Raw genomic sequence first — 57047 nt, 5'->3', positions numbered from 1 at the left:
CTATGTGATCGCCCATGAAGTTGCCCACCACGTCCAATATGTCACAGGAATCCTTCCCCAAGCCAACCGCGCGATGCGTCAACAGGGGCAAAGCAAGGGCGCGGACTCCCTGGCGGTTCGAACTGAACTTCAAGCCGATTGCTATGCCGGCCTCTGGGCAGGCCAGTCCAACATTACCCAAGCCCTCGAGCCCGGTGACCTTGAAGAAGCACTGGGAGCTGCCAGTGCGGTTGGCGATGATCGCCTGCAAAAGCGTGCGCAAGGCTTTGCGGTGCCCGATAGCTTCACCCATGGCACAAGCGCGCAACGCATGGCTTGGTTTAAGAAGGGACTTGAAAGTCGCGATACGCGCGCGTGCGACACATTCTCGGCGCGTGATCTCTAGCTAAGGCGTTAAGCGTTTTCTTCGCCGGGCCAGATTTTGATGCGCCGAACCAAGTGGCGAACTTTAACCTTACCTTCTGGAACTGTCTGGTTCTTAACGCTCATACCTGCCTTATGCACGCTGTTAGGGTCCCCACTGACCAAGGGATGCCAATCAAACAGGGGCTTGCCCTCTTGCACGAGCCGATAAGCGCAGGTCATGGGCAGCCATGTAAGCTCACCCAAGGTCTCTGGTGTCAACTTCACACAATCGGGTACGTGGGTCTTACGCTCGGCGTAATTACTGCAGCGGCACGAACCTGAATCAAACAGCTTACAATGCACGTCGGTTGTGTGGATGTCGCCAGTATCTTCATCTTCTAGTCGGATCAGGCAGCATTTGCCGCAGCCATCGCACAGGCTTTCCCATTGGGCCTCGGTCATGTCGGCGAGTTTGGTGTCGATCCAAAAGGGCATGTGGCCTACCGCACAAACTTGGCCGCGATTTCGACATGCGGCGTGAAGCGGAATTGATCAAAGGTCTCGATCTCCGCAAGGCGATACCCGCCGTCGATCAAAATACGGGCATCGCGGGCAAAGCTGGCTGGATCGCACGAGATCGCCACCACCAGATCAATCTTGGATCGTCCAATCTGGGCGCTTTGGGCTTCCGCCCCCGCCCGTGGTGGGTCAAAGACGATGGCATCTAGGCCTTTCATCTCCAAGGGCGCGAGAGGTGCCCGAAACAAGTCGCGGGCCTCGGCAATCAATGTTTTTCCCCCTGCCAAACCGTCTGAAGCCTTTTTCATCGCGGCCACAGCTTGGACGTCAGATTCAATGGCACGCACTTGGGCCTTTTCTTTCAGCCGCAACCCAAAGGTGCCAATTCCAGCAAACAGGTCGGCAACATGCTTCCGGCCTTCGGTCCACTTCAAGACTCGGGCTGCCAAAGCCTCCTCACCGGCACGCGTCGCCTGCAAAAACGCCCCAGCGGGCAATTCGACAATCGCTTGGCCCATTTTTACGCGCGGGGTGACGCGGGTTAATGCCGTCTGGCCATGCAGTGTTAGCCGTCCAATCTCTGCCGCTTCCGCAAGGACTGCCAAACGTTCGAGTCCTTTACGCTCAAACTTATCAATCCTGCCGGCATTGCGCACATCGACATCAAGACCCACCGGGGTCTCCGTTACCAAGAGGTCGATGGTTTCCTGTTTGGGCGCGAGCGCCTCTGCAAGGATTGCTAAGCGGGGAATGGCAGCATTGAGGCCCGGCGTTAAAACCGGGCATGCGCTGATCGGCTCAATCTGATGGGTTTTGGCTTGGGTAAAGCCAAACAAAAAGCGTGGACCTGCATGCTTGCCATGAAAAGTCGCCCGTCGGCGCCCTTGACCCCAAGCAGGCTGGGTTGGCGGTAGGGCTATGTCGATACCAACACGTTGCAATGCCCGCTCCACCAAACCCGCCTTCCAAGCCAGATAGGGGCCTTCCGCCCAATGCTGCAGGGAACAGCCGCCACAGACACTAAAGTGGCCACATACCGGCTCAACCCGCTCTTTCGAAGGCTGCAAGACTTTAACCAAAGTTGCCCGATCGCCGCGTTGGTTCGCTTCGACTTGTTCGCCCGGCAAGGTGAAAGGCACATGGACCGCACGGTCCTGATCACGCGAAACACCGTCTCCGCGTGCGCCTATATGCTCAATGTTGAGCGTGAGAGTTTCCTGAATGCTTTTGTTCATATCTGCTCATGCGCCGTTCAGGGAGGATGTTGCAAGTTAGCTTTCACAGAAGGCCTGCACCTGCCCCCTCTATCTCATGGGTCTTCTCTGTAAAGGAGCATCGTGATGCGTACATTGATTTTCTCAAGCTTGGCTGCCGCACTGGCCCTTTCAGCCCCTGCCATGGCCTCTGCCCAAACCTATGACAATAGCTATCCCACTTATGGTTCGGTCCCCCAAGACTGCCAACAAAGCCTGAACAACAATCGCTTGGCCGGTGGTGCCATTGGTGCGGTTGCTGGTGCGGTTTTGGGCAAGCAATTGGCTGGACGTAATGCCCGCAAGGAAGGCACTGTTCTGGGTGCGGTTGTCGGTGCAGTTGCAGGCTCGCAAATTGCCAAGAGCCGCGTTGCTTGCGACGACCCCGTCTATCGCGGTTATGAGCCTAACCAGCGCCAAGAGCGCCAAGAAGGCTATCGTAATAATGGCTACAAGGACTATGGCTATTCACGTGATGATCGCTTTGTCGACTATCGTTCGGGCCGTCGCGACCACCGCCGCGATCATGATCGCGCTTACCAAGCCACCTACACCCCACCTGTCGTAAGTCGCCAAGAATGCGGCTGGGGTGAAGCCGCCCTGCGTCGTCCAGACGGTCTTTATGAGCGTCAGCAAGTTTGGATGTGCCGTGATAATCGCGGCGAATGGCAAGTCGTCAACTAAATCCAGAACCCACCGCTTTGCCGCCTCCCTCCTCACAAGGGGGGCGGCTTTGTCGTGCCAAATCGACCGCCATGGATCTTAGCTAGGCCTGTGTTTTCTTTTCCCTGTTTTGGTGAAGAACAGCGCAAAATGGTGAAGAGTTTGGCATAGTGAACCGAAGTGACGAAAGAATTTCGTCGAGATTTGATTCGAACGTCCCAGAAAAGGACTTGAATATGCGCAGTGTTTTACTTGGTGTGGCGCTTTCGGGCTTGTTAGCAGCCCCTGCCTTTGCTCAATGTGTTTACATGACGTGCCCCGGCGCCTCGGGTTCAAGCACGATGGGCAGTAGCAGCAGCAGTTCAAGTTCGTCTTCCACCTCATCGACCATGTCACAGCATGAAGTCACACAAAGCGTGACCGTGGCACCGGCTACAACCGAAACCTTTGTGCGCGAAGAAGTCGTGCGTGAGCCAAAAGCCCATGGCGGACACCACGCGGAGCATCACCAACACATGCAGCAAGCCTATCGCCACGGTTACCGCGATGGCTATCGCGATGGCTATCATGATCGTGGCAAACCAAAGGCCCGCGCCACCAAGGCCCGTACACGTGGTGCCGCGGTCCATTCAAACCACCGTCGTCCCCAGCCAAAGCCTAAGCGCGCACAGACCACGCACACCCATTCTTCTGCTTGGGTGTATGAGAACCGGCCCTATGTGGACCCAATCAAGGACCGCGCAAGCAGCTATGAAGCTGCCGCCAATGGCTCATCGATCGCGTTAGCTCATGAAAGCAGCGCATCGAGCAGTTCGTCCTGGTCATCTTCTTCCTCGATGAGCAGTTGGTCGAGCCAAGGGGGCATGTCGTCTTGGCCTGCGCCTGCCGCGACGATGCAACAGGGCGGCATGATTTGCGGCTGGAGTATCCAGACCGTGACGACGCCAGATGGGCAGACCTTGCCGCCGCAACAAACTTGGGTCTGCCAATGCCCGCAAGGCTGGCGTCCACCCGGCTATTGATCGGCACACGTTGATTTTTGACTTCTTGGGAGACGACAATGCGCCAAGCCATCCACCCGATTCTGATCGCAACCCTATGGGCGACCGCCATTTTTGGAGTGACTCCAGCTTTAGCCCATGGCGATCCGGAGCGCGCCGCTATGCCGCGCGCCATGGGGCAGCCAGAAGCCTTTTCGGGTTCCTGTGCTGAGGCCAAATCCGGTGCGCGGGCAGCCGGTGGCGTGATTGGGTCAGTTGGTGGGGGCATTGCAGGCAAAGCTTTAGCGGCCGCAGCCGTTCAGCCTGAGGGAATCCTAGTTGGTGCTGTGGTCGGAGCCTTTGTGGGATCACAAATTGGTGGCGCCAACGTGACCTGCCCAACCAACCTATCTGAAGATCAAGACCTGCGCCCGCATGCGCCTCAACTCACGCCACCCGCACCGCGTGCGCAGCGCGTGGTTGGTGGGGATTGGTATCAGCCCTCGCCACATTCCTATTATGGCCGAGAGCGGCGTGGGCCTCTCTTTGCCGCCCCAGCCGATGTTCCCCGGCCTGCGCAAGTGCCGCGCGCGTCCTATGTCGGCACCCAGCCTGTTCCGATGACTGGCGGCTTGCATCCGGGCAGCTTCCCGCCACCTTGCATGGTCTGCACGCGCTAAAGCGTCTCTGCGGCTACGCGCCGTGCATGCAGCAAATATTCCCGATTGCCATCGCCCCCGGCAATCGGGCTTTCAATCAGGCCTAAAACCTTGAAGCCACACAGGCCATCGAGTTCTTGGCGGACTTCTTCCGCAATGATTGCCGCTATTGCTGGATCGACGAGGCCGCGCTTGCCCACGCGTGAAGGCCCTGCTTGAAATTGTGGCTTTACCAACGCCACGAGATCTGCGCTTGGCGCGACAAGGGGTAGAACAGAAGGCAAGACTTTTTCCAACCCGATAAAGCTTACATCTACCACGACAAGGTCAGGCACAGGCTCGCCCAAATCGGCCGAGCTTAAAGTGCGCGCATCGGTGCCTTCCAGCGATGTAATGGCGGGGTTACCCCGCAGGCTTGCGTCCAACTGATCGCGCCCGACATCAACGGCGACAACATGGGCCGCACCCCGGCTTAACAGCACTTGGGTAAAGCCTCCTGTGGATGCCCCGATATCTAAGGCATAGCGGCCTGTCGCCATCACACCAAAGGCGTCTAAAGCGGCGATTAATTTCAGCCCAGCACGCGACACCCAATGATAAGCCAGTTGCGCCGTTAGCGGGCAGTCTGGCTCTAGAAGTTCTGAAGGTTTTGCGATGACGCGGTCACCAGAGCGAACCAGCCCCCCCTCAATGGCTTCTCGCGCTTTGGCGCGGGTGGCGATTAAACCACGCGCCACCAGTAACAAATCTGCTCTCATACGTTCCATGGCCAAGGGCCTATCCTGCGCAGCCTGGTTTGACCACCCCGGGCGCGCATGCCCCCTCAACTGAAAACGGCGGACCCGAGGGCCCGCCGCAGAGATTTCACCTAGGACAAGATCCTAGTCGAGTTTGTGTGGCAATTCGTTTGCGGGAGGCTCATGACCCGTCACGAATTCACCTTTGGCAAGCTTGGAATTCCACATCCCATAGAGGAAATAGACTGCCGTGGCGCCTGCCAAGAAGATAAAGAAGAAGTGCAGAACGCGCTGTTCCACCGTGAAGATCAACGCCCCGCACGACAAAATGCCAAAGATTGGCAAGATCGGGTACAAGGGGACCTTGAAGCCTCGTGGCAGGTCTGGACGCGCCTGACGCAACCAAATCACCGAGACGCAGACGATGGCAAAGGCGGCCAAGGTTCCAACCGAAGTCACATCGCCCAAGACGTTGATGTCGAACAAGCCGGCCGCAAATGCCACAATGATACCAACCACAATCGTGTTGATCCAAGGGGTTTGGAACTTGGGATGCACGCGTGAGAAGATCTTTGGCAGGAGACCATCTCGGGCCATCGCGTAGAAGATCCGGGTTTGACCATACATGAGAACCAAGATCACCGACGTCAGACCAATGATCGCACCGGCCTTAATAGTCATGGCAAACCATGCCCATTGAGGACCCATGGAATCCACAGCCACAGCCACTGGGTCAGGCACGTTCAATTCCTTGTAATTGACCAACAAGGTCAAAACGGCTGCCACCAGCATGTAGAGGACGGTACAGACGAGCAAGGAACCAATGATGCCGATTGGCATGTCCTTTTTCGGGTTCTTGGCTTCTTGGCCAGCGGTCGAAACCGCTTCAAAGCCGATATAAGCAAAGAAGACGATGGAGGCAGCGCGGAAGACACCTTCCCACCCGAACTTGCCCTCACCCTCATTTTCCGGAATGAACGGCACCCAATTCTGTGACAATTCAGGTAAGTGGGTGAGGACTTTATAGCCGCCGATCAGAATGAATGCCACGATCACCGTGACCTTGATCGCCACAATTATGTTGTTGACTTGGCTGGATTCAGAAATCCCGATGGTCAACAAACAGGCCAGAACCAAGGTTACCAAAAAGGCTGGGACATTGAACAAAGTGGTCAAAGTCGTGCCGTCTTTCAAGGTCGTCACATGGTTCATGGGACCGGTGAATTCTGGTGGTATGATAAGGCCAAAGTCGCCTAAAAGACTGACAACATAGCCAGACCAGCCTACCGCCACCACAGAGGCCGCAAGCCCATATTCCAGCAGCAAGAGTGCGCCCATGATCCAAGCGGCAAATTCGCCCAAGGTCGTGTAGGAATAGGTGTAAGCAGAGCCTGAAACAGGTAAAGTTGAGGACAATTCTGCATAGCAAAGACCGGCACAGGCACAGACGAGACCTGCGACGACGAAGGACAACATCACAGCAGGGCCTGCGTGCAAGGCAGCAGCATTACCCGTCCGAACAAAGATACCGGCCCCGATGATGCAACCAATTCCCAAAAGCACCAAATTGATTGGACCAAGGGTCCGCTTCAACTCACTCTTTTCGTTCTCGCTCATGATTTGAGCGACAGACTTACGCGCGAAAATTCGACTAAGTCCGGTCGCCGGTTTGGTTTCAGCCATTCAACCCCCCTTAAACAGGTTCATGTGGGTGCGACACTTTTGGGTCGCTTTCACCCCCGTGACCTCACGCTAGTGCCCTCTGCCCAGATTGGCAACAAAACAACGTGCTAATCATCGCCTCCGCTGCACTCTTGATCGGATTGAAGCACAAATTGGCGCAGATGCTGGATGATGGTGTATGCGGCGTGCAGTGACGAGGTGCACGAAGCCCGATTTAGCGCTACATGAGCCCCATGAGCAATTCTTCTATTTATGAGGGTCTGGGCACCCTCGGCCAAGACGTACGTGGTTATGCTTCTCCCGAAGAGGCTGTGCTGGAGCGCGTCGCCAATCCCCATCCAGGCACCGCCTATCTCGCGCGCTTTGTGGCACCCGAGTTTACAAGCCTATGTCCAGTCACGGGGCAGCCCGACTTTGCGCATTTGGTCATCGACTATGTGCCCGGCGACTGGCTGGTGGAAAGCAAAAGTTTGAAGCTGTTTCTCACAAGCTTCCGTAATCATGGGGCATTCCACGAGGATTGCACTGTGGCAATTGGCAAACGCTTGGTTGAGCTATTGGCCCCAACTTGGTTGCGGATCGGGGGCTATTGGTACCCGCGCGGTGGCATTCCGATTGACGTCTTCTACGCGACGGGACCTGCGCCAGAGGGCGTCTGGATTCCTGACCAAGGCGTGCCGCCCTATCGTGGGCGCGGCTAAGTGACTGGTTTGCTCGATCCCCGCGAAGCTCATCACGCCCATTTCAGCTTGGGGTTGCAACAAGCGGCGCAAGCGCGGGCTTGGGAGACTTTAGCCCGCGCGGCAGCTATGATTGAGCCCGGTATGAATGATCTCGACGGCAAAGCCATTGTCGATCAAGCCATTCTCGATAGCGGCGCTGAAAGACTGTGGCATGCAAGCCAAGTACGCTTTGGCCCCAATACGCTTTTGCCCTTTGGTGAAGTGCCAGCCGCGCCCCATGTTTTGGAGGCCGATGATATCTTTTTCCTCGATATCGGCCCTTGCTATGACGGCCATGAAGGCGATGTCGGTTCAGGCTTCACTTTAGGCCAAGTTCCCGCCTATCAGAACCTGATCGAAGATTCCAAAGCGGTGTTTGCAGCGGTCAAGGCCCATTGGGCCGAAACTGGAGCCAATGGCCCCGAACTATATGACTTTGCTAAGGCAGAAGCTGCCAAGCGCGGCCGGACCTTGGCACTCGAAGGGGCATCAGGCCACCGGATCGGCGCTTTTCCGCACCGTGTCCATCACAGCGGCAAACTGAAGGCTTTTGGCAAGACGCCGTCGCCTGCTTGTTGGATCCTTGAAATTCACCTTATCGATCAGGCCTTGAAGGCTGGTGCCTTCTATGAGGACATGCTTTAGGCCGTCTTTGGCCCGATTGCGCCAGCTATCCTATTGCGGCCATCCGGGAAGTTGGCCTTTAGGCCTTTGCCGGCAAGTTGAGCGGTGCGCTCCACCCGTTCTGCCCGTGTTTCGGGTCGTTTCGCAGCGCCAATCCACTCCAAGATACCGCGCCGGCTGGAGGCCGCCATTAAGTTCCAATTCTCCATGGCAAAAGCTGTTGCCGTCAATGCGGATTTGAGATCGTCTGGCTCGATCAAGGCATCGACTTCATTCAAACGGTCCCATGCGCCACTGGCTTTGGCTTGTTCAATCATGGAAAGCCCGCGCGGGGTGATCAGGCCCTGTTCCAAAAGCTTTTCGACCCGCTGCTTGTTCACGGCAGACCACGAACTTGAAGCGCGCCGTGGCGACAACAGCAACATCGTTCTGTCGTCATCCAGTTTAGCAACTCGGGAATCGATCCAGCCAAAGCAAATGGCCTCTTCAACAATGTCATCATAGCTGACACTTGGGCCTCTGCCCTTTTTGAAGGTTACAAGCCAAATACTTCTGCCAAAGGCCTCGGCATTCTCGGCCAACCAGGCGCGCAGCTCTTCCCGACTTTTGACTTCAACTTTTTCAAAATCCATCATTTCTACCGCCGGAAATCAGCCCAGAAACGCATTTATCAAGACTTTGTTAACCATGCCAAGCCATCCCATACTCGGGCGAAACTAGAATTGGTTTGAACACGCCCTGAGTCGGAGAAGCTGACGATGAACGCCCCAGAAGTCCTCGATGTTGCCCGTGATGCAATTTGGCTGACAATCGCGATGTCGGCACCGGTCATGCTGGTTGGTTTGGCTGTGGGCTTGGTTATCGGGCTGTTGCAGGCCCTAACGCAGATCCAGGAACAGACCCTTGTCTTTGTTCCTAAAATCCTTGCGATCTTTGCGGCGCTTCTTTTGTTTCTGCCCTTGATGGGCGGGATGCTGGGCGAATTTATGACGCAAATGATGACTAAAGTTGCGTCAAGCGGCGCGGGCTAACGGGTCCCGCGGATGGAACTCCTGCCCCAGACAGTATGGGTAATTGGTCTCGTCTTTGCGCGCGTTGGCGCGTTGATGATGCTCGCACCGGGTATTGGCGACCAATTTGTGCCGACGCGGGCACGCTTGATGGTCGCCCTTTTCATTGCCTTTACTTTGGCACCTGTCGTCTCCAGCAAGATTGGCCCCTTGCCGTCGGATATTTCTTTGATGTTTCTGGCCATCGGCAAGGAAATTCTAATCGGTCTGTCGCTGGGGCTTACCACCCGCATTTTGTTTTCCGCTTTGGCCACGGCGGGGGCGATTGCGGGCATGCAGACAGGCCTTGGCATGGCGATGGCGTTTGACCCGTCCCAGCAGCAGCAAGGGGCGGTGTTCGGCACCTTTTTGGCGCTTTTGGGGACAGCACTCGTGTTTCAGAGCGATGTCCATCACCTTTTCATTTCAGGGGCCGCAAAAAGTTTCGAGAACTTCTTGCCGGGCGGACCTTTACCCTTGGGCGATATCGCGCAGTTTAGTTTACGCGCCTTCAGCCAAGCCTTTTCCTTGGCCATTCAAATCACCGCCCCCTTGTTGCTGTTTGGCATCGTCATCAACGTCGCTTTGGGCATTATCAACCGCGTTGCACCTGCCATCCAAGTTTTCTTCATTGCCCAACCTGTGCAGGTTCTGTTGGGCATCATGTTGTTTGCGATCACCGCAGGCGCAGGCATGTTGGTGTGGCTTGAAGCCATCGCCACCGCTGGCCGGTCTTTGAATTGAGGCCGCCCGATGGAAGAAGATGAATCCCAAAAAACCGAAGCCCCCAGTCAGTACAAACTGGATGAGGCACGAAAAAAGGGCGACGTTCCCAAATCGCAAGATATTGCGACCTTGTTTGTCTTGACTGCGGGCGTTGCGGTTCTGCTGACCCTTGGCCTGCACAGCGCCAATGATTTGGCCCGCTACATGACGATTTTTATCGAACGGCCAGAACAATTTGCTGTCGATAGCGGGGCGCTGCAGCGGCTCAGCCTGGATGTCGGTGGGCGCCTCGCCATTCTGATGAGCGCAACGGTGGGTGCCATTTTCATTGCGGGCCTTGCCGGGCATCTGGTGCAATCAGGCTTCTTATTCACCGGCGAAAAGATGAAGCCGAAACTTGAGAAAATCTCCCCCATAGCCGGTTTCAAGCGCTTGTTCGGGGCCGAAGCCCTTTTGACCTTCGCCAAGACCGTGGTGAAACTGATCATTATTTGCTGGGTTGCTTATGCGATCTTGGCCCCCCATGCCAAGGAAATGCAAATCTTGGTGGCGATGGAGCCGGCCGCTTTGATGCCGGTTCTGGTCAAGATTCTTTTGGAGCTGTGCTTCGCGCTGATCGGCATTATTGCCGTCGCTTCCGTGGCCGATTATGCAATTCAGCGTTTTTCTTGGATCAAGCGTAACCGCATGAGCAAGCAAGAGCAAAAGGACGAGTATAAGAAGTTAGAAGGTGACCCGCAGATCAAAATGAAGCTGCGTCAAATTCGGATGCAACGCGGGCGCAATCGCATGATGGCAAAAGTGCCAGAAGCAACCGTCATTATCACCAACCCAACCCACTATGCCGTCGCCTTACTCTATGTGGCAGGCGAAACCCCTGCGCCGGTTTGTGTGGCCAAAGGCGTCGATAATCTGGCTTTGAAAATTCGCGAAATTGCCACCGAGTCCGATGTGCCAATTATCGAAGATCCGCCCTTGGCACGTGCCCTCTATGCGAGCGTTGATCTCGAAGAGACAATCCCGGCTGAACATTATCAAGCTGTAGCAAAAATCATTGGAGTGATTTTGGGTGTAGCCGCGCGGCGCAAATCAGGTGATTCTCTCCAGAGTCGAGTCCAAAACGCCGCATAGGTGCATCTTTGGACCGGTTTGGGGCGAAGAAGCATGGCTGGACTATTGAAGATGTTTTCCCGGTCGGAGTCGCACGACTGGCTGGCAAGTATGGATGGGCCTGCTGCCCTCTTTACACGCTCTGGGCGCTTCCTAGCCGCCAATGCTGCATATGACGCTCTGTATCGGCCGGTCTCAATTGATCCCCTACTGATGAGCCTGTTGGATCAGGCCTGCGCATTTCGGGCGTCTAAGGCGGTTCGCCGTGCGTTGAGCTTAGATGAAACCCAAGGCGACATGCGGGTTCGGGTGAGTGCGATTGGCGAGCATGCTTTGGTCCGCCTGACGAAGGTCGAAAGCCCCGCACAGCCTCAAGCAACGGCCCAAGATGGTGCCGCCTCGGTTTCCCAAGCAGCCCTCGCCGTCCAAACAACCTCGTCTCTTTTAACAGGCCTTGCACGTCTAATCGCCGAAGCGCCGGTTGGCTTTGCCCGCTTGGATCGGCGCGACGCGCGCCACGCAATTATTCAAGAAGCCAATCCAGCCTTCATCCGGATTGCTGGTGCCGGCAAAGGCGCAAAACTCTCTGAACTTGTTGCCCCGGCCCATGTCGATGATCTGGACCGCCTCGAAGTGGGCGGGCAACGTGCCATCGAGCTGGATATGGCCACTACGGGCGGTCAGACCTGCGAAGGCTGGCTCTTGGAAGACGAAAATGATGGTGCGGCTCTTCTCTTGGTTGACGTCTCAACCCGGCGGGAGATGGAACACCGCCTTGCCCAGACCAGCAAGATGCAGGCGGTTGGCCAAATTGCCGGTGGCGTCGCCCACGAGCTCAATAACTTCCTTTTGGTGATCACGCTGAATTGCGATGCCTTATTGGCGCGCCATCCTGTCGGCGACCCCAGCTATGGCGAATTGCAAAGCATTCAAAACACCAGCGCACGGGCGGCAGAACTGGTCAAAATGCTATTGGCCTATGCCCGCAAGCAGACTTTCCGGCGTGACGTTCTCGATGTTGGCGCGGTTTTGACCGAGTTTGCGGTTTTGATGCGGCAAGTCTTGGATGAGCGGATCGTCTTTGAAATTACCCATGGCCGTGACCTTCCCAATGTGCGCGCCGACAAACAACAGCTTGAAACCGTGTTCATGAACTTGGTTACCAATGCTCGCGATGCGGTCTTGATGTCTGGCAAGGGCAAAGGCTCAGTCACCGTGCGCACAAAACGCGCGACCACCCAAGACGTGCGCGCCGCACTTAAGGGCCTTAGCATCGCCGATATTGAAAATTGCGATTGGGCGATGATTTCGGTGACCGACACTGGCACCGGCATGAGCCAAGATATTGCCACAAAAATCTTTGAACCCTTCTTTACGACCAAAGAGCAAGGCAAGGGTACGGGCATTGGCCTTGCCACTGTTTATGGCATCATCAAACAGTCCGACGGCTTTATCGCCCTCGACTCGGTGGAAAATGAAGGCACGACATTCCACGTCTTCCTGCCTGCCACCACAGCCGACGAAGTCAGCGACGACTTGCCCCAAGCCCAAGCCCAAATCGCCGAAGCCCGGCCGATGGATTTGGCTGGACGCGGACGGATCTTGCTCGTCGAAGATGAAGAGGGTGTTCGCAATATCGCGACCCGTCTTTTGACCCAACGCGGCTATCATGTGACCTCCGCTGGCGACGGGGAAGAAGCACTCGAAATTCTCGAAAACGACCCCAATAGCTTTGACCTCGTCTTATCCGACGTGGTCATGCCGGGTCTTGATGGGCCAGGCCTTCTTAAGGCCGCTAAGCCCTATTTAGGCCACGCCCGCATCGTGTTTATGTCTGGCTATGCTGAGCAAGACTTTGCACAAACCCTAGAAGATGAGCGCTCCATCTCCTTCTTGCCAAAGCCATTTACGCTGGCACAATTGGCAGAACGGGTGAAAACAGAACTCGCGGCGGCTTGATACGTCAAAATCGGTCGTATAAATTATAAAAAAGTAGATTAATCCACTTTGTTCCACTTGTGTTCTAAGAACATATCAGATACAAACTCCTCATGACGTGACAAGGTCTGGTTTGCACACAGCTCCACTGAGCCCATTGTGCCGATGCAGGCGGGAATCGTGAAAAGGGGTTCAAAGATGGCTACTCAGGCTTCAAATGCAGCGCTTCGCTTGGTGGAAAAAAACGATATGGACAAAGAAAAAGCACTCGAATCGGCCCTGTCTCAGATTGAGCGTGCCTTTGGCAAAGGCTCGATCATGCGCTTGGGGGAACAAGGCGCAGCGGTTGAAATTGAATCCGTTTCGACGGGTTCTTTAGGTCTCGATATTGCCCTCGGGATTGGTGGTCTGCCCCGCGGCCGGATCATCGAAATCTATGGGCCTGAAAGCTCGGGTAAAACCACATTGGCGCTGCACTGTATTGCCGAAGCTCAAAAGAGTGGCGGGGTGTGTGCCTTTGTTGACGCCGAACATGCACTCGACCCCATTTATGCCCGCAAGCTCGGTGTAGATTTGAGTGATCTGTTGATCTCGCAGCCAGACACGGGCGAACAAGCTCTCGAAATCACCGATACTTTGGTGCGTTCTGGTGCGGTCGACGTTTTGGTGATCGACTCGGTTGCGGCCTTGACGCCCAAGGCAGAAATCGAAGGGGACATGGGCGATAGCCTGCCCGGTCTACAAGCCCGCTTGATGAGCCAAGCTTTGCGCAAATTGACCGGTTCGATCTCGCGCTCGAAAACTTTGGTGATCTTCATCAACCAAATCCGTATGAAGATCGGCGTGATGTTCGGCAATCCAGAAACCACAACTGGCGGCAATGCGCTGAAATTCTATGCCTCGGTCCGTCTGGACATTCGCCGGATCGGCCAGATCAAGGACAAGGAAGATGTGGTGGGCAATGTCACCCGCGTCAAAGTGGTCAAAAACAAAGTCGCCCCGCCATTCAAACAAGTTGAGTTTGATATTCTTTATGGCGAAGGCATCTCCAAGCAGGGTGAATTGATTGATCTGGGCGTGAAAGCTGGGATCGTTGAGAAATCCGGCTCGTGGTATTCTTACGACAGCACGCGGATCGGCCAAGGCAAAGACAATGCCCGCGCTTTCTTGAAGGCAAATCCTGAAATGGCTGCTGAGATTGAGCATAAAGTGCGCCAAAACGCAGGTATTCTAGCCGAAGTCTTGGCGGGTGATCCTGTCTCTGATGATGGCGACATGGACGATATGTAGCGCGTGGTGAAGGGTAGTTTTCACCCTTCATCCTCGAGAATCGACACGCGGCAAATGCCGCACGGTGAGAACAGGACCAAGCCCCCGGGCTCTGGTCCTGTTTTCGTCTTGGCTCGGTCACCAAGCACCACCAAGGAACATAGGCTTCAGGCCGCTTTGCGCACCACAATCATATAATTCATGCTGGTGTCAGATCCCAAGGACCAACGGTCCATCAAGGGGTTGTAATTGACACCGATTGGCTGATCGAGGCTAAGCCCCGCTTCTGTCTTGAGCGCAGCTTGGATTTCAGACGGCTTGACCAGCTTGTCATACTCATGCGTGCCCGGCGGCAACCAACGCAAGATTCGTTCAGCCCCAATGATGGCGAGGGCCAAAGCTTTTGGGGTGCGGTTAATGGTCGCGACAAACATCAATCCACCTGGTGCCACTAATTGGGCAGTATTCTTTAGAAAAGCTGCTGCATCGGCCACATGCTCTACCACTTCCATATTGAGCACGATGTCAAAGGGGCCCTCGCCTGCCGCCAACAAGCCTTCGGCGGTGCCATGACGATAGTCAATTTCAAGGCCCATTTGGGCTGCATGGGTCATGGCCGTCTTGATATTGGGCTCGGTCGCATCCACCCCAGTAACCTTGGCTCCCAGGCGTGTCATTGGCTCACTCAACAGCCCGCCGCCACAGCCAATATCCAGAAGTTTCAGTCCTTTAAGCGGCTGATCCGAACCAGACGTTAGTCCGAAGTGGGCTTCGGCTGTTTCGCGAATGAACCGCAGCCGCGTGGGGTTGAACTTGTGCAAAGGGCGGAATTTGCCATAGGGGTTCCACCAGTCTTCGGCCATGGCTGCAAACTTGGCCACTTCAGCCGGATCGATCGAGGGCGAGCGTGGCGGCATCTCCAGTGTCGCGTCTTGGGTGGCTTTCGGCATTGGGTTCAACTCACCTGTATGACAGTTTGCAACATGCAAAAGGATTGACCTTAAGACTTCATAGAGCGAAGAGCGCGCGCGTCGAGAGCCATCGTCTGTTTGTAACAGCAGATTTCTGCGTCTAATGGCATAGCTGAGGAGCAAAGAAGCATGTCGCGTCTGGTGATGAAGTTTGGTGGAACCTCTGTAGGAGACGTCGAACGTATCCGTCGCGTTGCGCGTCTGGTCAGTGCTGAGCGTGAAGCTGGGCGCGGGATCGCGGTGGTGGTTTCTGCTATGTCGGGCGAGACCAATCGCTTGGTCGAACTTTCCCGCCAAGCGGGCGAAGGCCTGCCGCCCGAACTATTCGACGATGAATATGATGTGGTGGTTGCGACCGGCGAACAGGTGACAACGGGTCTATTGGCCCTTGCCCTGCGCAGCATGGGCATCCCTGCCCGGTCATGGCAGGGCTGGCAGATCCGCGTGGCTTCAAGCTCTACCCACGGCTCTGCCCGCATTTCCGACATTGATGCCGATGAAGTGGCCGCAGCGATTGATTCCGGCGAAGTCGCCGTTATCCCGGGCTTCCAAGGCGTGACCGAAGAAGACCGTATCACGACGTTGGGTCGGGGTGGGTCAGACACGTCTGCCGTCGCCGTAGCGGCAGCCTTAAAGGCCGAGCGGTGCGACATTTATACCGATGTTGACGGGGTCTATACGACCGACCCCCGCATGGTGCCCAAGGCCCAACGCCTTGAAAAAATCTCCTATGAGGAAATGCTCGAAATGGCCTCGCTTGGGGCCAAAGTCTTGCAAACGCGGTCGGTCGAATTGGCCATGGCCAAACGTGTGCCCGTTCGCGTCTTGTCGAGCTTTGTTGAACCCGGTGAGCCAAACCCTGGAACTTTGGTCTGTGATGAGGATGAAATTGTGGAAAAGCAAATCGTGTCGGGCATTGCCTATTCGCGCGACGAAGCCAAAGTGTCGCTGAAAGCTTTGCAGGATCACCCCGGCGTCGCCGCCGATATTTTTGGCCGCTTGGCCGAAGCCAATATCAATGTGGACATGATCGTCCAAGCTCCCTCCCGCACCGAAGGCGCGGTCAATATGACCTTTACCGTGCCCGAGCGTGAAGCCGATCGCGCCATGGCGCTGATGAGTGCGGCCCAAGAGCAAATTGGCTTTGAGCAAGTCGAAGTCAAAAAAGACGTCTCAAAAGTCTCTGTAATCGGTGTTGGCATGCGCTCGCATGTCGGCGTTGCCCGTATCATGTTTGATGCCCTGTCGAAAAAGGGGATCAATATTGAAAACATCGCGACGTCCGAGATCAAAATCTCGGTTCTGATCGATAGCTCCTATACAGAATTGGCTGTACGGGCCCTGCATACGGCCTATGGGCTCGACGCTGCCTAAGTTTTGTGCAGCTTGCAGCAAAAAATGCTGTCGCTTTGAAGGACAGTTTATCCCTTCTCTTGTATGAGGAAGGCGACTTATGGTGTGGTCCTGCCCGTGCGGGTGCCACACCGCACCGTTTCGAGGAAGTGAATGAGCCCTGTTTCTTCTGGCAATGCGGGGGGGTCACGCGTTCTATTGCGTCGCCTGCGCGATGTCATGGTACAGGACGTCGACACCCAAACCCGCCTAGACCGGATCGTCGCGCAGATTGGCACGACGATGGTAGCAGATGTGTGCTCGATTTATCTCCGCCGCTCAGATGGGTCGCTGGAGCTATTTGCGACCGAAGGCCTATCGCGTGATGCCATCCACCGCACGCGGATGAAGGCGGGCGAAGGGCTGGTTGGCTTGGTGGCAGAAGGGGTTGAGCCGATTAGTCTGGCCGATGCGCCAAAGCATCCCCGCTTTTCCTACCGCCCTGAAACTGGGGAAGACCCGTTCCAATCCTTCATGGGGGTGCCAGTCCTTCGGAGTGGCCGGGTTGTCGGGGTTTTGGTTGTCCAGAACCGCTATGCGCGTACATACGAAGATGACGAAATTGAAGCGCTCCAACTGATCGCGACGGTTTTGGCCGAAATCGTCTCGGTTGAAGACCTGACCGGGGCCTTATCTGAGTTTCAGATCAAGCCCACCGCCCCAGAAACCTTAAAAGGCAAAGCTTATTCGCGTGGTCTCGCCTCTGGACAGGCGCTGCTGCACGACCCGGACGTTGAGCCAACGCGCTATTTGTCCGATGACCCCGTAGCAGAAGAACAGAGGCTGGATGAAGGTCTGGCCAAATTGCGCTCGGGCCTCGAAGCCCTGCTCGCAGGGGATGTGCAGACCCTTGGGGGCACGTCCTTTGAAGTATTAGAGACCTTTCATCTGCTAAGCCAAGACCGCTCGTGGGAACGCCGGTTGCGCGATGGGGTCCGAAACGGTCTGACGGCAGAGGCGTCTGTCGAGCAAGTGCGGTCTGAGCACCGCGCCCGCATGACAAGTGCCAAGGACGGCTATATTCGCGACCGCCTGCACGATTTGGAAGAGCTGGATAATCGCCTGCTACGCTATTTGTCGGGCGATACCGGTGACCGCAAGGAGGCCCCGGAGGATTCCATTCTGGTTGCCCGCGACATTGGCCCTGCCGAGCTGCTCGAATATGGTCGTGGCCGCATCAAAGCGATCTTGCTGGAAGAAGGTTCCCCCTCCTCCCATGCGGCTATTGTTGCCAAAGCGATGGGCGTGCCGATGCTGGGCCAATTGCCCAATTTGCTTTCCCGCGTTGAAGCAGGCGACACCATTATTGTGGACGGCAATGAAGCCCAAGCCTATCTGCGGCCGGACAGAATGGTCTCCCAGGCTTTGCATAGCCGGTTTGAAGCCCAAAGTGCCGAACAGCAATTGTTTGCCGCCTCAAAAGATTTGCCGAGCCAAACATTAGACGGACGAACAATAGACTTATTGCTCAATGCCGGTCTGGCCATTGATTTAGAGCAATTGGAAACAACTGGGGCCAGTGGCGTTGGCCTCTATCGCACCGAGTTCCAATTCATGATTGCAGACTCACTGCCCCGCCTTGATGCCCAGACGGCGCTTTACACCGAAGCGCTCGACCTTGCCAAAGGCCGACCGGTCACCTTCCGGACCTTGGACCTCGGTGGCGATAAGGTTGCCGCCTATATGCCGACAGAGCGGGAGGAAAACCCTGCTATGGGTTGGCGCGCTGTGCGCATGGGTCTCGATCGGCCTGGCCTCTCGCGCTACCAATTGCGCGCCCTTGTTCGGGCTGCCGAAGGCCGGCTTTTGCGCGTCATGTTCCCACTTGTGGCCGTTGTGGATGAGTTCCATCGCGCGCGGGAATTGTTGGAAAAAGAATTGGCTTGGGCGCGCGCCAATGGTCGGCTTGGCCCAAGCCGAGTTGAAGCAGGTGCGATGATCGAGGCCCCCGCTTTGGCTTGGGATACCGCCTCTATTGCCGAACATGCCGACTTCTTATCGATTGGCACCAACGACCTGATGCAATTCTTCTTTGCCGCTGACCGAGGCACCGCGAAAGTCGCGGACCGCTATGACATTCTCTCGCGGCCAGCACTCACCTTCCTGAAGCATATTCGCGACAGCGCAGGCCAAACCCCGATCTCCATTTGTGGTGAACATGCCGGTCGTCCTCTGGAAGCGATGGCGATGATTGGTTTGGGCTTTACCCGCCTTTCGATGCCAGCTGCGGGAATCGGTCCGGTCAAACGAATGCTGATGTCCCTCAATGGGGAAGAATTCTCCAAAACCTTGATGTCTTTGTTGCTCAAAGGCGACGGGCACCTCCGCAATGCACTGAAAGACTATGCAAAAACACACAAGGTTATAGTAAACTGACACGAAATCGCGCTAAGGATTTCTAAACTAAATGCCCGCAGTGTGGTGCGGTGTACAGATTAAGGATTGACACGATGAGTCCGGCAGAGGCCGCACGCACGTTAGACGCAGCCAAGACGCTCCATGCAGGGCGTGCGCATTTGCGTCTGGTGGGCTCTGTAGACAATCCAGATGCGGATGGTCCGGGCGCTCGTTTGCAAGCTGCCCGCCGCGATCAAGAGCTATCCATTCATCAAGTTGCCGGTGCCCTTAAACTCAAGCCAGAGCAGGTTGCCGCCATTGAGTCGATGCAATTCCAGAAACTACCTGGCCTTGGCTATGCGCTTGGCTATGTGCGTGCCTATGGTGAGTTGTTGGGCCTTGTCGATTGCGATGGTTTGGTGAGTGAGTTCCGCGATGCGTGGGAACCCGTGCAACGCCGACGCGAGTCGGAAATTGCAACCCAGCCTTCAAAATTTGTCGCCCCAGTCGGTGCGGTCGTCGCCTTGGCGCTGTTGGGTTGGTTGATCGTATGGGCGAGCTTGCACGCGATTAAGCCACAACCGGTTGATGTCGTTGCCCCGCCCGACGAGAAAATCAAAGCTTGGGCCGAAGCGCAACCCAAGGGGCCCGTGCAAGCCACGGCCGATGTTCAACCCTTGTCGACTTTGAAGGCCTTGCAAGACGTGCGCATTACGCTGCGGGGTGAAGATGGTGCCTTGGTAACCGATCGCATTCTGCGCAAGGATGAGAGTATTTCCACCGATGGGCTTGGACGCTGGTTCGTCTCGGCACCATTTGGGGGCGTGCTAGAAGCCAGCGGCTATGGTGAGACGGCGATCGTTGGTGAAGCCGGGATCAAAGTCGTCAATTGGCGCGTGCCTGATTTTGAAGCCATTGCAACGGCCAAAGCGAAAGCCGAAGCTGAAGCCGCTGCAGCCTTAGCCGCTGAAGAGGCCGCCAAACTTGCGGCCAAACTGGCGCAGGATCAGCCCGCCACAAGCCAAACTATTCCAGCTGTTGGGTCAGCACCTGCTAGCGCGGCACCTGCAGCCTCACGTGCGACAACCTCATCGGTTGTGCCGCCTCCAGCGGTACCAGCACCTGCTCCGGCAAAGGCCGCAGCTCCTGCCCCCCAATAACCAGCCGCACAGGCTCGTGACTGGAACTTCTCTGAAAGCCGTCCTATAGTTACGCCTACGCGTTAGCGTGTGGGTGATGGACTTCGCATCTTGTGGCTCTGGCCACGATAGCGCGTCCCATCCCGTTTAGAAGATCAGCCTTTCTAGGCAAACGGAAGCAAGAGGTATCGACGTGGCGACTGGTCTGGAACATATCCGCCCTTGGCGCACCATTGTGCGGCGCAAGTCCCGTCAGATCATGGTGGGGAAAGTCGCCGTCGGGGGCGATGCGCCCATTAGCGTCCAGACCATGACCAATACGCCTACCCCAGACGCCGGGGCCACGATTGACCAGATCCGGCGCTGCGAAGAAGTCGGCGTGGATATTATTCGGGTGTCTTGCCCGGATGTTGAGTCTACCGCTGCCCTAAAAACCATCGTGCGCGCTGCCAAAGTGCCCATCGTGGCGGATATTCATTTCCACTATAAGCGCGCGATTGAAGCCGCTGAAGCGGGCGCGGCTTGTCTGCGCATCAATCCGGGCAATATTGGCTCTGCCGAACGGGTGCGCGAAGTGGTCAATGCTGCGCGCAATAATGGTTGCTCGATCCGCATTGGCGTCAATGCCGGGTCGCTGGAAGCCGATCTTCTTGAAAAATATGGTGAGCCCTGCCCTGAGGCCATGGTGGAAAGCGCGCTCGATCACGCACGCATTCTGCAAGAGCTCGACTTTCATGAGTTCAAAATTTCGGTCAAAGCGTCCGACACTTTCTTGACGGTTGCCGCCTATCAAGCCTTGTCCGAGGCGATTGATTGCCCACTACATCTGGGCGTGACAGAGGCCGGGGCCGCCCGCTCCGGTACCGTAAAGTCGGCCATTGGCATTGGTTCGCTCTTGTGGGCTGGCATTGGCGATACAATCCGTGTGTCGCTCTCGGCAGAGCCTGAAGAGGAAGTGCGCGTCGGCTATGACATTCTCAAGAGCTTGGGCCTGCGCACACGTGGCGTGAACATCATTGCTTGCCCGTCCTGCGCCCGCCAAGGCTTTGACGTGATACGCACCGTCGAAGCATTGGAAAGCCGTCTGTCCCATGTGTCAGAGCCAATCTCCCTGTCCATCATTGGCTGCGTGGTCAATGGGCCGGGCGAGGCGCTCTATACGGACTTAGGCTTTACCGGCGGCGGCAAGGGTGCAGGCATGGTCTATATGGCCGGCAAAGCCCATCACAAGCTCTCCAACGACGATATGATTGAGCATATTGTGGAACTGGTGGAAGCCAAGGCCGAAGAAATGCGCGCCGCGAAGGCCGAAGAAGAACTCGCAACCGCCTCATAAGAAAAATGGGCCTGACCACAGCGGGCAGGCCCATCTTATGCAACGACTTGGGTCTTAATACAAAGTCGCCAAAGCCTTACCATCGTAATCCATCAGATCATCGGTACGGCCTTCTTTGACCTTTTTGGCCCATTCAGGGTCCTGCAACAAGGCGCGCCCGATGGCGACCATGTCATATTCCCCCTTCTCTAAGCGGCGGACCACATCATCGAGGGGCGCTTTGGCTGAACCCTCACCGCGGAAAGAACCGGCAAAATCACTCGAGAGCCCGATGGAGCCTACCGTGATGGTGGGAACGCCTGTAACTTTCTTGGTCCAACCGGCACAATTGAGGCCATTTTCACCATCCACATCGGGGAATTCGGCTTCCCAGACGCGCCGTTGCGAGCAATGCAGCATATCGACGCCTGCAGCCACAATCGGGGCTAGGAAGGCTTCGAGCTCTTGTGGGGTATGGGCCAGCTTAATGGTGTAATCTTGCTGCTTCCATTGCGAGAAGCGCAGGATAATCGGCATATCGGGGCCCACTTGCTTGCGACATTCGGCAACAATTTCTGCCGCAAAAGTCGCGCGCTCTGGCAAAGAGCCACCATAACGGTCGGTTCGGGTATTCATAACATCCCAGAAGAATTCATCGATCAAATAGCCATGTGCGCCATGGATTTCGATCGCATCAAAGCCCAGCTTAGCCGCATCGCCAGCAGCACGCGCATAGGCCTGCACCATGTCCCAAACTTCTTCCGTAGTCGGTGCAGGCAGAACGGACTTGCCTGTATGGGTGAGGCCGGAAGGGCTGTCGGTCGGCGCATCGGGATAATGGCCCGTGCCGGGCTTGCGCATCATGCCTTGGTGCCAAATCTGGGGGGCTATCTTGCCGCCCTGGGCATGGACGTCTTCTACCACTTTGGCCCAACCTGCCAAAGCGTCTGCACCATGAAAGCGGGGCACGTTCGGGTCGTTGGATGCGCCTTTTCGGTCCGTAACCGTGCCTTCGGTGATCAACAGGCCCACATCAGCTGCAGCTCGACGCGCATAATAATCAGCTACATTCTGTCCCGGTACACCATTGGGCGAAAAAGAGCGCGTCATGGGGGCCATGGCAATGCGGTTTGGGATCGTCACACCGCGAATGGTGAGGGGCTGAAACAAGGCAGACACGTCGGTCATGGGCACTCCTGAGCAAAAAAGAGGGCGGCTGTTTTGTCGGCTTGCCGCTTCCAATAAGGCGTTACGATGAAGTGGCCGCTAGGTCTAGACGGCCAAAGCCCCACCGTCGCAAATCGCTTGATAGTCCGCACTAAAGCGGCCCTCCCCCACAGGCGGATGCATGTCGATCCCAGCCAATAGGCGCAGCGGCGCGCGAGAGCCTTTGCGGGCAGAAACAAGGACCCGTTTTGCCGGATCCCCGGCACGCGGCCGGACCGGGCAGATTCCAATATCCCCCGCCTTTCCCCGAAGCGCTGCGAGAATGTCTGGCAAGCGATCTGCCCGATGGATCATCAAGAAACGGCCCTTCGGCTTGGCCATTGCCAACATGGCCTTGATCCACACATCCAAAGGTGCCCCCAATATATAGGCAGCCTGGCGCGATACATCAGGATCGCGGATCGCGTGATCATCGTCGAAGTACGGAGGGTTGGAAAAGACGAGGTCAAATTGGCCCAAAAAGGCCTCATCGGGTGCCAAAACATCGCCCAACACAAATTGCACCTCACCAGCCACCTTATTGCGAACCGCATTTGCCGAGGCCAATGACCAGGCTGCCTCATCTTTCTCCAGGCCAATCAGCGCGAGGTCCGAATCAGCGCGCAGGCAAGCAAGGCTCAATAAGGCCGTACCCACCCCACAGCCTGCCTCTAGGATTTTTTTTGCTGGAATGGCGGCTGCCGCAGCCGCTAACAAAACAGCATCTGTACCCGCCCGGTACCCCTTGCTGGGTTGCTCTATGGTCAAAGCCCCCTTCAGGAATATATCATGAGTTGTTTCGATCATACGGGCGTCCAAATATGTATCCCAACTACGTGTACAGGCGCTTGGTTGAGACGGGAAATCGGGTCTCTGTCAACTAAACTGTTTTGAACGCCAAGGTTGGAAGCAGCACATGCTTGACCCAAGCCCCCTCAAGAGGGCATGGAATTAAAAGACTTATAAGGAACAAGTTGTCGTGAATGTCACCACTCGCCCAGTTGATGCCGTGTCGGTTAATCCGACTGAAGCGCTCGCGGCCGTGTTGGCATCGGAATTGGCGGCGACCGAAACCGAAATTGCGGCACGCATGGAAAGCCCAGTTGGCTTGATCCCCGACGTGGCCCATCATTTGGTCGATGCGGGTGGTAAGCGCTTGCGCCCCTTATTGACTTTGGCCTCAGCAAGCGCCTGTGGCGGAGGTGGGGAGCCTGCAATCAAGCTCGCCACAGCGGTTGAGTTCATTCACACGGCCACCTTGCTGCATGATGATGTGGTCGATGGATCGTCACTTCGGCGCGGCAAGCGCGCTGCCAATCTGATCTGGGGCGATAAGGCCAGCGTTCTGGTCGGCGACTTTCTCTTTGCCCGTGCCTTCAATCTGATGGTGGAAACGGGCTCTCTGCGGGTGTTGGATATTCTGGCCAAAGCTGCCAGCACCATTGCCGAAGGTGAAGTGCTGCAACTGGCCACCACCAATCGCGGTGAAGCCAGTCGTGAGCGCTATTATCAAGTGATCGAAGCAAAGACTGCGGCCTTGTTTGCGGCTGCTTGTGAGGCCGGCGCCATTACTGCCGGGGCTTCAGATGAGATGGTTGCAGCACTTGCAAAGTTCGGACTGAAACTTGGCCTCGCCTTCCAACTTGTTGATGATGCTCTTGATTATGGCGGTCTCACCCAAAGCTTGGGCAAGAATACCGGCGATGACTTCCGCGAAGGCAAAGCAACTCTGCCCTTGATCATTGCGCTTGAGCGCGCGCAAGGGGAAGAGCGTTTATTCTGGCAACGGGTTCTGGCGCGCAAGCATCAAGACGAGGACCTTGCCTTTGCAATCCAGACCATGCGTCTGCGTGGGGCTGTTGAGGCCACGTTGGATGAAGCCCGGGGCCATATCGCCGAAGCGAAAGCAGCCCTCGCCCTCCTGCCTGAGGGGGTCATCCCGGCCCTTCTGGCCAATCTTGCAGATTATGTTGTCGCCCGCCTGAACTAATGGTCGAAGACGGCAGTCCTTGGAAGAAATGGCTGGCTGAAATTCGCGCCGCCGTACCGATCAGCCTAGAAGCCATGATAGCTATTCTCGTGATGACGATGGTCATTATGGTGATGCTGATTGAGCATATTCGAGAGCCTGACAAAGAGGTCTGCCGCCCCTTGCGCACTTGCGCCACATCCGTAGAGTCCAATCAAACGCCACCATCGGATTTCTGACAAAAAAGGGCGGGACTTTGCGGTCCCGCCCTTCTTTTTTGATTTGTGGCCGAGCCGATTATTCAGCTGGCTTGATGTCCGATGACGCGTCGGTCTTGCGGGTCTTCCACAAGGAGTAGGCAATTGCGCCGCCCAAAAGCGTCAAGGTGGCAATCAGCGACCAATGTGGTTCCATATAGGGCACCATCTTGAGCTCTTTCGACAGACCGAAGTTCCAGATGATCTTACAACCGATCAAAACCAGCACCAACGACAAGCCATATTTCAGATATTTGAAGCGCTCGACGGCTTCAGCCAACATGAAATACATCGACCGCAGGCCCAAAATCGCGAAGATGTTGGACGTGTAGACAATGAATGGGTCGCGGGTAACGGCGAAGATAGCAGGCACGCTGTCAACGGCGAAAACGATGTCGACCAACTCAACCATCATCAAGGCCAAGAACAAAGGCGTTGCCCACAGAACCAACCTACCCGAACCATCTGGATGCGGCTTCTTGACGAAGAAATTGTGGTTCTCGATCGTTTCAGTCACGCGCATACGCTTCTTGACGAACTTCAAGACGGGGTTGTCTTCCAGCTTCATCTCATGGTCGCCACCGAACAACATTTTGTAGCCGGTGAAGATCAAGAAGGCCGCGAAGATATAGAGCACCCAAGTGAATTCATTCACGACGGCGGAGCCCAAGCCAATGAAGATCGCCCGGAATACAATCGCGCCAATGATACCCCAGAACAGCACACGGTGCTGATATTCGCGCGGGACAGCAAAGAAGGTGAAAATCATGCCGATGACGAAGATATTGTCAAAGGCCAGCGCCGTTTCCAACAGATAGCCAGTGAAATACTGGATCACCGCCTGTTGGTTGAGATTGTCTGGGCTATTGTAATATCGCGGATCGGGTTCATAGACGAAATAGACATAAGCCCCGAAGGCGACGGCAAGGCTGGCAAAAGCCGCCCACATTTTGGCAGATTTCGATGCCGAAACCACCCCGTCCTTATTGTTGATGACCCCAAGATCAAGCCACAATAAGAAACCGATGAACGACAAAAAGGCGAGCCACAGCCATATTGGCTGGCCCGCGTAAACGGCGGTTAAAAAAGGCAGAGCATCCATAAGCCCCGGTCCCCCCACTTATTGGCTGCGTCTTCCACGAGAACAATCAATCCGACATCACGATCAACGCCTTGATCGCCAGAGGGGCCCGGACTGCGGTAGTGGGCTGCATATGGGGCTGTGGCCTCGATGCGCAAGGCACTGAAGCGTGAATACACCGCGGGCCAAGTTCACAAGACCGTGATAGGCCTTGCGCCGCAGCCTGCTTTTCCTATCGCCCGCTCGATCAGACCGAAGCGGTGGCTTCCTGTCCATGCTCTGCAAGGAAACGCTCAGCCTCCAACGCCGCCATGCAGCCAAGGCCCGCAGCAGTAACAGCCTGACGATAGGTTTCGTCAGCGACATCGCCCGCGGCAAACACGCCTGGCACATTGGTGCGCGTCGTGCCAGGCTCAACAATAATATAGCCATTATCGCGCATAGCGACTTTGCCAATGAACAGATCCGTTGCGGGTTTGTGGCCAATGGCAACAAACACGCCATGGGCAGGTAGGTCGGAAAGCGCCCCTGTCTTCAAATTCTTCAGGCGCACCCCGGTTACAGACTTTGGTTCGGGGTCAGACAAGATTTCTTCCACCGCACTATCCCAAACCACTTCGACCTTGGGATGGGCAAACAGGCGGTCTTGCAAGATCCGTTCTGCCCGCAATTCCGCACGGCGGTGCACCAAGGTCACTTTGCTAGCAAAATTGGTTAGGAAAAGCGCTTCTTCAACGGCGGTATTCCCGCCGCCGATGACGACCACTTCTTTGCCGCGATAAAAGAAGCCATCGCATGTGGCGCAGGCCGAGACGCCAAAGCCACATAGGCCTTGTTCTTCAGGCAGGCCCAGCCATTTTGCCTGCGCACCCGTCGCAATAATAAGTGTATCGCCGGTATAGACTTGGCCACCATCGCCGATCGCCTTAAAGGGGCGGCTCGTCAGATCAACTTCCATGATCCAGTCGGAAATGATTTGCGTGCCAACATGCTCTGCCTGGGCGCGCATTTGTTCCATCAGCCAAGGGCCTTGGATAACATCCGCAAAGCCCGGATAGTTTTCGACTTCGGTCGTAATGGTCAGTTGCCCGCCGGGTTGGGGTCCTTCGACCAGCACGGGCTGGCGCATGGCTCGGGCGGCGTAAATGGCGGCTGTATAGCCGGCAGGCCCAGAACCAATGATAAGGACGGGGGCATGGCGAGTTTCTGACATGAGGGGCTCCTTGAGCACACCTATCTAGTGATTCCCCTCGCGAATAAGAAGGGCCCCTCAGTTCAGAGTGCGCCACGACAAGCAAAAGCCCTTCGGCTCTCGCCGAAGGGCTTTAAAGCATTGACCAAAAGATTGCTTATCTCTTCATGATCAATGGCCCTTGGTAGGGTCTTAATACGGATGCCAAGGCAGAGCCGTCACATCACAAATCTATCGCGACATTACCCTTGAGTCAAAGGGGGAAGGCCGAGGCCATAAAGCACGCAATTACTTATGGTTCTCATCTGTGCCGCAGGAAGCTTACTTAGCTGGTAAATCCTCTTTCCAGTTAAATCTTTGCCCAAACGCAACAGATCAAGGCGATGAAGCCCTACTGCACATATCATGTCACCCTTCACCCAGCGGCTGACATTTCCCCAAGGTTCAGGCAAACGGAAGGGGATATCCAACTTACAATGATATCTTTGGCTTGGGTTTGGCATCGTCGTGCTTAATGGCACCACCGTGCAGAGTCCCACACGCGCTTCAATGGGCGGCGACATAACAACACATAGCCTCCTCTTTACCATTTCTGGCTTTCGAAAGCCCTGGTCAAAATCCACACAGACAATTGTCCCGCGTTTTGGATGGTATGCTAACGCCAAGGCACTCTCTTATTTATTGATTACAATGATATTTTAATTCTTGCGGTCTGAATTGACCCCGAAACTGGGAATCCTTCATTTGATCCACCTATATCGCGAGGAAGTGGTCCTTTAAGAACAGTATCTCGCCGTATAACCAATGGGTAATTATTGTATTTTCTGGTCAAAATCAACGGGCCGATTAAACGGTCAAATGGCTCACTCTGAAATGGAAGGGCTCTATCAGCGCCGGGCACGGAAGAACGTGCGCAAAATCTCGGCGCAGCGATCCGCCAAGATACCCGCTGTCACTTTGGGTCGCCAATGACAGGTTTTTTGCTCAAAAAACCGAACCCCATGCTCCACTGCCCCACCTTTGGGGTCCGACGCGCCATAAACCAAACGGGCGATGCGGGCGTGGCTGATAGCGCCAGCGCACATGGTGCAGGGCTCTAAGGTCACATAAAGGGTTAGGTCTGGGGCCAGCCGATAATTGGCTAAAGCCTCCCCCGCCCGCCGGATCGCCAAGATTTCAGCATGACCAGATGGATCGTGCAAAGTAATCGGCTCATTATGGGCTTCAGCAACCAGGACTTGGGTTTTGCTATCCACTAAAACAGCCCCAATCGGGGCCTCGCCCAAGCGGGCGGCCTGCTCTGCAAGCTCAAAAGCCCGCCCCATCCAATAGGCATCCCGCGCCTGATCCTGATCGTCCAGCATACCGCATTGTTAGCGGCTTTAGGCGGCCGAGACCAGCCTTAGCGTCGACAACTGGCAACAGGGCCCGGCGGCACCATGCGGATATAATTGCCACGACGCACACTGTGGGCGGTTACCTCTTCGCAGCGTCCGGGTTTGCGGCGCACCCAATGACCCTCAACACAGACCTGGCCGGTCCGGCTGCCATAGCATCGCGGCTCAATAAAGCGCCAATTGCCATCGGCAGGCAGATTGAGCGTATAGCCATAGCCATAAGCGGGCCCTTCCATGCCATTCCAAGCAAAATTGACCTCAGTCTCGGCCGGATAGCCCGTAGGGGTTGTCCGACCACTGTTGGAACGACCGGTATGCTCACCCTGACCATAGGAAGAAACATCTTGGTTTGGGATGGGGGCTGCAACACTTGCTGCATCCATGGGCCGCCGATAGGCCCCTGCTTCAGCCGAAACACTGGCCAAAGCCACCAACCCGCCAACAGCCAAAGCAACATTCCACAGTTTGATACGCACGACTGGTTTTCCCCACTCACTTTGTTTCGGGCTCGCAACAAAGCTGAAAACCAAAGAAGAAGCACGCGGGTTCGTGCAAGCGGGGTAGCGAGACTGGCATTTCCCCAATCCCGTGGGGCCGGTAACACTAAGATTTTACTTGACGTGTGCGTAAACGTAAGCCACACGCGAGTCCAAGGTCACCTCTGGAGGTCTTTTATGTCTGATCAAACTGAGAAGAACAGGGTTTGGACGATCGGTGAATTATCGCGTGAATTTGGTGCGACCGCCCGCGCTTTGCGCTTTTATGAAGACAAAGGGCTTTTAAGCCCAGCACGCGAAGGCCTGAACAGGCATTATTCGGTACGTGACCGTGCCCGCTTGAAGCTGATTTTGCGCGGTAAGCGGGTCGGGTTTTCCTTGTCGGAAATCCGCGAGATGATCGACCTCTATGATCTGGGCGACAATCAGCGCACCCAGATGCAGCGCACACGCGACAAATATATCAAGCAAATTGAGCTGTTGAAGCGTCAGCGTGAAGACATTGTTGGGTCGATCGAGACTCTCGAAAACGGCGTCCAATGGCTCAATGAGCAATTGGCGAAGGCCCCTGCTGATCTGGCAGTGGCCGGGGCATCTGCCTATGACGCGGTCGCGCGTGCCCGCCTCGATGGCGAAGATGCCACCTTTGTAAACGAAAAAGCCTCTTAAAAAAGCCAAGGCAAGGCCTGCTCAGGGCCCTCACGAAGAAAAACGACGACAACAACAAGGATAGGCCAGCGGCTGGTTCGGTTTGAGTTTCAAAACCAACCAGCCGCTACCGGCTGTCAAGGGAGATACATGATGGGCTATCAAGCACCCGTTCGCGACATGAAGTTTTTATTTGATGATGTGTTACAATTAGACCGGTTTTCCAACCTCGAAGGGTTTGCGGACGCGCCAAAGGATGTGCGCGACCAAATCCTCGAAGAAGGCGCGAAATTCTGCGAAAATGTGCTGGCCCCGTTGAATTCGGTCGGTGACAAACAAGGCTGCAAGCTAAACCCAGACAATACGGTCACCGTGCCAGACGGCTTCACCGAAGCCTATCATGCGCTGGTTGAGGCTGGCTGGCCGCTTTTAAGTGCAGACCCCGCCTATGGCGGCCAAGGCCTGCCCCATGTGGTAAACATGGCCTATAGTGAAATGACATCGTCAGCCAATATGGCCTTTGGCATGTATCCGGGCCTCACCCATGGCTGCTATTCGGCAATCCATGAAGGCGGCACAGACGAGCAGAAGGACCTCTATCTGCCCAAGCTCGCCAGCGGGGAATGGGCCGGTACGATGAATTTGACCGAGCCCCATTGTGGCACGGACTTGGGCCTCTTGCGTACCAAAGCCGTTCCCCAAGCGGATGGTACCTATAAGATTTCGGGCCAAAAGATCTGGATCTCGGGTGGCGAACACTCGATGACATCAAACCACATTCACTTGGTCCTCGCCCGTATCGAAGGCGCGCCAGCAGGGGTTAAGGGCATTTCGCTCTTCATCGTCCCAAAATTCATCGTGCATGCCGATGGCAGCTTGGGTGCGCGCAACACCGTGACCTGTGTGGGCCTTGAAGAAAAAATGGGCATTCACGGCAATGCCACCTGCGTGATGCAATATGAAGAAGCCACGGGCTATTTGATTGGCGAGCCCAATAAGGGCTTGTCCATCATGTTCGTGATGATGAATGAAGCCCGCCTCGGCGTCGGCCTGCAAGGCATGGCGGTTGGTGAATCGGCCTATCAAGCAGCGCTTGCTTTCGCAAAGGACCGCCGCCAAGGCCGCAGCCTGACCGGCCCGAAAGAGCCAGATCAGCCCGCCGACAATATTTTGGTGCACCCAGACGTCCGCCGCATGTTGATGGACATCAAAGCCCATACTGAAGGCGGTCGCGCCTTCTTGTACTGGACCGCCCTTTATGGCGACCTCTTACACAAGAGCCCAGACGAAGCCGTCCGCCAAAAGGCTGGCGATTATATGAGCCTTCTGACCCCTGTCCTCAAAGCCTATTTGACCGACAAGGGCCACAAGAATGCCTCTGACGCGTTGCAAGTCCATGGTGGCTCAGGCTTTACTGAGCATTATCAGGCCAGCCAGTTCCTGCGCGACAGCAAAATCGCCATGATTTATGAAGGTACCAATGGCGTGCAAGCGCTCGACCTCGTGGGTCGCAAGCTCGCGGCCAATGGCGGCCGGGCCATCCAAACCTTCTTTGCGGAGATCGACGCATTTGTGGCCGAGCATGAGGGCGATGAAAACCTCGCCCCCTTTATCGCAGGCCTCGCTTCTGCCCGCGCGCAATTGCAAGATGCCACCATGTGGCTGATGGCCAATGGCATGAGCAATTTTGATAATGCCGGGGCATCCAGCCACGATTATCTCCATGTGTTCGGCCTGACAGGGCTTGCCTATATGTGGGCCCTGATGGCTAAGGCGGCCTATGCCAAGGCTGGCACCGAGCCCTTCTATGACACCAAGATCAAGACCGGCCGCTATTTTGTCGACCGTATCTTGCCCGAAATCGCCAGCCATTTGGCCAAAGTCAAAACCGGTGCCGCACCCGTGATGGCGCTGAGCGCCGAGGAGTTCTAAAATTATCCTCCCCCGGTCGCGGGGGAGGACAGGGCCCGTTCTCATCCGCTCCCCCTTCGCGGGAGGGGACAAACAACAACAAAACGTCGACGCTCAAGGGAGAAACACCATGACAGCCATCACCATGCCGAAAGCCGTTTGGCGCGATAGCGAAGAGCTTACCATGTTCGAGGATTCGGTCCGTGGGTTCTTTGCCAAGGAAGCCCCGCCTGAAGTGTGCGCCAAATGGCGCGAAAACGGCATTGTGGACCGGCAGATGTGGACCAAAGCGGGTCAAGCTGGCCTCCTGTGTGTGTCTATGCCGGAAGAATTTGATGGTGGTGGGGGCGATTTCCGCCATGAAGCCGTGATTATGGATGTGATGGGCACCATGGGCATTGATGGCTTTGGCCTGCCTTTGCACAACGCCATTATCGCGCCTTATATCAAACATTATGGCAGCCAAGAGCAGAAGCAGAAATGGTTGCCAAAAATGGCTTCGGGTGAATTGGTTGGCGCCATTGCCATGACCGAGCCTGGTGCTGGCTCTGACTTGCAAGGGATTAAAACCACCGCCGTCAAAAGCGGCAATCATTATGTGATCAATGGCTCTAAGACATTTATCACCAATGGTGCGACGGCCGATTTGATCATTGTGGTCGCCAAGACCGACCCGACCCAAGGGGCGAAGGGGACAAGCCTGATCGTGGTGGAAACCAACGAAGTCGAAGGCTTCCGTCGCGGCCGTAACCTGGACAAAGTAGGTCAAGACGCCCAAGATACGTCTGAGCTTTTCTTCGACGATGTGCGTGTACCAACGTCCAATCTCTTGGGTCCCGTCGAGGGCATGGGCTTCATCCAATTGATGGAGCAATTGGCTAGTGAACGCCTACAAATCGGCATTCAGGGCGTTGCCAGCATGGAACGCGCGCTGACAGAAACCATCGCCTATGTCAAAGAGCGCAAGGCCTTTGGCAAGTCGATTATGGACTTCCAAAACACCCAATTCAAACTGGCCGAATGCAAGACCAAAGCAACCGTTGCGCGCGCTTTTTGTGACCGCTGCATCGAGCTTTTGCTGGAAGGCAAGCTCGACCCTGCTACCGCCAGCATGGCGAAATACTGGGTTTCGGACGTTGAAAATGAAGTGATGGACGAATGCCTACAATTGCATGGCGGCTGGGGCTATATGAATGAAATGCCCATTGCGCGCATGTGGCGCGACAGCCGCGTTCAGCGGATCTATGGCGGGGCCAATGAAGTCATGAAAGTTTTGATTGCGAGGACCTTGTGAACGACCCCCTCCACTCCGCCATTGCTGATGCGCTTGCTTTGATCGAGGCAAACCCAGAGCCAAACGATGACAATTTGCGTGCGCTTTCGGTCCGCTTGGCCTTGGCCCATGCCGCAACCGAAGATGAAATCAATCAACTGGCTGTTGAGAGCTTTCAAGAAACGATTGAGGATATGCAGGCAGACAACATCCCCGAACATCGCGCCTATTTGTTTGAACAAATGACGACAGGCCTGATGGCATATGAAGTCCAGCTCTTGCTGGATGGGGCCAAGGGATGAGCCAACATACCGCCTCCATTGTTTGGAAACGCGGAGACGCCGTCTTCACCGACGGCCATTATGCCCGTACCCATCAGGCAAGCTTTGATGGCGGGGTGAGTATCGCCGTGACAACCGCCCTGCCGTTGCCGTCCAACACAGTGCCGGCAGCTGACCCTGAAGAGATGGTGGTGGCGGCGACGGCCAGTTGCCACATGATGTTCTTCTTAGCCTTTGCCAAACAGGCTGGCTTCATTGTCGATAGCTATCAAGATGCCCCAGTCGGCACCTTGGGCAAGGATGATGCGGGGGTTGAGCGCTTTGTGGAAGTGGTCCTGAACCCCAAGATCAGCTGGGGTGGTGCCAACATTCCAGGAGCTGCCGACGTCGACCTCTTGCACCATAAGGCCCATAAGGCTTGCTATATTGGCAATTCTTTGGCCTGCCCCGTGAGGATTGGTGCATGACCGACCACGCCCAAACCTTCCTCGACATCGGCATGAAACAGCCGTCGCAAAGCTCACAAACTTTGGGCTTCAAGCTGATTGAGATGGATGTGAAGGCCGGAACCGCGCGGGTTGAATTTGCGGGCAAGCCCGAATTTGCCAATCCAACTGGCTATATTCAGGGCGGATTTCTTTCCGCCATGCTGGATGATGTCATGGGCATGATGGCGATGTTGAAAGTCGCCCCCAAGAGCTTTGCCAGCACGATTGATTTGCACGTCCATTATCTGCGCCCAGTTCGGGTCGGCAAGATTGAGGTCGCCGCACGCATCACCAACAAAGGTCCCAGCGTCATGTTCGCTGAAGCTGACCTCTATGATTGTCGGGGAAAAATCTCCGCCAAAGCCACTTCTGCCTTGGCGATCACGCCCTTGCAGATTAAAGCAGACGTATAACAAAGGGAGCGCCAAAATGGCCGAAGCATTTATCTATGACGCAGTCCGTACCCCCCGGGGGAAAGGTCGCAATACCGGGTCGTTGCATGAAGTAACGGCTTTGAGCTTAGCCACCCAAACCTTGCAGGCCATTCGGGACCGCAACAATCTAGACACCTCTAAAGTCGACGACGTCGTTCTGGGTTGCGTAAGCCCTGTTGGCGAGCAAGGCAGCGATATCGCCCGCATCGCAGTGCTGAACGCCGATTATGCGGAAACCACCGCTGGCGTGCAGATCAACCGCTTCTGCGCGTCGGGCCTGGAAGCTTGTAATATGGCAGCGGCCAAAGTCATTTCCGGTGAAGCCGATATGGCCATTGGTGGTGGCGTTGAAAGCATGAGCCGTGTGCCCATGGGCTCTGACGGCGGTGCTTGGGCCTCTGACCCATCAATCGCCATCAAGTCCTATTTTGCCCCACAAGGCATTGGCGCCGACACGATTGCGACCAAATACGGCTTCTCTCGCGATGACGTCGATGCCTATGCGGTGGAAAGCCAAAAGCGCGCGGCGACGGCTTGGAAAGAAGGCCGCTTCGCCAATTCCATCGTGCCCGTCAAAGACCAAATGGGTGCCATCATCCTAGCCCATGACGAGCATATGCGCCCTGATACCACCATGCAGAGCCTTGCTTCGCTAGACGCCAGCTTCATCGCCCAAGGCACAATGATGCCAGGCTTTGATGCCATCATCCAACAGCGCTATCCGGAATTGGAAACCATCAACCACGTGCATCATGCGGGCAATAGCTCGGGCATTGTGGACGGCGCTTCGGCGGTTTTGATCGGCAATAAGAAGATGGCCAAGGCCACGGGCATGAAGCCACGCGCCAAGATCATCGCCATGGCCTCAATCGGGTCAGAGCCTTCGATCATGTTGACCGGCCCAGAATTTGTTGCCCGCAAGGCATTAGCAAAAGCTGGCATGAAGCCAGAAGACATTGATCTCTACGAACTCAATGAAGCCTTTGCCTCGGTTGTTTTGCGCTTTATGCAGGCCCTCAACATCCCACATGACAAGATCAATGTGTGCGGCGGGGCGATCGCGATGGGCCACCCCTTGGGTGCTACCGGCGGCATGATCCTTGGCACCGTGCTCGACGAGTTGGAGCGGACAGGCAAGGAAACGGCCCTCATCACCCTGTGCGTCGGCGCAGGCATGGGCACTGCCACCATCATCCAGCGGGTTTAAGCCCACCTGACCTGTGACGCGGGCAGCTTGGTTGCCCGCTTGCTGGCCGACGCCCGACCTCGAGGCGAGGCCAAGACCCGGAATTTTGGAGATACGCATATGGAAAATTTCAAAACCAACCTCGATGCTGATGGCGTGTTGCACATCGCATTTGATGTTCCAGGCAAGACCATGAACACCATCACCGGTGGCGTGATGAAAGAAATGGGCGAATTGGTCGCCGAGATTAAAGGCAATGATGCCATCAAAGGCGCCGTGCTTTATTCGGGTAAAGACAATGGTTTCTGCGCAGGTGCTGACCTTGGCGAAATCGGTGGCGGCAGCATGGATGCCGACAAGAATCTCTCTGAAGATGAAAAGCTGAAGAAGTCGTTCGAACAAGGCTTCAGCCTGAACCGTTCGCTGCGTGCGCTTGAAACCTGCGGCAAGCCTGTGGCTTGTGCGCTCGAAGGCTTGGCACTGGGTGGCGGTCTGGAAATCGCTTTGGCCTGCCATTACCGCGTGGCGGCCGACAATCCAAAGATCCAATTCGGCCTGCCAGAAGCTAAAGTCGGCCTGCTACCCGGTGCAGGCGGGACACAGCGCCTGCCACGCCTCATTGGCGTGATGAATGCCATGCCGCATTTGTTGCAAGGCACCAGCATGAACCCACAAGAAGCCTTGAAGAAGGGTGTCGTCGGTGCCGTTGTGCCAGCCGGCGAAACCGTTGCAGCAGCCAAGGCTTGGGTATTGGCCAATCCAAATGCGGTCGCGCCTTGGGACGTTAAGGGCTATCGCGTCAAAGACGGCCCCTATTCCCCCGGTGGCGGCATGACCTTTGTTGGCGGCAATGCTATGTTGTCGAAAACCACTTATGGCAATTACCCCGCCCAAAAGGCGATCATGAGCGCGGTGTTTGAAGGCGTGCAAGTTCCCATCGACGCGGCCTTGCGCATCGAAACACGCTATTTCTTGAAAAACATGGCAAGCCCCTCGGCCAAGGCCATGGTGCGCTCGCTCTTCTTGTCGACCCAAGCCCTCGCCAAAGGTGCGAACCGTCCACAAGGCTTTGACAAATATGAGATCAAAAAGGTCTCGGTTTTGGGTGCTGGCATGATGGGGGCAGGCATTGCCTATGTGCAGGCGATGGCCGGCATTGAAACCGTCCTGATCGACCAAAGCCAAGAAGCCGCTGAAAAGGGTAAGGATTATTCCAAGAAGTTGCTCGATAAGGCTGTTTCGCGCGGCAAAATGACCCAAGAAAAGGCCGATGCCGTCTTGGCCCTCATCACGCAAACCACCGACTATGCCCATGTCAAGAAGTCGGATCTCGTGATCGAAGCCGTATTTGAAAACCGCGAGATCAAGGCCGATGTGACCCAGAAGGCCGAAGCCATGTTGGGCCCGAACGCAGTCTTTGGTTCCAACACCTCCACCCTACCCATCACCAGCTTGGCCACCGCATCCAAGCGGCCCAAGAATTTCATCGGCGTGCACTTCTTCAGCCCTGTCGACAAAATGGGTCTGGTTGAAATCATTATGGGCAAAAAGACCACGCAAGAAACCTTGGCCAAGGCGGTTGATTATGTCTTGAAGATCAAAAAGACCCCCATCGTGGTCAATGACAGCCGCGGCTTCTACACCAGCCGTTGCTTTGGCACCTATGTGCAAGAAGGCCAAGAAATGTTGGCCGAAGGCATTAAGCCAGCCATCATTGAAAATGTGGGCCGCATGACCGGCATGCCCGTGCCGCCATTGTCTATGGCAGACGAAGTAGCCCTCGACCTTGCCTATAAGGTCGCGCAGCAAACCAAAAAGGACTTGGGCAATAAATGGGTGGCCACGCCCAGCCAATTGATCATCGAAGAAATGGTCGAAGGGCTTGGTCGCTTTGGCCGCAAGAACAAAAAGGGCTTCTATGACTATAAGGAAGACGGCACCAAGGCGATTTGGCCGGGCCTGACCTCGGTCGTGCCAACCAAGATCCACGAGGCAGATCCTGCTATGGTGAAAGAATATAAGAACCGCCTTCTCTATCGTCAGGCTCTGGAAACCGCACGTTGCTTTGAGGAAGGCGTTATCACCGACCCACGCGACGCCGACATCGGCTCTATCCTCGGCTGGGGCTTTGCGCCCTATACCGGCGGCACAGTCAGCTTTATGGACGGCATTGGCATCGCCAATTTCGTTGCCGAAGCCGAGCGCTTGGCCAAGAAATACGGCCCCCGCTTTAAGCCAAACAAGCTCTTGAAAGACATGGCGAAAAACGGCGAAACCTTCTATGGCCGCTTTGGCGGCGAGGCCGCGAAAAAGGCCGCATAAACTTATCAGGCCCTCTTGCAAAGAAACGCTGGAGGGCCATTACCTTTCCAGACAGGGAAACCCATTTCCCCACAGCAAAGCTGCTCTGGAACTATTGGAAAGTTTGTTTGTAAGCCGCATAAGGCTAAGCAATTCCAGATTTATATGTACCCGAGTCAGATAAGAGGGTTGTTTACCTGTTTTCCGTATACAACATTCCTTAAACAGTGATACGATTGCGAGCGCTTAATACGACTTTGAGGACCCCAGACACGATGCGGACGAAATACAAAGCATCCCCACTGGCTGAAATGGCAATAGCCTTTCAATTTGAGCCGGAACCGACTTTTCAAGCAGTGCATTTGGGTAGGTTCACAGAGTTCCTTAGAGACGATTACCCAACTCCTCTAACGCAGCCACCAATGGAAATTGCAATTGAGAGGCCGTTTGGTACTGAGATCACCCAGCAAATGTTTTTCCCTGGGCAGGTAGAGATTCCTAGAGCTTGGATGATCAGTAAGGACCAATCTAAACTGGTACAGTTTCAAAATAGCAAACTAGTATTCAATTGGCGACGCGCGGAGAGCAAAACGGTATATCCAAGCTTCGAAAGCGCTTTGGACGAATTCTTGAGGATTCTGGGTGCGTTGAGGGAGTTTTGGCTATCGGAATTTGGACGTGAGCCCAAGACGACCCAAGTTGAGTTGGTTTATGTAAACCTCATAATTCCGCCAAATCGCGAAGTTGTTAGGTTGTCTGAAGCGATACCTTTTTTAAAGGATTTGATCGCAATCAACTTACCAATACAAATCGATGGTTTGTCGCAAACATTTTCCTCTAAACTCAAAGACATCGATGGCCGTCTCCATGTCGGCATTCAATTAATAACGCGTCAACCTATGGAAGGCCACGAAGTACGGCTTGAGCTTATTGCTAGAGGTCTACCTGAAGCACTTGATCACAAAGGCATTTCAACTTGGTTTGATCGCGCCCACAGTCAGATAACTGAGAAATTTAACACTGTAACATCTGAAAAATTCAGGATAGAGGTTTGGGGAGCCTACAGACATGTTTAACAACAGTGACTGGTGGGGAGCGAGCGCCTCTCCGTATACCCATACTGCTCAGCTAAACGAACTTCCACTTTGGAATAATCTTGTTGAACCATCGGTTCAGTTACCCGTCCGGCAAACAACGGAGCACGCACAATTTTATTTTGTTCGTCCAAGTGCGATTTTCTTTGCGAACAGACAATATAATGAATTTGAACGGACGCTTTGGGAAAGTGGAAGAGACGATCTGCTGAGAAGTTTATTCGCTGATTTTCAAGATATCGAGGAATTTAAAGAATTAGATCTTGGTACGAAAACCATTGTAATAAATTTTGTACAAAGTCTGCCTATCCTATCGGCATTGCCAAAGTATTCTTTCGCCGGGGATGGGATAATCGACTTTTTTTGGGGCGAAGTTGGCAATCGTCATCTAATCGTCGGTCTGTCTGAAAAATCACAGTACATCATTACAAGATCAGATGGGAAATGGCAGCATGAAGATATTTTAGATGGAAGTGCCACATCAATCGCTTCCAAGGTTCGGGCATTGATCTTGGGCTAAAATCGATGAAACTGACAATCCCAGAAGACAATATTTTAGCTCGCAGAATTTATACGCCCAATATGGGTGAAAATGGTAAGTGGCGATTTGAAGAGATTTTCCATTTTTCAACCCCGAAATTCCCGCCAGAATTGAGGCGTCACGAATCTGTTGATTGGGTTGAAATTGCTACAGCGCAAGGGGTTCACGCTTCAGGATTTGAAGCCGCGCGTGCAAAGTCTGCGAAAGGAAACGCAACCCAGTATTGGGGCTTTTGGCAAGCAGTAAACTTCGAGATACACCGAATCGTTGGCAATTGCGGCAGCCGATTTATAGTGGAGCACGAGCCAAGTGAAGGACCGGCTCACTCCCACATTGTGATGATTGAGGCAGCAGCTGCTACAAATGGCAGTAGACGTGCATTGAAGGAAAGATTGATAGATATTTTTTTTAGGCAGCAAGTTGCAGCTTCGCACCCGTAGCGGTTAATTGAACTAACACCCCCACTGAAATCAACGCACATAGAGGCGTGACAGGCCTACGGCTCCGGCTTATGTCAGTCTGACTATGGCGAGCAAAGAAACCCCTCAAGACGTTTTCAAACGTGTGATCACCCATACGGCGCGTGCTTTATCGCGTACTGAGGAGGTGGAGGTCAGCTTCTCTGCCGATGGGCCAAGTGTGTCGGGCAATCGTATTGGCTTGCCCCATCCGGCGCGCGCCTTGGGTGAGCAAGAAGTCTCGCGTTTGCGTGGTCATGCCGATGCCGCCGCACTACGCCTCGCTCACCATGATTTAGCGGCCCATAATGCCGCCATGCCCGAAGGCCCGCGTGCGCGTGCTCTGTATGAAGTTGCTGAGAAAGCCCGCATTGAGGCAATTGGCGCTTTGGCCATGCCGGGGGTTGCACAAAACCTAACCGCGGCTTTGGTCGAGACGTGCGAGAAAAAGGGCTATGCCCGCATGACCGACCGGCAAACCGCGCCTTTGGCCGATGCCTTGGGCCTGTTGCTGCGCGAACGCCTGACCGGGCTTGCCCCCCCTGAATCCGGGCGCGGTATTGCCGATTTGTGGCGCGATGAAGTGCAAGCCAAAGCGGGCGAGACCATTGATCGCCTGACTGAACGCTTGGGCGATCAAAAGGCCTTTGCCGAAGTAACACGCGACCTTATCCGCGACCTCGACCTCGGCGATGAATTGGGGGCAGAACCTGATCCGTCTGATGAAGATGGCGAAGAGCCCGATGGCGCCGACCAGCCCCCACCCGACCCCAGCCAGAATGAGGATCAGCAGGAAGAAGGCGGCGAGCAGCAGGAAGATACCCAGCGCGGCGAGTCGCAAGGCAGCGAGCAAGAAGATGTGCAGGTGCGCGTCGAGGCTGATGATAGTGACTCGTCTGATGATGATGACAGCGAAGTCGATGAAGGCACTACGCCCGTCCGACCCAACTTCAGACCGGGTGATGGCGATGGCTTTGCCTATAAAATCTATACCAAGGCCTTTGACGAGACGGTGGGTGCCGAAGACCTGTGCGACGGGGAAGAATTGGCCCGCTTGCGCAGCTATCTCGACGCCCAATTGACCCAGCTTCAAGGCGTTGTTGGCCGCTTGGCAAACCGCTTGCAGCGCCGTCTGATGGCTCAGCAAAACCGCAGCTGGCAGTTTGATCTGGAAGAAGGCGTACTCGATGTCGCCCGCCTGTCGCGCGTGGTGACCGAGCCTTTGGCCCCCCTCACCTTCAAGATGGAAGATGATACCAACTTCCGCGACACGGTTGTGACGCTTTTGTTGGACAACTCGGGCTCGATGCGCGGCAGACCCATCATGATTGCTGCCATTTGCGCCGATATTCTGGCCCGCACGCTGGAGCGCTGCGGCGTTAAGACCGAAATTTTGGGCTTTACCACCAAGGCTTGGAAAGGTGGACAATCGCGCGATAGCTGGATGAAGGCGGGCAAGCCTGCCAATCCCGGTCGCCTGAATGATCTGCGCCACATTATTTATAAAAGTGCGGACGCGCCATGGCGTCGGGCGCGGCGTAATCTGGGCCTGATGATGCGCGAAGGCCTTCTCAAAGAAAACATCGATGGCGAAGCCTTGGATTGGGCCCATGACCGCCTGCTGGCCCGGCCCGAACAGCGCCGCATTCTGATGGTGATTTCTGACGGCGCGCCTGTGGATGACAGCACTTTGTCGGTCAATTCGGGGGCCTATTTGGAACGCCATTTGCGCGACACCATCGCCAAAATCCAAGACTATAGCCCGGTGGAGTTGATCGCCATCGGCATCGGCCATGATGTGACGCGCTATTATCGCCGCGCCGTGACCATCGTGGATGCCGAGCAATTGGGCGGGGCGATTGTCGATAAGCTGGCCGAATTGTTCGAAGAAGAGCCCAAAGCCGCCAAAATGGCACGCGGCAAATCAAGCCCCACCAAGGCAAGCCCCGCCCCCGCGGCGACGGGCAGCAGCCGAATCGGGTCCCGGCCCGTGCGCTAGCATAGGCCATTTCAACAAATCTTAATTCCGATAAGCAGGGCGTGCGATGCCGTCGGTGCTGGGTTTGTAGCGGGCGGCGAGTTCGGTAGAGCGGCTGGTCATGGGTTGGGCTTGGCCTGCGATATAGACCGCAAGTGGATAGCTTTGGCCTTCCAGTGGATCGCCTGACCAGATGACGACATCGGCGGCTTTGCCCGGCTCGAGGGAGCCAATCTCCTGGTCCGCGCCCCAAATCTTGGCGGGATTTAAGGTAATGGCAGCGAGGGCTGCTTGATAGGGCAAGCCATGGGCGACAGCTGTGCCTGCATTCATCCGGCTTTGTCGCAGATTGTTATAGTCCCGGCTGCCCATGATCGAGACTTGAACGCCTGCTTGATACAGGATTTGGGCGTTGCGCAAATGGGTGCCTAAGGTCTCAAAACTTGCCGGTAGAGCGGCTTGGCTGTCGATGATGACGGGCACTTTTGCGGAAGCCAATTCAGACGCGACCCGCCAGCCTTCTTCTGCCCCTTCCAAAACCACGGATAGTTTTTCTTCCCTCGCCAGTTTCAAGACTTGGCGAATATCATTGGCGCTCGATACCCGGATCAAGAGAGGCGACTTGCCTTGTACCACGGGCACCAAAGCTTCCAAATCAAGGCGACTGACCATCAGGTCGCGGCCCTCGCCCTTGTCATAGGCGGCGCGGTTGGCTGCAAAATGGCGCACATCGGCCAAGACGCGCTTAAGAATGATCAAAGATGCCCCGCGCGAACCACCTGCCGCAGCAGCAGCCGACTCGCCAAATTCCAACACCATGCCTGCATTGGTCTTGAAGATCAGGTCGGGCGAGTTTGCTGCCAAATTAATGCCGATGCTTTGGCCAGCAAACAAGGTTGGATCGTCTTGTTCATGCCCGCCTGCGGTATCAAAGGCACTGTCGTCATGGGCATGGGCCCCATTGCCAGAACGACCCGCTACCGGGGTGAGGAAGGCTCGTGTCACACCATTGAGGCGCGCGAGACCAATTGTGGGGGCGTCGGGATTGACGCCCGCTGCAGGATTAAAGGCAGCACCAATCTGCCCCCCTGCCCCATCGTCGCGCGTGGAGGGGACTTGCTCAATCTCCGAAATGCCAAGGCTGGTGGTGGCGGCGACCAGACCGGGCGTAACCACGGCCCCTTTGGCGTCAATGATTTGTGCGCCCTTGGGAATGGCGGCCGAAGCGCCAATGGCGACAATCTTACCCCTGTCCATCACAAGGGTTGCAGAGGAGAGGGTGCCGGCTGGCCCCACGGTTTCGATCTTGGCATTGATGATGGCGATAGGATCAGCAACCGCCAGTGCGGGGGCTGAAACTGCCAAAGCGAGAGCAAGAGCAACGGGTTTCATTATTTCTGCTCCAAGCTAGGGCGACCAAGGTCAAAGTCGGACCGGGCATGGGTGGCCGGGTCGTTACGGTCATAGGCGATGCCGCCGTCAATATAGACGGTTTGGGCTAGGGCATAAGTTGAGAACGGATCGCGGTCCCACACCACAATGTCGGCCATCTTGCCAACTTCCAGAGAGCCCGTCTTGGCCGCAATGCCCATGGCGCGCGCGGGATTGGCGGTGATCCATTTGATCGCATCAAGGCGCGATACGGGAATACCAGCGCGCGCTGCCGCGCCCATCGCCAAGGCCGCTTCTTGGTTGAGATGCTGGATCATGGTGGCGTCGTCAGAGTGGATAATCGCGCACGCCCCATAGGCCTGCAAGATACCGGCATTTTCAGCAATGCCGTCGAGCGATTCCATCTTAAAGCCCTGCCAATCGGCCCACGTGGCCGAGCAGATGTCTTCCTCTTTGAGCACAGGGGCCAGCTTATAGGCCTCAGAAGAATGGTGGAAAGTGGTGATCTTATAGCCAAATTCCTTGGCCATATCGATCATCAGGGCCATTTCGTCAGCGCGATAGCAATGGTTTTGGATCAAAACATCGCCATTGAGCACGCCAGCCAATGTCTCAAGCTTGAGATCGCGCTTGGGCGGATCACCGGCGGATTCCCCGGCGGCGACTTTGGCCCGATAATCATTCCATCGCCGATTATAGTCGGCTGCATCAATCCAGGCTCGCCGCGCTACGGCAATATTGCCCATACGGGTAGAAGGCGCGCGCGAGCGCGAGCCATAGACGCGCTTGGGGTTCTCGCCGCAGGCCATTTTGAGGCCATATGGCGCGCCTGGAAACTTCATCCCCTGCTGCGTGATGGCGGGCACATTTTTGAGCGTCACAGACCGGCCACCAAATAAATTGGCCGAACCTGGCAGGATCAACAGGCTGGTAATGCCGCCTTCGCGCGCGCGGTTGAAACCGGGGTCTTGTGGCCAGATCGAATGTTCCGCCCACACTTCGGCTGTGTTGGGGTCGGTGGCTTCATTACCGTCCGAATTGGCTTGCACGCCGGGACTGGGATAGACGCCCAAATGCGAGTGAATATCGATAATGCCGGGGGTGACAAACTTGCCGCGCCCATCCACGCGCTTTGCCCCCTCGGGGATGGCAATATCTTTGCCGACAGCGACAATCTTGCCTTCTGAGAAGACAATCGTGCCATTTTCAATTTCTTGGCCCGCAGCAGTCAGAATTGTCGCGCCGACAATGGCGGTCGGCACCCCCGGCAAAGGCTTGTAGGTCGATGGAAAAGGATCCAGCGCACCATGACTATCCATGCCCTTAATGATGGGCTTTGGCGCAGCTTTCGGCTTTGCCGCGGGTGCGGTTGCCGGTGCTGCTGCTGGTTGTGCCGCAGAAGTAGTGGCACATCCCGCAACCAAAGTGGCAGATACGGACAAAGCCAAGGCGGAGGCGGATAGGATGAAGTGGCGCAGAGACACGGTGCTTGCTTTCTGGCTGACGAACTTTGTCCTGTCAGGCAACACGAAATCGTGAACACGCACAAGAGCCATACCTACCCTTTCGCAGTGTGATCAGGCCCACTTCTGCGCGGCGACCTTGACCTTCGTCCACAGCGCAGACACTTGCCACGCATGAGCCGAGATATTGTCATCCAACTCAAGGATATTGCGCTGAAGCGTGGCGGCGCGCCTGTCTTCTCAGGCGTCGACCTTACTTTGCGCCGTGGCGAGCGGGCAGCACTGGTCGGGGCGAATGGTGCAGGCAAATCGACCTTGATGGCGGTGCTAGCAGGCCTGCTTGATTATGACTCGGGCGAACGCGTTGTTTCTCATGGCACGCATGCGGCAACCCAGACCCAAGAGCCCGACTTTAGCGGCGCGACCAGCCTGTTAGAATGGGCAGCACAAGATGTACCCCACGACCGCGACGAGGCCGCGCGCCTAGCCGCCGCTGCGGCAGAACTGCATAGTTTTGGTCTTGCCCCCGACCGCCCGGTCACCGGCATGTCTGGTGGGGAGGCCCGCCGCGCTTCCCTTGCCCGCGCCTTGGCAGCCGACCCCGACCTCTTGATGTTAGATGAGCCGACCAACCACCTCGACATCGCAGCCATTGAAGAATTAGAGCGTCGTCTCAAGCAGTTTTCTGGAGCAGTTTTGGTTGTCAGCCACGACCGAGCTTTCCTGTCGGCCGTCTCCACCTCCTGTCTGTGGTTGCGCAACGGGATTGTGCGGCGCCTCGATGCACCCTTCTCAAAGTTTGAGCCCTGGGCAGCCAGTATTGAGGAACAAGACCGTAAAGCGCTAGAGAAACTAGACAAAACGCTCGAAGATGAAGCCCGCTGGTTGGCGCGCGGGGTAACAGCCCGCCGCACCCGCAATGAAGGCCGTCTCCGCCGTTTGATGGACATGCGTGAGGCCCGCAAAGGCCAGGCCGCGTTGGTGCGCAAGGATACCGCCGCGCTTCAGGCCGACACAGGCACCACATCAGGTAAATTGGTGTTTGAAGCCAAAGGCGTCTCAAAAGGCTTTGACGGCCGCGCCGACATTATCAAGAACCTTGATCTGCGGGTTGTGCGCGGCGATCGGCTAGGCATTGTTGGCCCCAATGGCGTGGGCAAATCAACTTTGATTAAGATGCTGGTTGGCAATTTAGAGCCCGATAAGGGGACAACCCGCATGGGCAAAAACCTCACCATCGCTTATCTCGACCAGTCACGTGCCGCCCTCGACCCCAAAGCGACACTTTGGGATACGTTCGCCCCAGCAGGCGGAGACCAGATCATGGTGCGCGAACGGCCCAAACATGTTGCCGCCTATGCCAAAGACTTTTTGTTCGACAGCCGCCATTTGCGCCAACCCGTGGGCTCGTTCAGTGGTGGGGAACGCAACCGGGTCCTTTTGGCCCTTGCTTTGGCCAAGCCCTCCAATGTGTTGGTGCTGGACGAGCCGACCAATGACCTCGACATGGAAACCTTGGACGTGCTCGAAGATATGCTGGCGGAGTATGACGGCACGGTCCTGCTCGTCAGCCACGATCGGGCCTTTTTGGACGGGGTTGTAACCGCTACTTTAGCGCCCCGTGGCGACGGGACTTGGGTAGAGACCCCGGGCGGTTGGACCGATCTGATGCGCCAAGGCATCCCCATTCTGGGCCATCAGCAGGCCTCTAAGCCAAAGCCCAGCGCGGCGCCCGCCCAAGAACCCGCGGTGAAGGCGGCGGCCAAGAAACTCTCCTATAAGGACGAGAGACGATTAAGCGAGCTTGAAGGCTTGATCCCGAAACTTGAGGCCCAAATCGGCCACTTGGAAGAAGCGCTCAACGATCCCAATCTTTACAGCCGCGATCCAGCCAAATTTGAAAAGACATCCGCACAGGCCGTGCAAGCCCGCGCCCAATTACAAGCGCACGAAGATGAATGGCTGGCGCTGTTGGAACTTAAAGAATCTTTGGCTGCAAACGCCTAAATCTGCGATTTGAATCCAAACTTAATTCTACCTTAACCGGCGCACGGCACCGATACCTCCTATATTAGGAGAGAATGTATGCGTGCGCGTGATTTCGCCTTCTGGCTGGCCTTTGCCCTTGCTGGTCCCAGTTTCGCCCAGAATGCCGCCTATTCACAATTTCCAGCGGCAAGCGCTGATTCTTGCGCAAAGGCTTGTACGAGCGACAGAATGTGTGCGTCCTGGTCGTTTGGCGGGGCCGTTGCGACAGGGGAAACAACAAGCCGCTCCAAGAAAAAGATGGGGCCACCGCCACGCATGTGTGCGCTGTCGCAGTCATTAAGCCCATCGCGCCAACCAGGCTTCGAATCAGGCTTACCCCGCAGAACGGCCGTTTTGACCCCGACAGGGCGTTATGGCGAGGGCTCTGGCAATTATGAAGTGCGCCCAGCGCCCTGGCTCGACCCCCGCGCCCGCACACCCCAAGCTGCACCCGGCTCCAATCAAGGTGCGCCCATTGCCCCGCCCCCTGCCCCACCTGCGGCGCGGATGGAGTTTTCCCCACAAGCGGCCCCACGGCCCGCCGCACCGGTAGAAGCCAGCCAAACCCGGTCAGGCGCACGCGGTACACCCCGCAGCAGCGTGCGTGACATGCCATCGCAGCAACCCCCTCAAGCCGCTTTTGATATGCCGCAGGCTCCCGCCGCAATGACTGCACCTATGGCAGCACCAACGCCGCCGCAAATGAGCTTTACGCCACCGCCAGCACCGCCGGCCATGCCAGCCGCCCCCCCGATGCAAAGCCCTGCGCCAGCCCAGCAAGCCACTGATTTATCAAAATTTAGAGGCTCCGACGGCATGGTTGATGCCGCTGCCATGCGGCGCGCCCAAATCAATTCGGCCCGTGCCACGGGTCAACCTGCCTATGCTGTTCAACGTGAGTGGGAAGCAGTTGAACAAGAGCGTCAACGCGCTGCAGCCAATGGCGAAGTGCGTCCAGACCCCTTGGCTGGAACCGTGCCTGTACCACAAGCACCCCAACCACGATCAACCAAGCCAAGCCAAAGCTTCGAGCCAGATCCTTCGAGCCTTGGTGGTGAAGAAGAATCTGCCAACCCTGATGCCCAAAAACCCGCTAGCAAACCAAAAGGCGCGCGCGGGACGCCACGGGCCGAGCAATCCACGTCGTCTCGCCAAAGCGCCCTGAACCAAGCAGCGCGCGACCGTGCCCGTAACCCTTCCTACATTGACCGCGAGCCCCGATTGGGCGGTGGTCCCGGCGGGTAAGTTTTTTCATTTTGATGAATTCTGACCACCAAATGTTTACGCTTATCCTGTAGGACAGACGCAGAAACGGGAAACTGAGATGCAAGTTGGCGAAAGATACGCTAAGCTATTAGAGGTTGCGAGCGAAAGCTCCAGCGAAAAACGTCGCGTCCTGCTTAATGAAGTAACTGATTTATTCTTCGACTCTCAGGAAAACCAAAGTCCGGTTGAGACCAAGCTCTTTGGCGATCTCATTGCTAAAGTGGCTTATGAGCTGGATACAGAAGTCCGCAAAGAATTGGCCCAACGTTTTGCTGGTGGCGAAGCGCCACGCACGCTGGCCGTGATGATGGCGAATGATGAGGAAATTGGCATTGCGGGCCCGATCCTGCGTCGCTCAACCTCGTTGACCCAAGATGATCTGATCCGCGTCGTCGAAACCCGTGGTCATGCGCACCAAATGGTCGTGACCCAGCGCCCAGATGTGGGTGAGGAATTGTCCGATGCCTTGGTCTCGCACGGGAATGATTTGGTTGTTGCCTCGTTGGTGAGCAACCAAACTGCCAAGGTTTCTGACGAGACCTTTGATAAGATCGTGGATCGTGCGGCCAATAATCCCGATCTGCATCGCCCGATCGCTGAGCGTAAAGTCATTTCACCGGAGCATTTGAACCGTCTCTATACAATCGTCGAAGGCCCAATGCGGCGCGAGATCCTTGAGCGGAATTCAGAATTTACCGAAGAAGAAGTCGAACGCGCCATGCGCCGTGCCCAGACACGTGTTGCGGTTGTGAACGGCACCTTGCCGGCAGACTTTGAAACGGTGCACCGCGAATTCACCAAGCAAAAAGCTGCCAATGCGATTAATCGCGCGATGTTGCCGACCCTGTGGCGCAACAAGGAATCGACCAAATTCATGATCGCTTTCGGCGATTTCACCGGCCTCGATTTCTATCAAACGGCTCTCTTGTTTGAGAAAAAAGATATCGACACCATGGCTATGGTGTGCCGGGCTGCCAATTTTGAGCGCGCTTTGTTTGTGACCATTGCCGTCTTGGTGCTTGGCAATGAGGGCATGGGTCAGGCCCAAATCCTTGGCAATATGTATAATGATGTGCCGCCAGAAGCCGCTCAGCGCGCTTTGCGCTTCTTGCGTTTACGGGCAAACGTCTCTGCTCAAGCAGCCTAGATCATCCGCTCCCGCACATTGGTGAAGCGGATTTTCGGAAACTTTTCTGCGACATAGCCGATTTCCCACGCATTCTTTGCAAGGAAGACGTCTGCGCCGTCTAAATCGGTACCCATGCCCGCGCGATTGCGATCAGCAAATTGCTCGAGATCAGCCGCGCTGTCGGCGGCAATCCAGCGCACACCATTAAAGGAACAAGTTTCAAACACGACTTGCAGCCCATATTCGGCGGCCAGACGCTCAACCAACACGTCAAACTGCAAGGGCCCAACTGCACCCACAATCAGGTCTGAACCAAAATGGGGACGGAATAATTGGGTCACGCCCTCTTCTGCCAAGGATTCCAGCGCCTTCTTCAAATGCTTGGCCTTCAGCGGATCTTTTACCGAGGCGCGACGCAAGATTTCCGGGGCAAAGTTTGGAATGCCCGCAAACTTCACCTGGCCGGTTTCCGACAGACTATCGCCAACACGCAGCACACCATGGTTTGGCACGCCAATGACGTCGCCCGCCCAAGCTTCGTCGGTGATTTCGCGGTCTTGGCCCACAAACATCAAAGGCGCATGCACGCCAATCTGCTTGCCTGACCCTGTTTTCAACCGCATACCACGCTGAAACTTGCCAGAGGCCAAGCGCACCATCGCCACGCGGTCACGATGCGCCGGGTCCATATTGGCTTGAATCTTGAAGACAAACCCGGTGACTTCCTCGCGGTCGGCTTGGACTTGGGTTTCAACCCCTTTATCGAGCGCCTTTTGGTCGCGTGGCGAGGGCGCATAGTCGCGCAGACCGTCCAACAACTCGCGTACCCCGAACTGGCGTAGCGCAGAGCCAAAGAAGACAGGCGTCATATGGCCTTCGCGATAGGATTGAAGGTCAAAGGCCGGATAGCCGCCTTGCACCAACTCAGCCGAGCTGCGCAATTCCTCCATCTCCGCTTGGTTCAAGACTTCGGCAATCGCGTTAGACGACAGGTCCATCGTATCATGCACCAATGGACCCGTATCGCCCACTTGTGGACGACGGAATACGGTAAAGCGGTCATTGCGCAAATCCACCATACCGCGGAAACGATTGCCGGAGCCCTGCGGCCAGAAGATTGGCGCGGGGTCAAGCGCAAGCTTGGAAGCCACTTCGTCCAATAATTCCATCGGATCTTGAGCTTCGCGGTCCATCTTATTGATAAAGGTCAGGATTGGGATATCGCGCAGGCGACAAACCTCAAACAATTTCAAGGTCTGCGGCTCAATCCCTTTAGCTGCGTCCAGCACCATAACGGCCGAATCTGCCGCGGTTAGCGTGCGATAGGTGTCTTCAGAAAAGTCTTCGTGGCCCGGCGTATCCAACAGATTGATGATGCAATCATCATGCTCAAACGTCATCACAGACGCCGAAACCGAAATGCCGCGTTCGCGCTCAATCTTCATCCAGTCCGAACGCGTCCGGCGCTGTTCGCCGCGGGCACGTACTGCCCCTGCGGCACGAATGGCCCCGCCCATCAGCAAGAGATTCTCAGTCAGCGTGGTCTTGCCGGCGTCTGGGTGGGAAATGATGGCAAAGGTGCGACGGCGCTTAACTTCACGCGCGAGTTCGGCTGACATGATTGGGGCCTGACTAAGACGAATGGGTAAATCGGGAAACGGCCTGAATGCTCAAGCCCTTGAGCCCCCCATCTAGCCGAGGCCTTGTCACAATTAAAGGCCTTAGAGCAATAGGAAATCTAGGCCCGGCTTAGGCCGCGGCAGACTGCCAGACAGAAGTATTGATAATGCCAGGCGTCAACCGGCCCGCATCCTGTTGGGCCTTGAGGCTGCCCAAAGTTGTCAGCGAAACGGTTGCCAAGCGGAAACCGACTTCTTGTGGACGTCGACATTTTGGCGGCGCGATAAACAAAATCGCATTGGCGTCGCTGCGGCTGGCAATCAGCCAAGCCAAAGCGGCAGCCTTTTGTGGGGCTTCTGATGCCAAATTTGGCATTTCCATGATCGCGGTCTGAACGGCCAAAATGGAATCATTGAGGGTGTAACGTGCGACTGCCGTTGCCGGAATGCCTGCATTGATCACCGCGTCGGCATTACCCGTTAGCATGAGAACGCGGTCATTGAAGAGAAAAAGCATCCAAACGTCTCCAGTCGAGAACGAGACCTTAGAGCACTTGGGTTAACAATCAGTCCACGCGCTCTGAGAGAAAACTTCTGCCCAGCTTGTCTTCAATTTCGACGATCCAAATGTCCTGGTCTTGAGAGGCTCGTTTAGACAAATAAGCATCGATGGAGGGCTCGTCCGGCCCCGCTGTTTTACCTGTGAGATCAAGATAAATGCGCTCTCCAGCCCCATCCCGCGCGGGAATGAGTAAGCGCGCCGTGCCATCGAGACGCGCGACTTTCACCAGGACTGCGCCCGCGGTTTCATCCCCTTTACGCACGACAAAACCCGCAGCGCCAAGACTCTGCGCCGTGCGCAAAAGCGCTTGCACCCAGATATCACTGCGGAGATCGCTGCTGCTCATGGCTTTGTGTGCACCGGGCTTAATCGAAGTGAAAGAGTGGCGACTGTAGATAGATGCCATGATTTTCTTTCATCGTGCCGCAATTTGTTTGACACTCTTGGTGCCGGTTGCAAGCCACGCCCAAGTTAATGGGCTAGAGCGCAGCTACGCTGAGCGCATGGCAATGCGGGCCATTGATGAACGCTGTAAACTGCTTGAAAGCGGTCCTCGGCGCGCCTTGGCGGGCTTTACCGCCCAAGCCCGTGGTGCTGCCCTGCGGTCTGGATCCAGCACGCAGCGCCTCGACCTGATCGCAAGCCAAGCCAAAACAGCCGCAGCCGCCAAAGCCTGTCGCGATCCTGCCGTTCAAACCGAAGCCCAACGCATCATTGCGGCCCATAAGGGCTGGCGCGCTCAATTGACCGGTACCTATGCGGGCCCGGTGCGGGCGTGGCGGGTTGATCGCGGTGGCAAAGACATATGGCGTGCGGTTCAAGACACAGGCAGCGCCACACGGGCGGGTCTGGTGGCAAGCGGAACGGGCTTAAGCTTTGCGGTAGAGACCCCAGATGTCGATGCATCGGGCGCACGATTATTCTTGCGCGACCTCACCAAGCTTGGCCCACCACAGCCCAGCAGAACCCTCTCCCCGCCTTTGCGCAACGGCACAACCATTCATGTCGCCGCCTCGCGACGGCCTGCGGCAACCCGCGCAAGGGTAGAATCGCGGCCGCGAGCCGGGACCTTATTTGTCTTTTCCGATGCAACCACGCGCGCCGTACTCAATGCCGATCCTCGCGACACATTTGAGATTGAAATCACCAATCGCTCGGGTACGGTGACCCGTCTTTTGGTGGAAGTCGGGGATTTGGTGGCAGCCTTTACCTTTGCTGCCGAATTTTAGGACAGTGGCTTGTCCAAATTGGCATAAGGCAAACTGACCTTTGCAATGGTGCCTTTGCCCAATGTGCTCTCAAGCCAGAAGCGACCGCCCTGTAGTTCGGTCAAGCGCTTCACTACCGCCAAACCTAAGCCAGAGCTGCGCACCACGCGGCTATTGGCGCGGCTTTGATTATCGCCTTGCGCCCAAGGTTGTCCGATACGGGCAAGGTCTGCTGGACTGATCCCCGCCCCATCATCTTCAATTTCCAAACAAGCCTGCCTTGTTGTGGCATCGGGGCGAATTCGCAGCGTTACCGAGCCATCTTTTGGCGTGAACTTAATCGCGTTTGACAAAAGGTTGAAGGCGATCTGACGCATCGCGCGCGCATCGGCCCGCACGCTGATGGGTGGTCCAACTTCATGGCGGATCTGCACCCCCGCAGAACGCGCCGCCCCACTTGAAAGGGCAATCGCCTCAAACAGAAACTGATCAAGCCGAATATCCTCCAGCCGGACTTCATAGCGGCCCGCTTCGATTTTTGAGATATCAAGCAAGTCCGAAACAAGATCGAGCAAATGGCTGCCACTGGTATGAATGAGACCCGGATAATCTTCATAGCCTTTTGGAAGCGGGCCAAACACACCTTCACGCATCGTATCAGCAAAACCCAGTATCGCATTGAGTGGCGTACGAATTTCGTGACTCATCTCTGCCATAAATCGGGCCCGATCATGGCTTTCTGCTTGCGCCATGCGGGTTTCAGCCTGCGCCGCATCGCGGCTGTCTAAAGCCTGTTTTGCCTGGTCGCGGGCCGCGCGCCGCACCCGTTCAATCACGCCACCAGCGCGCGCGCAGATGGCTAAAGCCAAAGCCGCACTGGCCCAAGCCACCAAGAGCTTTGGGATGAGCGCGCCCCACGACCCAGCGGCAAAACTGACGTTACTGGGCAAGAGCGGTGCTAACATCAGTAAAGCAACGGCCACACACAGGGCGGCAGCAATGCCATTAATCAGCGCGACACCGGCCGCCCCAGCGGCGAGCAAGGGCCAAATCACCGCGGCAAAGGCAATGCCATTCGTCCCCCCCTCTAAACTGCCTAAGCCCAGAGCCGCCCCCGCCCACAGCACGGGGATGATCACCGCTTGGCGGGCTTGATTGGTGTAAGAGGTGACAAGAAAAGCCGTCATGGTGCAGATGGCGACGCAGGACAGGCCAAAAAGCAATCGCGGTTCACCCAGCCAAATGGCATAAGCTAAAGCCATTGCAGCCAAGGCCGCACTGCTGCCGCTGGCCCATTGCGCAGGGGTTAGGGGTTGGTCCGATACGGCCCAAGCCTTTCCGCCGACTTTGGAATCAGCCAAATCTGAGTGTTGTGTCGCGTCCACACCCGCTTTTAGCCGAAGGCGATCGGAAAGTCGCCTGAGTTCGCGTGACTGGTGAAGTTTGGGAATTTTTGCGTAATTTTGGTTGTGATTTATTCAGACACCCTCTGGCATAAGGTGTAGGGACAAGCGGTGGGGCGCTTAAAGGAGATGGATATGAGCAAAAAGTGGCTCGCATGTGCCGTTGCGACGCTGTTCGTTAGTGCAGGTTTGGCCATTAGTGTCGATGCCTCCGCCCAACAACGTCCAAAGGCTAGCGCCACCAAGGCTACGGCGAAGAAGGCCCCTGCCCGCAAGGCTCCCGCCAAAAAGGCCCCGGCGACCAAGGCCGTTGCAGTCCCAGCCGCACCAAAAGGCCCGGTGGGCCTCGCCCTTCCAACTGGCGCGAACACATTAGGTGCCCATGCCGCCCTTTATGCCGCCTATGCCGCCGATGTAGAGGCCCTCAATGTCGCGTCGATCACCACAGGCCGCGCCCTCACACAATCCACCGAACGTATTGCCCGCCACCTCAATTCAGATCGATTGGCCCTCGGCATGGTCGCCTATGGCGCGGCTTGGGCAGCGACTCAGGATGAATTTGTTGGCGAAGTGCGCAAACTAGAAGCCCGGATGGGCCGGGATGCCTTGATTGCCAAATTGCGCGGCGAAATCGCATTTGCGCGCAGCCTGCCCGGCGGGGAGCAAGCAGCCCAGCTTGCAGCACGTGCCCTTTTGGCCGATGCTGCTAAGATTCAGGAAGAAGGCGATGCCTTCAAACAAGCCGCCTATGATTGGCAGAAATATGCGTGGGCAAAAGTCAGTACGGCTGATTCTAAAGCCCGAAATGCGGCCCTGCGCACCTTGGTCGCCCCGGTGCCCGCAACCGATCTTGCCGTCAACTTCTCGGCGATGCCCGAAGCCAATCTGTCGCCACAATCAACCCAAATGCGCACCCTAAGCCTTCAGCGCAGCGTGCGGCTGTCCACCCAATCGGCTCGCGACGGGATCACTTTGGCTGAGCCTATTCGCGCTTGGTCGCCGATTGATCGCATGGTATCGCTGGCAGCCCTGTCGGCAATTGGTGGGCCTGCTGATCGCCGGGAAGATACCGAAGCCCTAATGCGCGATCCGCGCTTGGTTAGCTGCGTGAACTCCTCGCGTCTGAACATGCAAATGTGCAATGCAGCCACAAAACAGCCCTATGAACGCTCCTTCTGCTTGGCTGAACATCCTTTAGGTGAAATTGCCAAATGCATGGCCAAAACAGTTCGATAATCCACAGATGAGCGACCCACGGCTGGAAGACCTCATCGAAGAATTCTCCTTTCTCGACGATTGGGAGGAGCGCTACCGCTATGTCATCGACTTGGGGCGCACGTTGCCGCCTTTAGACGAAAGCGAGCGGGTGGAAGTCGCCAAGGTGCGGGGCTGTGCAAGTCAAGTTTGGCTTGTTTCAACAACCGATCCCGAGACTGGGCTCATTGAGTTTCGCGGTCAGTCAGATGCCGCCATTGTTCAGGGCCTGCTCGCGATTTTGGTCCGGCTCTATTCGGGTCGTGCACCTGCGGAGATTTTGGCACTCGACGCACAAGCCGCTTTTCAGGCCTTGGGCCTAGGCGATGCGCTCACGCCACAGCGGTCAAATGGTCTCAAAGCGATGGCTTTGCGGATGCAAGATGTAGCCAAAGACGCTTTGGCCAGTTCCCAAGCCTAAGCGGCCTGTTTGTCGAAAGTTAGGCGCGGGGCGGGTGCCGCCCGCAGGGCTGCCTCCAGCTGATCGAGCATATCATCAATCTTTGGATCGTCGCGACGGTCCTCAATCTGATGGCAGGCATGCGCGACGGTCGAGCGGTCGCGCGCAAAGGCGACTGCCACCCGGTGCAGGCTCATACCAAAGGCCACATGGGTTAAATACATGGCCACTTGCCGGGCAAAGGCGTGCTGGGCCGTGCCGCGATCGGGTACCAGGAGGTCGGCCCTTATCCCTAACGCGAAGGCTGCGGCATCACAGGCAAAACGTGCCCGGGCACAATCCAACTGAAATCTCTCTTCTGGCTTCATCGCTGTTCCACCTCGGTCAATGCGCCAAGATTGGCATGTGCCGAGACGGGTGAGGATGAACGCGAAACTATCCCCCAGTCAGCCTGTCCAAGCCGACAGGGTATTTTGCCGCTAAGCCTTTGGGCTTGCAGACTGGAACGTGCGATAGCCGAAGAATAAAATCGCCAGCATAATGGCTTCAACCACCATGGGGGCTGGCGCAGTGGGTGCCATGCCATCAAGCGCGAGGCTAAGGAACCGACCCGCCAAGGCAAGGCCCAGCATCACCATTGGAACCAAAAGGGCCTCGGCCCGCATTTTCCACGCCCCATACAGCGCAAAGACCGAAGCGCCAATAAAGAAGCCTGTGAAATCTGCCCGCACAGTCGCAAGACCCTGACTGCCAATGGGCGACAGAAAGAAGGCGGCTGCGAGTTTCGCAGGCTGCAGCAAAAAGCCCAAACCGATCACGAAGTTGAAAAGGCCCAAAACCAGAATCAGGCCACGCGCAAGTATTGTCATATGTTCCTCCCCCAAGCCTCACCTGACCTAAGCAGATTGGTGGGATTTGCCTAGCGCGTCGTCACCCTTGTTATAAGGCCCCCCTGAATCCTCTAATTGGGGCCTTGCCCCGCAAAGTCCCCTGAGGCCCCGGCTCGCAGCTCACGCTCCGGCGGGGATGGCATCGATAAAATAGAGAATTGATCTAGAAGCGCTTTGGTGCCCATTCTGGTTCACCAAGCCGCAAACGAAATTGTTCTTGCGACCTCTGGGTAGTCAAGTGTCCGTTTTCTTTGAAAACGGATCGCTTGCGACGCAGCGAAGCTGCGCACTTGACGACCCAGATGTCGCGGCCATGCTTGATGATCCATTTTGGTGAAACAGCGTTTCCACCAAAATGGGTCCAGACGGAAAAATCTTAAAGCGATGTCATCCCGGACGGCGAAGCCGATCCGGGACCTCCGAGCGCAAAATCCCATGGGGTCCCCGCTCTCCACTTCGTTCCGGCGGGGATGACATCGTGGGGGGAACTCCCCTCTCCCTCTGGGAGAGGGGACGGGGGTGAGGGCTTACGCAGCACCAAAAAAAGAAGTGGTGGAGCATCTTAACCGACTAAACATAATCAGCTTTTGTGCCCTACAAGCCCTCACCCCTTTCCCGTCGACCTATAGGTCGACCCCACAGGGAGAGGGGAGCGCATAGATAAAAACTTATCCCCCACCATCCAAACCTCGCGTAACCTTCCCTCGTTCCCAATGCGGAGGAGCTTCGGTCCGGGTTAAGCCGACTATTGGGGATTGGTAAGCGGGACTAAGCAGGGTTGAAGTGGCGACCTTGTGTTTCATCAGGATT

Annotated in this window: 56 protein-coding genes (1 of these 56 running past the window's edge); 35 read left to right on the top strand and 21 right to left on the bottom strand. The window is 56.0% G+C overall.

What is annotated here, in order from left to right; all coding sequences use genetic code 11:
• Positions 1–385: the end of a neutral zinc metallopeptidase gene (locus tag IOB61_RS00415; protein ID WP_290810513.1), read on the top strand. It extends 551 nt beyond the left edge of the window; only the last 385 of its 936 coding nucleotides appear in the window; the start codon falls outside the window, past its left edge; its stop codon occupies positions 383–385.
• A gap of 8 nt (positions 386–393) precedes the next feature.
• Here the strand turns inward: IOB61_RS00415 and IOB61_RS00410 are convergent, their stop codons facing one another.
• Together IOB61_RS00410 and IOB61_RS00405 are read right to left on the bottom strand one after the other, a co-directional pair.
• Positions 394–840 carry a YcgN family cysteine cluster protein gene (locus tag IOB61_RS00410; RefSeq protein ID WP_367272774.1) on the bottom strand — a complete coding sequence of 149 codons (447 nt, stop codon included), beginning with the start codon at positions 838–840 and terminating at the stop codon, positions 394–396.
• Positions 841–845: 5 nt separating this feature from the next.
• Complete coding sequence (locus IOB61_RS00405) at positions 846–2099, bottom strand: RNA methyltransferase (RefSeq protein WP_290810510.1); 1254 nt, start codon at positions 2097–2099, stop codon at positions 846–848.
• Positions 2100–2204: 105 nt separating this feature from the next.
• Here IOB61_RS00405 and IOB61_RS00400 point away from each other — a divergent pair, with 105 nt between their 5' ends.
• From IOB61_RS00400 to IOB61_RS00390, 3 genes are all read left to right on the top strand, one after another.
• Positions 2205–2801, top strand: a complete 597-nt coding sequence (locus IOB61_RS00400) for a glycine zipper 2TM domain-containing protein (protein WP_290810507.1) — start codon at positions 2205–2207, stop codon at positions 2799–2801.
• 215 nt (positions 2802–3016) lie between these two features.
• Positions 3017–3802 (top strand): hypothetical protein, encoded by a 786-nt coding sequence (locus tag IOB61_RS00395; protein WP_290810496.1) that lies wholly within the window; start codon positions 3017–3019, stop codon positions 3800–3802.
• Between the two features lie 38 nt (positions 3803–3840).
• Positions 3841–4440 carry a hypothetical protein gene (locus IOB61_RS00390; protein WP_290810493.1) on the top strand — a complete coding sequence of 200 codons (600 nt, stop codon included), beginning with the start codon at positions 3841–3843 and terminating at the stop codon, positions 4438–4440.
• On the opposite strand, the gene IOB61_RS00385 is transcribed toward IOB61_RS00390, so the two are convergent.
• Entirely contained in the window at positions 4437–5186 is a 750-nt protein-coding gene (locus tag IOB61_RS00385; protein WP_290810490.1) for a TlyA family RNA methyltransferase, read from the bottom strand. The two genes, IOB61_RS00390 and IOB61_RS00385, sit on opposite strands and share 4 nt — an antisense overlap.
• Before the next feature lie 114 nt (positions 5187–5300).
• Entirely contained in the window at positions 5301–6839 is a 1539-nt protein-coding gene (locus IOB61_RS00380) for an amino acid permease (RefSeq protein ID WP_290810487.1), read from the bottom strand.
• A 233-nt stretch (positions 6840–7072) separates the two neighbouring features.
• Between IOB61_RS00380 and queF the strand changes: the two genes are divergently transcribed.
• Positions 7073–7540 (top strand): preQ(1) synthase, encoded by a 468-nt coding sequence (gene queF, locus IOB61_RS00375; RefSeq protein WP_290810484.1) that lies wholly within the window; start codon positions 7073–7075, stop codon positions 7538–7540.
• Positions 7541–8206: a M24 family metallopeptidase gene (locus tag IOB61_RS00370; RefSeq protein WP_290810481.1), complete on the top strand. Its 666-nt coding sequence runs from the start codon at positions 7541–7543 to the stop codon at positions 8204–8206.
• Here IOB61_RS00370 and IOB61_RS00365 read toward each other — a convergent pair.
• Positions 8203–8820: a YdeI family protein gene (locus tag IOB61_RS00365; protein ID WP_290810478.1), complete on the bottom strand. Its 618-nt coding sequence runs from the start codon at positions 8818–8820 to the stop codon at positions 8203–8205. The genes IOB61_RS00370 and IOB61_RS00365 overlap by 4 nt on opposite strands.
• A gap of 123 nt (positions 8821–8943) precedes the next feature.
• Between IOB61_RS00365 and fliQ the strand changes: the two genes are divergently transcribed.
• From fliQ to recA, 5 genes are all read left to right on the top strand, one after another.
• On the top strand, positions 8944–9216 hold the full coding sequence (gene fliQ / locus IOB61_RS00360) for a flagellar biosynthesis protein FliQ (RefSeq protein WP_085338958.1): 273 nt from the start codon (positions 8944–8946) through the stop codon (positions 9214–9216).
• Between the two features lie 12 nt (positions 9217–9228).
• Positions 9229–9978, top strand: a complete 750-nt coding sequence (fliR, locus tag IOB61_RS00355; RefSeq protein ID WP_290810474.1) for a flagellar biosynthetic protein FliR — start codon at positions 9229–9231, stop codon at positions 9976–9978.
• A gap of 9 nt (positions 9979–9987) precedes the next feature.
• The gene (flhB, locus tag IOB61_RS00350) at positions 9988–11091 is read left to right on the top strand and encodes a flagellar biosynthesis protein FlhB (RefSeq protein ID WP_290810472.1); all 1104 of its coding nucleotides are present in this window, start codon (positions 9988–9990) and stop codon (positions 11089–11091) included.
• A gap of 51 nt (positions 11092–11142) precedes the next feature.
• A complete protein-coding gene (locus tag IOB61_RS00345; RefSeq protein WP_290810470.1) occupies positions 11143–13029 on the top strand; it encodes a response regulator in 1887 nt (628 codons plus the stop codon).
• Between the two features lie 177 nt (positions 13030–13206).
• Positions 13207–14298, top strand: a complete 1092-nt coding sequence (gene recA / locus IOB61_RS00340; protein WP_085339020.1) for a recombinase RecA — start codon at positions 13207–13209, stop codon at positions 14296–14298.
• Positions 14299–14444: 146 nt separating this feature from the next.
• Here recA and ubiG read toward each other — a convergent pair whose 3' ends face one another.
• Positions 14445–15227: a bifunctional 2-polyprenyl-6-hydroxyphenol methylase/3-demethylubiquinol 3-O-methyltransferase UbiG gene (ubiG, locus tag IOB61_RS00335; RefSeq protein ID WP_290810467.1), complete on the bottom strand. Its 783-nt coding sequence runs from the start codon at positions 15225–15227 to the stop codon at positions 14445–14447.
• 150 nt (positions 15228–15377) lie between these two features.
• Between ubiG and IOB61_RS00330 the strand changes: the two genes are divergently transcribed.
• The 4 genes from IOB61_RS00330 to ispG all read left to right on the top strand — a co-directional run bounded on the left by IOB61_RS00330 (position 15378) and on the right by ispG (position 21452).
• Complete coding sequence (locus tag IOB61_RS00330; protein WP_085338953.1) at positions 15378–16622, top strand: aspartate kinase; 1245 nt, start codon at positions 15378–15380, stop codon at positions 16620–16622.
• Positions 16623–16754: 132 nt separating this feature from the next.
• Positions 16755–19016, top strand: coding sequence for a phosphoenolpyruvate--protein phosphotransferase (gene ptsP / locus IOB61_RS00325; RefSeq protein ID WP_290810462.1), 2262 nt, complete (start codon positions 16755–16757; stop codon positions 19014–19016).
• Between the two features lie 74 nt (positions 19017–19090).
• Entirely contained in the window at positions 19091–20137 is a 1047-nt protein-coding gene (locus tag IOB61_RS00320; protein ID WP_290810459.1) for a helix-turn-helix domain-containing protein, read from the top strand.
• Positions 20138–20309: 172 nt separating this feature from the next.
• Positions 20310–21452 carry a flavodoxin-dependent (E)-4-hydroxy-3-methylbut-2-enyl-diphosphate synthase gene (gene ispG / locus IOB61_RS00315; RefSeq protein WP_290810456.1) on the top strand — a complete coding sequence of 381 codons (1143 nt, stop codon included), beginning with the start codon at positions 20310–20312 and terminating at the stop codon, positions 21450–21452.
• A gap of 54 nt (positions 21453–21506) precedes the next feature.
• Here ispG and IOB61_RS00310 read toward each other — a convergent pair whose 3' ends face one another.
• Positions 21507–22619, bottom strand: coding sequence for an NADH:flavin oxidoreductase (locus IOB61_RS00310; protein WP_290810453.1), 1113 nt, complete (start codon positions 22617–22619; stop codon positions 21507–21509).
• Between the two features lie 84 nt (positions 22620–22703).
• Positions 22704–23444: a methyltransferase gene (locus IOB61_RS00305; protein WP_290810450.1), complete on the bottom strand. Its 741-nt coding sequence runs from the start codon at positions 23442–23444 to the stop codon at positions 22704–22706.
• Between the two features lie 172 nt (positions 23445–23616).
• On the opposite strand from IOB61_RS00305, the gene IOB61_RS00300 reads away from it, so the two are divergent.
• Both IOB61_RS00300 and IOB61_RS00295 read left to right on the top strand, forming a co-directional pair.
• Entirely contained in the window at positions 23617–24627 is a 1011-nt protein-coding gene (locus IOB61_RS00300) for a polyprenyl synthetase family protein (protein WP_290810447.1), read from the top strand.
• Complete coding sequence (locus IOB61_RS00295; protein WP_290810444.1) at positions 24627–24845, top strand: hypothetical protein; 219 nt, start codon at positions 24627–24629, stop codon at positions 24843–24845. Before IOB61_RS00300 ends, IOB61_RS00295 begins: the two co-directional genes overlap by 1 nt.
• Before the next feature lie 58 nt (positions 24846–24903).
• Here IOB61_RS00295 and IOB61_RS00290 read toward each other — a convergent pair whose 3' ends face one another.
• The 5 genes from IOB61_RS00290 to IOB61_RS00275 form a co-directional block, all read right to left on the bottom strand.
• Positions 24904–25965 carry a TerC family protein gene (locus tag IOB61_RS00290; protein ID WP_085338947.1) on the bottom strand — a complete coding sequence of 354 codons (1062 nt, stop codon included), beginning with the start codon at positions 25963–25965 and terminating at the stop codon, positions 24904–24906.
• Positions 25966–26191: 226 nt separating this feature from the next.
• Complete coding sequence (gene trxB, locus IOB61_RS00285; RefSeq protein ID WP_290810439.1) at positions 26192–27157, bottom strand: thioredoxin-disulfide reductase; 966 nt, start codon at positions 27155–27157, stop codon at positions 26192–26194.
• A gap of 221 nt (positions 27158–27378) precedes the next feature.
• Positions 27379–27801 carry a type II toxin-antitoxin system PemK/MazF family toxin gene (locus IOB61_RS16775; RefSeq protein ID WP_367272773.1) on the bottom strand — a complete coding sequence of 141 codons (423 nt, stop codon included), beginning with the start codon at positions 27799–27801 and terminating at the stop codon, positions 27379–27381.
• Between the two features lie 222 nt (positions 27802–28023).
• Positions 28024–28500: a tRNA adenosine(34) deaminase TadA gene (gene tadA, locus IOB61_RS00280; protein WP_290810435.1), complete on the bottom strand. Its 477-nt coding sequence runs from the start codon at positions 28498–28500 to the stop codon at positions 28024–28026.
• Between the two features lie 38 nt (positions 28501–28538).
• Positions 28539–29009, bottom strand: coding sequence for a hypothetical protein (locus IOB61_RS00275; protein WP_290810433.1), 471 nt, complete (start codon positions 29007–29009; stop codon positions 28539–28541).
• 198 nt (positions 29010–29207) lie between these two features.
• Between IOB61_RS00275 and IOB61_RS00270 the strand changes: the two genes are divergently transcribed.
• The 12 genes from IOB61_RS00270 (at position 29208) to cobT (ending at position 41644) form a co-directional block, all read left to right on the top strand.
• Positions 29208–29699 (top strand): MerR family DNA-binding transcriptional regulator, encoded by a 492-nt coding sequence (locus IOB61_RS00270; protein ID WP_290810431.1) that lies wholly within the window; start codon positions 29208–29210, stop codon positions 29697–29699.
• A 132-nt stretch (positions 29700–29831) separates the two neighbouring features.
• Positions 29832–31610, top strand: a complete 1779-nt coding sequence (locus IOB61_RS00265) for an acyl-CoA dehydrogenase C-terminal domain-containing protein (RefSeq protein ID WP_290810428.1) — start codon at positions 29832–29834, stop codon at positions 31608–31610.
• Positions 31611–31719: 109 nt separating this feature from the next.
• Positions 31720–32883 (top strand): acyl-CoA dehydrogenase family protein, encoded by a 1164-nt coding sequence (locus IOB61_RS00260; protein WP_290810426.1) that lies wholly within the window; start codon positions 31720–31722, stop codon positions 32881–32883.
• Positions 32880–33164, top strand: a complete 285-nt coding sequence (locus tag IOB61_RS00255) for a hypothetical protein (protein WP_290810424.1) — start codon at positions 32880–32882, stop codon at positions 33162–33164. The genes IOB61_RS00260 and IOB61_RS00255 overlap by 4 nt, the downstream gene beginning before the upstream one ends.
• The gene (locus IOB61_RS00250; protein ID WP_290810422.1) at positions 33161–33610 is read left to right on the top strand and encodes an OsmC family protein; all 450 of its coding nucleotides are present in this window, start codon (positions 33161–33163) and stop codon (positions 33608–33610) included. The genes IOB61_RS00255 and IOB61_RS00250 overlap by 4 nt, the downstream gene beginning before the upstream one ends.
• Entirely contained in the window at positions 33607–34044 is a 438-nt protein-coding gene (locus IOB61_RS00245; RefSeq protein WP_290810419.1) for a PaaI family thioesterase, read from the top strand. Before IOB61_RS00250 ends, IOB61_RS00245 begins: the two co-directional genes overlap by 4 nt.
• A gap of 16 nt (positions 34045–34060) precedes the next feature.
• Positions 34061–35272 carry an acetyl-CoA C-acetyltransferase gene (locus IOB61_RS00240; RefSeq protein ID WP_290810416.1) on the top strand — a complete coding sequence of 404 codons (1212 nt, stop codon included), beginning with the start codon at positions 34061–34063 and terminating at the stop codon, positions 35270–35272.
• 99 nt (positions 35273–35371) lie between these two features.
• A complete protein-coding gene (locus IOB61_RS00235) occupies positions 35372–37573 on the top strand; it encodes a 3-hydroxyacyl-CoA dehydrogenase NAD-binding domain-containing protein (protein WP_290810411.1) in 2202 nt (733 codons plus the stop codon).
• Between the two features lie 254 nt (positions 37574–37827).
• On the top strand, positions 37828–38628 hold the full coding sequence (locus tag IOB61_RS00230) for a TIGR04255 family protein (protein WP_290810408.1): 801 nt from the start codon (positions 37828–37830) through the stop codon (positions 38626–38628).
• Entirely contained in the window at positions 38621–39166 is a 546-nt protein-coding gene (locus IOB61_RS00225; RefSeq protein ID WP_290810405.1) for a hypothetical protein, read from the top strand. Before IOB61_RS00230 ends, IOB61_RS00225 begins: the two co-directional genes overlap by 8 nt.
• Before the next feature lie 5 nt (positions 39167–39171).
• The gene (locus IOB61_RS00220; RefSeq protein WP_290810402.1) at positions 39172–39627 is read left to right on the top strand and encodes a hypothetical protein; all 456 of its coding nucleotides are present in this window, start codon (positions 39172–39174) and stop codon (positions 39625–39627) included.
• Positions 39628–39712: 85 nt separating this feature from the next.
• Entirely contained in the window at positions 39713–41644 is a 1932-nt protein-coding gene (gene cobT, locus IOB61_RS00215) for a cobaltochelatase subunit CobT (RefSeq protein ID WP_290810399.1), read from the top strand.
• 21 nt (positions 41645–41665) lie between these two features.
• On the opposite strand, the gene IOB61_RS00210 is transcribed toward cobT, so the two are convergent.
• A complete protein-coding gene (locus tag IOB61_RS00210; RefSeq protein ID WP_290810396.1) occupies positions 41666–43015 on the bottom strand; it encodes an amidohydrolase family protein in 1350 nt (449 codons plus the stop codon).
• Positions 43015–44334 (bottom strand): amidohydrolase, encoded by a 1320-nt coding sequence (locus IOB61_RS00205; RefSeq protein WP_290810556.1) that lies wholly within the window; start codon positions 44332–44334, stop codon positions 43015–43017. Before IOB61_RS00205 ends, IOB61_RS00210 begins: the two co-directional genes overlap by 1 nt.
• Positions 44335–44643: 309 nt before the next feature.
• On the opposite strand from IOB61_RS00205, the gene IOB61_RS00200 reads away from it, so the two are divergent.
• The 3 genes from IOB61_RS00200 to IOB61_RS00190 all read left to right on the top strand — a co-directional run bounded on the left by IOB61_RS00200 (position 44644) and on the right by IOB61_RS00190 (position 48919).
• Positions 44644–46485, top strand: coding sequence for an ABC-F family ATP-binding cassette domain-containing protein (locus IOB61_RS00200; RefSeq protein WP_290810393.1), 1842 nt, complete (start codon positions 44644–44646; stop codon positions 46483–46485).
• 78 nt (positions 46486–46563) lie between these two features.
• Positions 46564–47751, top strand: coding sequence for a hypothetical protein (locus IOB61_RS00195; protein ID WP_290810390.1), 1188 nt, complete (start codon positions 46564–46566; stop codon positions 47749–47751).
• A gap of 79 nt (positions 47752–47830) precedes the next feature.
• Positions 47831–48919: a DUF2336 domain-containing protein gene (locus tag IOB61_RS00190; protein WP_290810387.1), complete on the top strand. Its 1089-nt coding sequence runs from the start codon at positions 47831–47833 to the stop codon at positions 48917–48919.
• Here IOB61_RS00190 and IOB61_RS00185 read toward each other — a convergent pair.
• From IOB61_RS00185 to IOB61_RS00175, 3 genes are all read right to left on the bottom strand, one after another.
• Complete coding sequence (locus IOB61_RS00185) at positions 48916–50520, bottom strand: peptide chain release factor 3 (RefSeq protein WP_290810384.1); 1605 nt, start codon at positions 50518–50520, stop codon at positions 48916–48918. The two genes, IOB61_RS00190 and IOB61_RS00185, sit on opposite strands and share 4 nt — an antisense overlap.
• A gap of 130 nt (positions 50521–50650) precedes the next feature.
• Positions 50651–51037 carry a hypothetical protein gene (locus tag IOB61_RS00180; protein WP_085338929.1) on the bottom strand — a complete coding sequence of 129 codons (387 nt, stop codon included), beginning with the start codon at positions 51035–51037 and terminating at the stop codon, positions 50651–50653.
• A 49-nt stretch (positions 51038–51086) separates the two neighbouring features.
• Positions 51087–51488, bottom strand: a complete 402-nt coding sequence (locus IOB61_RS00175) for a DUF1491 family protein (RefSeq protein WP_290810380.1) — start codon at positions 51486–51488, stop codon at positions 51087–51089.
• Between IOB61_RS00175 and IOB61_RS00170 the strand changes: the two genes are divergently transcribed.
• Positions 51487–52311 carry a hypothetical protein gene (locus IOB61_RS00170; protein WP_290810378.1) on the top strand — a complete coding sequence of 275 codons (825 nt, stop codon included), beginning with the start codon at positions 51487–51489 and terminating at the stop codon, positions 52309–52311. The genes IOB61_RS00175 and IOB61_RS00170 overlap by 2 nt on opposite strands.
• Here the strand turns inward: IOB61_RS00170 and IOB61_RS00165 are convergent.
• Positions 52308–53675, bottom strand: a complete 1368-nt coding sequence (locus IOB61_RS00165; protein ID WP_290810377.1) for a sensor histidine kinase KdpD — start codon at positions 53673–53675, stop codon at positions 52308–52310. The genes IOB61_RS00170 and IOB61_RS00165 overlap by 4 nt on opposite strands.
• A gap of 153 nt (positions 53676–53828) precedes the next feature.
• Between IOB61_RS00165 and IOB61_RS00160 the strand changes: the two genes are divergently transcribed.
• Both IOB61_RS00160 and IOB61_RS00155 read left to right on the top strand, forming a co-directional pair.
• Positions 53829–54929: a hypothetical protein gene (locus tag IOB61_RS00160; protein ID WP_290810374.1), complete on the top strand. Its 1101-nt coding sequence runs from the start codon at positions 53829–53831 to the stop codon at positions 54927–54929.
• A 7-nt stretch (positions 54930–54936) separates the two neighbouring features.
• Positions 54937–55368: a SufE family protein gene (locus IOB61_RS00155; RefSeq protein WP_290810371.1), complete on the top strand. Its 432-nt coding sequence runs from the start codon at positions 54937–54939 to the stop codon at positions 55366–55368.
• Here the strand turns inward: IOB61_RS00155 and IOB61_RS00150 are convergent.
• Both IOB61_RS00150 and IOB61_RS00145 read right to left on the bottom strand, forming a co-directional pair.
• Positions 55365–55715, bottom strand: coding sequence for a helix-turn-helix domain-containing protein (locus IOB61_RS00150; protein ID WP_290810368.1), 351 nt, complete (start codon positions 55713–55715; stop codon positions 55365–55367). The genes IOB61_RS00155 and IOB61_RS00150 overlap by 4 nt on opposite strands.
• A 111-nt stretch (positions 55716–55826) precedes the next feature.
• The gene (locus IOB61_RS00145) at positions 55827–56216 is read right to left on the bottom strand and encodes a DUF4345 family protein (RefSeq protein ID WP_290810365.1); all 390 of its coding nucleotides are present in this window, start codon (positions 56214–56216) and stop codon (positions 55827–55829) included.
• Positions 56217–57047: the final 831 nt, after the last annotated feature.

This window comes from Aquidulcibacter sp., assembly GCF_020253525.1.
In the GTDB taxonomy this organism is placed as follows: domain Bacteria; phylum Pseudomonadota; class Alphaproteobacteria; order Caulobacterales; family Aquidulcibacteraceae; genus Aquidulcibacter.
The sequence above is the reverse complement of the archived record's forward strand: the minus strand, read 5'-3'. Positions and strand labels throughout refer to the sequence as shown.

What these genes read in the sequence shown, in the direction of transcription:
- IOB61_RS00225 (WP_290810405.1), top strand. Translation starts at nt 38,621, where the DNA reads ATGTTTAACAACAGTGACTGGTGGGGAGCGAGCGCCTCTCCGTATACC.
- IOB61_RS00250 (WP_290810422.1), top strand. Translation starts at nt 33,161, where the DNA reads ATGAGCCAACATACCGCCTCCATTGTTTGGAAACGCGGAGACGCCGTC.
- IOB61_RS00320 (WP_290810459.1), top strand. Translation starts at nt 19,091, where the DNA reads ATGAGTCCGGCAGAGGCCGCACGCACGTTAGACGCAGCCAAGACGCTC.
- IOB61_RS00295 (WP_290810444.1), top strand. Translation starts at nt 24,627, where the DNA reads ATGGTCGAAGACGGCAGTCCTTGGAAGAAATGGCTGGCTGAAATTCGC.
- IOB61_RS00405 (WP_290810510.1), bottom strand. Translation starts at nt 2,099, where the DNA reads ATGAACAAAAGCATTCAGGAAACTCTCACGCTCAACATTGAGCATATA.
- IOB61_RS00395 (WP_290810496.1), top strand. Translation starts at nt 3,017, where the DNA reads ATGCGCAGTGTTTTACTTGGTGTGGCGCTTTCGGGCTTGTTAGCAGCC.
- IOB61_RS00345 (WP_290810470.1), top strand. Translation starts at nt 11,143, where the DNA reads ATGTTTTCCCGGTCGGAGTCGCACGACTGGCTGGCAAGTATGGATGGG.
- IOB61_RS00365 (WP_290810478.1), bottom strand. Translation starts at nt 8,820, where the DNA reads ATGATGGATTTTGAAAAAGTTGAAGTCAAAAGTCGGGAAGAGCTGCGC.
- IOB61_RS00385 (WP_290810490.1), bottom strand. Translation starts at nt 5,186, where the DNA reads ATGGAACGTATGAGAGCAGATTTGTTACTGGTGGCGCGTGGTTTAATC.
- IOB61_RS00235 (WP_290810411.1), top strand. Translation starts at nt 35,372, where the DNA reads ATGGAAAATTTCAAAACCAACCTCGATGCTGATGGCGTGTTGCACATC.
- IOB61_RS00145 (WP_290810365.1), bottom strand. Translation starts at nt 56,216, where the DNA reads ATGACAATACTTGCGCGTGGCCTGATTCTGGTTTTGGGCCTTTTCAAC.
- fliR (WP_290810474.1), top strand. Translation starts at nt 9,229, where the DNA reads ATGGAACTCCTGCCCCAGACAGTATGGGTAATTGGTCTCGTCTTTGCG.
- IOB61_RS00245 (WP_290810419.1), top strand. Translation starts at nt 33,607, where the DNA reads ATGACCGACCACGCCCAAACCTTCCTCGACATCGGCATGAAACAGCCG.
- IOB61_RS00175 (WP_290810380.1), bottom strand. Translation starts at nt 51,488, where the DNA reads ATGGCATCTATCTACAGTCGCCACTCTTTCACTTCGATTAAGCCCGGT.
- tadA (WP_290810435.1), bottom strand. Translation starts at nt 28,500, where the DNA reads ATGCTGGACGATCAGGATCAGGCGCGGGATGCCTATTGGATGGGGCGG.
- IOB61_RS00170 (WP_290810378.1), top strand. Translation starts at nt 51,487, where the DNA reads ATGATTTTCTTTCATCGTGCCGCAATTTGTTTGACACTCTTGGTGCCG.
- IOB61_RS00210 (WP_290810396.1), bottom strand. Translation starts at nt 43,015, where the DNA reads ATGAAACCCGTTGCTCTTGCTCTCGCTTTGGCAGTTTCAGCCCCCGCA.
- IOB61_RS00180 (WP_085338929.1), bottom strand. Translation starts at nt 51,037, where the DNA reads ATGCTTTTTCTCTTCAATGACCGCGTTCTCATGCTAACGGGTAATGCC.
- IOB61_RS00380 (WP_290810487.1), bottom strand. Translation starts at nt 6,839, where the DNA reads ATGGCTGAAACCAAACCGGCGACCGGACTTAGTCGAATTTTCGCGCGT.
- IOB61_RS00240 (WP_290810416.1), top strand. Translation starts at nt 34,061, where the DNA reads ATGGCCGAAGCATTTATCTATGACGCAGTCCGTACCCCCCGGGGGAAA.
- IOB61_RS00265 (WP_290810428.1), top strand. Translation starts at nt 29,832, where the DNA reads ATGGGCTATCAAGCACCCGTTCGCGACATGAAGTTTTTATTTGATGAT.
- IOB61_RS00390 (WP_290810493.1), top strand. Translation starts at nt 3,841, where the DNA reads ATGCGCCAAGCCATCCACCCGATTCTGATCGCAACCCTATGGGCGACC.
- IOB61_RS00190 (WP_290810387.1), top strand. Translation starts at nt 47,831, where the DNA reads ATGCAAGTTGGCGAAAGATACGCTAAGCTATTAGAGGTTGCGAGCGAA.
- recA (WP_085339020.1), top strand. Translation starts at nt 13,207, where the DNA reads ATGGCTACTCAGGCTTCAAATGCAGCGCTTCGCTTGGTGGAAAAAAAC.
- IOB61_RS00330 (WP_085338953.1), top strand. Translation starts at nt 15,378, where the DNA reads ATGTCGCGTCTGGTGATGAAGTTTGGTGGAACCTCTGTAGGAGACGTC.
- IOB61_RS00155 (WP_290810371.1), top strand. Translation starts at nt 54,937, where the DNA reads ATGAGCGACCCACGGCTGGAAGACCTCATCGAAGAATTCTCCTTTCTC.
- IOB61_RS00150 (WP_290810368.1), bottom strand. Translation starts at nt 55,715, where the DNA reads ATGAAGCCAGAAGAGAGATTTCAGTTGGATTGTGCCCGGGCACGTTTT.
- cobT (WP_290810399.1), top strand. Translation starts at nt 39,713, where the DNA reads ATGGCGAGCAAAGAAACCCCTCAAGACGTTTTCAAACGTGTGATCACC.
- IOB61_RS00185 (WP_290810384.1), bottom strand. Translation starts at nt 50,520, where the DNA reads ATGTCAGCCGAACTCGCGCGTGAAGTTAAGCGCCGTCGCACCTTTGCC.
- fliQ (WP_085338958.1), top strand. Translation starts at nt 8,944, where the DNA reads ATGAACGCCCCAGAAGTCCTCGATGTTGCCCGTGATGCAATTTGGCTG.
- flhB (WP_290810472.1), top strand. Translation starts at nt 9,988, where the DNA reads ATGGAAGAAGATGAATCCCAAAAAACCGAAGCCCCCAGTCAGTACAAA.
- IOB61_RS00205 (WP_290810556.1), bottom strand. Translation starts at nt 44,334, where the DNA reads ATGGATAGTCATGGTGCGCTGGATCCTTTTCCATCGACCTACAAGCCT.
- ptsP (WP_290810462.1), top strand. Translation starts at nt 16,755, where the DNA reads ATGAGCCCTGTTTCTTCTGGCAATGCGGGGGGGTCACGCGTTCTATTG.
- IOB61_RS00305 (WP_290810450.1), bottom strand. Translation starts at nt 23,444, where the DNA reads ATGATCGAAACAACTCATGATATATTCCTGAAGGGGGCTTTGACCATA.
- IOB61_RS00270 (WP_290810431.1), top strand. Translation starts at nt 29,208, where the DNA reads ATGTCTGATCAAACTGAGAAGAACAGGGTTTGGACGATCGGTGAATTA.
- IOB61_RS00290 (WP_085338947.1), bottom strand. Translation starts at nt 25,965, where the DNA reads ATGGATGCTCTGCCTTTTTTAACCGCCGTTTACGCGGGCCAGCCAATA.
- IOB61_RS00400 (WP_290810507.1), top strand. Translation starts at nt 2,205, where the DNA reads ATGCGTACATTGATTTTCTCAAGCTTGGCTGCCGCACTGGCCCTTTCA.
- queF (WP_290810484.1), top strand. Translation starts at nt 7,073, where the DNA reads ATGAGCAATTCTTCTATTTATGAGGGTCTGGGCACCCTCGGCCAAGAC.
- IOB61_RS00160 (WP_290810374.1), top strand. Translation starts at nt 53,829, where the DNA reads ATGAGCAAAAAGTGGCTCGCATGTGCCGTTGCGACGCTGTTCGTTAGT.
- IOB61_RS00410 (WP_367272774.1), bottom strand. Translation starts at nt 840, where the DNA reads ATGCCCTTTTGGATCGACACCAAACTCGCCGACATGACCGAGGCCCAA.
- trxB (WP_290810439.1), bottom strand. Translation starts at nt 27,157, where the DNA reads ATGTCAGAAACTCGCCATGCCCCCGTCCTTATCATTGGTTCTGGGCCT.
- IOB61_RS00195 (WP_290810390.1), top strand. Translation starts at nt 46,564, where the DNA reads ATGCGTGCGCGTGATTTCGCCTTCTGGCTGGCCTTTGCCCTTGCTGGT.
- IOB61_RS00260 (WP_290810426.1), top strand. Translation starts at nt 31,720, where the DNA reads ATGACAGCCATCACCATGCCGAAAGCCGTTTGGCGCGATAGCGAAGAG.
- IOB61_RS00310 (WP_290810453.1), bottom strand. Translation starts at nt 22,619, where the DNA reads ATGACCGACGTGTCTGCCTTGTTTCAGCCCCTCACCATTCGCGGTGTG.
- IOB61_RS00230 (WP_290810408.1), top strand. Translation starts at nt 37,828, where the DNA reads ATGCGGACGAAATACAAAGCATCCCCACTGGCTGAAATGGCAATAGCC.
- IOB61_RS00220 (WP_290810402.1), top strand. Translation starts at nt 39,172, where the DNA reads ATGAAACTGACAATCCCAGAAGACAATATTTTAGCTCGCAGAATTTAT.
- ubiG (WP_290810467.1), bottom strand. Translation starts at nt 15,227, where the DNA reads ATGCCGAAAGCCACCCAAGACGCGACACTGGAGATGCCGCCACGCTCG.